This is a genomic window from Hamadaea tsunoensis DSM 44101 (assembly GCF_000428945.1).
GTDB classification, from domain to species: Bacteria; Actinomycetota; Actinomycetes; order Mycobacteriales; family Micromonosporaceae; genus Hamadaea; species Hamadaea tsunoensis.
Map to the genome: position 1 here is coordinate 57,672 of NZ_AUAX01000017.1, position 57,671 is coordinate 115,342.

The 57,671-nt window shown below is 71.0% G+C and carries 47 protein-coding genes and 11 tRNA genes (2 of these 58 cut by a window edge); 40 read left to right on the top strand and 18 right to left on the bottom strand.

The features are described 5' to 3' along the window. Positions 1-558 carry the 5' portion of a serine hydrolase domain-containing protein gene (locus G401_RS47820; protein ID WP_051367037.1) on the bottom strand. The gene continues 510 nt to the left of window position 1, outside the view, so the window shows 558 of its 1,068 coding nt (coding positions 1-558); its start codon is at positions 556-558; the stop codon falls past the left edge of the window. A gap of 89 nt (positions 559-647) precedes the next feature. On the opposite strand from G401_RS47820, the gene G401_RS47825 reads away from it, so the two are divergent. Then, the gene (locus G401_RS47825; RefSeq protein WP_051367038.1) at positions 648-1,886 is read left to right on the top strand and encodes an anhydro-N-acetylmuramic acid kinase; all 1,239 of its coding nucleotides are present in this window, start codon (positions 648-650) and stop codon (positions 1,884-1,886) included. 24 nt (positions 1,887-1,910) lie between these two features. Here the strand turns inward: G401_RS47825 and G401_RS0123450 are convergent, their stop codons facing one another. The 6 genes from G401_RS0123450 to G401_RS0123475 form a co-directional block, all read right to left on the bottom strand. Continuing rightward, on the bottom strand, positions 1,911-3,131 hold the full coding sequence (locus G401_RS0123450; RefSeq protein WP_027344420.1) for a serine hydrolase domain-containing protein: 1,221 nt from the start codon (positions 3,129-3,131) through the stop codon (positions 1,911-1,913). Positions 3,132-3,274: 143 nt separating this feature from the next. Then, complete coding sequence (locus G401_RS53215; protein ID WP_157546212.1) at positions 3,275-3,955, bottom strand: 2-phosphosulfolactate phosphatase; 681 nt, start codon at positions 3,953-3,955, stop codon at positions 3,275-3,277. 136 nt (positions 3,956-4,091) lie between these two features. Continuing rightward, complete coding sequence (locus G401_RS0123460; protein ID WP_157546215.1) at positions 4,092-4,307, bottom strand: hypothetical protein; 216 nt, start codon at positions 4,305-4,307, stop codon at positions 4,092-4,094. Positions 4,308-4,642: 335 nt separating this feature from the next. Beyond that, positions 4,643-6,220, bottom strand: a complete 1,578-nt coding sequence (locus tag G401_RS0123465) for an MFS transporter (protein WP_211240822.1) — start codon at positions 6,218-6,220, stop codon at positions 4,643-4,645. Between the two features lie 134 nt (positions 6,221-6,354). Then, positions 6,355-7,374, bottom strand: a complete 1,020-nt coding sequence (locus G401_RS0123470) for a bile acid:sodium symporter (protein ID WP_157546219.1) — start codon at positions 7,372-7,374, stop codon at positions 6,355-6,357. 309 nt (positions 7,375-7,683) lie between these two features. Continuing rightward, a complete protein-coding gene (locus tag G401_RS0123475) occupies positions 7,684-8,343 on the bottom strand; it encodes a pyridoxamine 5'-phosphate oxidase family protein (protein WP_034592869.1) in 660 nt (219 codons plus the stop codon). A gap of 135 nt (positions 8,344-8,478) precedes the next feature. Here G401_RS0123475 and G401_RS0123480 point away from each other — a divergent pair, with 135 nt between their 5' ends. The 26 genes from G401_RS0123480 to G401_RS47855 all read left to right on the top strand — a co-directional run bounded on the left by G401_RS0123480 (position 8,479) and on the right by G401_RS47855 (position 29,061). Next, complete coding sequence (locus tag G401_RS0123480) at positions 8,479-9,849, top strand: lysine N(6)-hydroxylase/L-ornithine N(5)-oxygenase family protein (RefSeq protein ID WP_027344425.1); 1,371 nt, start codon at positions 8,479-8,481, stop codon at positions 9,847-9,849. After that, positions 9,812-10,162 (top strand): cupin domain-containing protein, encoded by a 351-nt coding sequence (locus tag G401_RS47840; protein ID WP_084557558.1) that lies wholly within the window; start codon positions 9,812-9,814, stop codon positions 10,160-10,162. The genes G401_RS0123480 and G401_RS47840 overlap by 38 nt, the downstream gene beginning before the upstream one ends. A 10-nt stretch (positions 10,163-10,172) precedes the next feature. Beyond that, positions 10,173-11,828, top strand: a complete 1,656-nt coding sequence (locus tag G401_RS47845; RefSeq protein WP_051367041.1) for a methionine--tRNA ligase — start codon at positions 10,173-10,175, stop codon at positions 11,826-11,828. Positions 11,829-11,848: 20 nt separating this feature from the next. Continuing rightward, entirely contained in the window at positions 11,849-12,841 is a 993-nt protein-coding gene (locus G401_RS57850; protein ID WP_281174209.1) for an NAD(P)/FAD-dependent oxidoreductase, read from the top strand. A 296-nt stretch (positions 12,842-13,137) separates the two neighbouring features. After that, positions 13,138-13,210 (top strand) — tRNA-Trp (locus G401_RS0123505). Between the two features lie 115 nt (positions 13,211-13,325). Continuing rightward, a tRNA-Pro gene (locus G401_RS56100) sits at positions 13,326-13,398 on the top strand. A gap of 18 nt (positions 13,399-13,416) precedes the next feature. Beyond that, a tRNA-Gln gene (locus tag G401_RS56105) sits at positions 13,417-13,490 on the top strand. A 4-nt stretch (positions 13,491-13,494) separates the two neighbouring features. Further along, positions 13,495-13,568: transfer RNA gene (locus tag G401_RS0123510), tRNA-Leu, on the top strand. A 94-nt stretch (positions 13,569-13,662) separates the two neighbouring features. Then, positions 13,663-13,736, top strand: a tRNA-Leu gene (locus G401_RS0123515). 11 nt (positions 13,737-13,747) lie between these two features. Next, a tRNA-Asp gene (locus G401_RS0123520) sits at positions 13,748-13,822 on the top strand. Between the two features lie 21 nt (positions 13,823-13,843). Next, positions 13,844-13,917 (top strand) — tRNA-Arg (locus G401_RS0123525). 84 nt (positions 13,918-14,001) lie between these two features. Beyond that, positions 14,002-14,078, top strand: a tRNA-Met gene (locus tag G401_RS0123535). A 40-nt stretch (positions 14,079-14,118) separates the two neighbouring features. Then, a tRNA-Tyr gene (locus G401_RS0123540) sits at positions 14,119-14,205 on the top strand. A 1-nt stretch (position 14,206) separates the two neighbouring features. Beyond that, positions 14,207-14,280, top strand: a tRNA-Arg gene (locus G401_RS0123545). A gap of 6 nt (positions 14,281-14,286) precedes the next feature. Then, positions 14,287-14,360, top strand: a tRNA-Cys gene (locus tag G401_RS0123550). Positions 14,361-14,668: 308 nt separating this feature from the next. Further along, complete coding sequence (gene vapB, locus G401_RS0123555) at positions 14,669-14,887, top strand: type II toxin-antitoxin system VapB family antitoxin (RefSeq protein WP_027344427.1); 219 nt, start codon at positions 14,669-14,671, stop codon at positions 14,885-14,887. Then, entirely contained in the window at positions 14,884-15,288 is a 405-nt protein-coding gene (locus tag G401_RS0123560; RefSeq protein ID WP_027344428.1) for a PIN domain nuclease, read from the top strand. Before vapB ends, G401_RS0123560 begins: the two co-directional genes overlap by 4 nt. A gap of 187 nt (positions 15,289-15,475) precedes the next feature. Continuing rightward, a complete protein-coding gene (locus G401_RS0123565; protein WP_027344429.1) occupies positions 15,476-15,907 on the top strand; it encodes a DUF4178 domain-containing protein in 432 nt (143 codons plus the stop codon). Positions 15,908-15,975: 68 nt separating this feature from the next. Next, positions 15,976-16,977, top strand: coding sequence for a LacI family DNA-binding transcriptional regulator (locus G401_RS0123570; protein WP_084557523.1), 1,002 nt, complete (start codon positions 15,976-15,978; stop codon positions 16,975-16,977). 380 nt (positions 16,978-17,357) lie between these two features. Then, the gene (locus G401_RS0123575) at positions 17,358-18,710 is read left to right on the top strand and encodes an ABC transporter substrate-binding protein (protein WP_034592812.1); all 1,353 of its coding nucleotides are present in this window, start codon (positions 17,358-17,360) and stop codon (positions 18,708-18,710) included. Positions 18,711-18,769: 59 nt separating this feature from the next. Beyond that, positions 18,770-19,708 carry a carbohydrate ABC transporter permease gene (locus G401_RS0123580; protein ID WP_084557525.1) on the top strand — a complete coding sequence of 313 codons (939 nt, stop codon included), beginning with the start codon at positions 18,770-18,772 and terminating at the stop codon, positions 19,706-19,708. Continuing rightward, positions 19,705-20,589 carry a carbohydrate ABC transporter permease gene (locus tag G401_RS0123585; protein ID WP_027344433.1) on the top strand — a complete coding sequence of 295 codons (885 nt, stop codon included), beginning with the start codon at positions 19,705-19,707 and terminating at the stop codon, positions 20,587-20,589. Before G401_RS0123580 ends, G401_RS0123585 begins: the two co-directional genes overlap by 4 nt. A 110-nt stretch (positions 20,590-20,699) precedes the next feature. Next, positions 20,700-23,621, top strand: coding sequence for a carbohydrate-binding protein (locus G401_RS47850; RefSeq protein WP_051367042.1), 2,922 nt, complete (start codon positions 20,700-20,702; stop codon positions 23,619-23,621). A gap of 118 nt (positions 23,622-23,739) precedes the next feature. After that, positions 23,740-25,377 (top strand): glycoside hydrolase family 13 protein, encoded by a 1,638-nt coding sequence (locus G401_RS0123595; RefSeq protein WP_027344434.1) that lies wholly within the window; start codon positions 23,740-23,742, stop codon positions 25,375-25,377. 190 nt (positions 25,378-25,567) lie between these two features. Next, a complete protein-coding gene (locus G401_RS0123600) occupies positions 25,568-27,976 on the top strand; it encodes a choice-of-anchor D domain-containing protein (RefSeq protein WP_051367043.1) in 2,409 nt (802 codons plus the stop codon). A gap of 53 nt (positions 27,977-28,029) precedes the next feature. Beyond that, positions 28,030-29,061: a LacI family DNA-binding transcriptional regulator gene (locus G401_RS47855; protein WP_034592813.1), complete on the top strand. Its 1,032-nt coding sequence runs from the start codon at positions 28,030-28,032 to the stop codon at positions 29,059-29,061. Between the two features lie 153 nt (positions 29,062-29,214). Here G401_RS47855 and G401_RS47860 read toward each other — a convergent pair whose 3' ends face one another. Next, the gene (locus G401_RS47860) at positions 29,215-30,108 is read right to left on the bottom strand and encodes a hypothetical protein (RefSeq protein ID WP_051367044.1); all 894 of its coding nucleotides are present in this window, start codon (positions 30,106-30,108) and stop codon (positions 29,215-29,217) included. A gap of 199 nt (positions 30,109-30,307) precedes the next feature. Between G401_RS47860 and G401_RS47865 the strand changes: the two genes are divergently transcribed. Then, positions 30,308-31,174: an alpha/beta fold hydrolase gene (locus tag G401_RS47865; protein ID WP_211240824.1), complete on the top strand. Its 867-nt coding sequence runs from the start codon at positions 30,308-30,310 to the stop codon at positions 31,172-31,174. Positions 31,175-31,540: 366 nt separating this feature from the next. Beyond that, positions 31,541-34,936, top strand: a complete 3,396-nt coding sequence (locus tag G401_RS53220; protein ID WP_157546222.1) for a DUF3710 domain-containing protein — start codon at positions 31,541-31,543, stop codon at positions 34,934-34,936. A gap of 51 nt (positions 34,937-34,987) precedes the next feature. Here the strand turns inward: G401_RS53220 and G401_RS0123625 are convergent, their stop codons facing one another. Together G401_RS0123625 and G401_RS0123630 are read right to left on the bottom strand one after the other, a co-directional pair. Beyond that, positions 34,988-35,425, bottom strand: a complete 438-nt coding sequence (locus tag G401_RS0123625; RefSeq protein ID WP_027344436.1) for a hypothetical protein — start codon at positions 35,423-35,425, stop codon at positions 34,988-34,990. A gap of 60 nt (positions 35,426-35,485) precedes the next feature. Continuing rightward, a complete protein-coding gene (locus tag G401_RS0123630; protein ID WP_245601817.1) occupies positions 35,486-36,499 on the bottom strand; it encodes a LacI family DNA-binding transcriptional regulator in 1,014 nt (337 codons plus the stop codon). A 336-nt stretch (positions 36,500-36,835) separates the two neighbouring features. Between G401_RS0123630 and G401_RS0123635 the strand changes: the two genes are divergently transcribed. From G401_RS0123635 to G401_RS0123650, 4 genes are all read left to right on the top strand, one after another. After that, positions 36,836-37,663 carry a carbohydrate ABC transporter permease gene (locus G401_RS0123635; RefSeq protein WP_322787747.1) on the top strand — a complete coding sequence of 276 codons (828 nt, stop codon included), beginning with the start codon at positions 36,836-36,838 and terminating at the stop codon, positions 37,661-37,663. Between the two features lie 53 nt (positions 37,664-37,716). Further along, complete coding sequence (locus G401_RS47875; RefSeq protein ID WP_051367087.1) at positions 37,717-38,517, top strand: carbohydrate ABC transporter permease; 801 nt, start codon at positions 37,717-37,719, stop codon at positions 38,515-38,517. A gap of 46 nt (positions 38,518-38,563) precedes the next feature. Further along, positions 38,564-39,904, top strand: a complete 1,341-nt coding sequence (locus G401_RS0123645; protein WP_027344439.1) for an ABC transporter substrate-binding protein — start codon at positions 38,564-38,566, stop codon at positions 39,902-39,904. Positions 39,905-40,210: 306 nt separating this feature from the next. After that, complete coding sequence (locus tag G401_RS0123650; protein ID WP_051367046.1) at positions 40,211-42,247, top strand: beta-galactosidase; 2,037 nt, start codon at positions 40,211-40,213, stop codon at positions 42,245-42,247. Positions 42,248-42,353: 106 nt separating this feature from the next. Here G401_RS0123650 and G401_RS0123655 read toward each other — a convergent pair whose 3' ends face one another. Together G401_RS0123655 and G401_RS47880 are read right to left on the bottom strand one after the other, a co-directional pair. Beyond that, positions 42,354-43,886, bottom strand: a complete 1,533-nt coding sequence (locus G401_RS0123655) for a nickel/cobalt transporter (RefSeq protein ID WP_027344441.1) — start codon at positions 43,884-43,886, stop codon at positions 42,354-42,356. Beyond that, complete coding sequence (locus tag G401_RS47880) at positions 43,883-45,178, bottom strand: tetratricopeptide repeat protein (protein ID WP_051367047.1); 1,296 nt, start codon at positions 45,176-45,178, stop codon at positions 43,883-43,885. Before G401_RS47880 ends, G401_RS0123655 begins: the two co-directional genes overlap by 4 nt. A 143-nt stretch (positions 45,179-45,321) precedes the next feature. Between G401_RS47880 and G401_RS0123665 the strand changes: the two genes are divergently transcribed. Both G401_RS0123665 and G401_RS0123670 read left to right on the top strand, forming a co-directional pair. Continuing rightward, positions 45,322-46,713: a DUF4331 domain-containing protein gene (locus tag G401_RS0123665; RefSeq protein ID WP_027344442.1), complete on the top strand. Its 1,392-nt coding sequence runs from the start codon at positions 45,322-45,324 to the stop codon at positions 46,711-46,713. A gap of 122 nt (positions 46,714-46,835) precedes the next feature. Continuing rightward, entirely contained in the window at positions 46,836-47,801 is a 966-nt protein-coding gene (locus tag G401_RS0123670) for an L-threonylcarbamoyladenylate synthase (protein ID WP_027344443.1), read from the top strand. 12 nt (positions 47,802-47,813) lie between these two features. Here G401_RS0123670 and G401_RS47885 read toward each other — a convergent pair whose 3' ends face one another. Beyond that, positions 47,814-48,653, bottom strand: coding sequence for a class I SAM-dependent methyltransferase (locus G401_RS47885; protein WP_051367048.1), 840 nt, complete (start codon positions 48,651-48,653; stop codon positions 47,814-47,816). A gap of 108 nt (positions 48,654-48,761) precedes the next feature. Between G401_RS47885 and G401_RS0123680 the strand changes: the two genes are divergently transcribed. From G401_RS0123680 to G401_RS0123690, 3 genes are read left to right on the top strand one after another with little or no spacing between them, the layout of a single operon-like run. Beyond that, positions 48,762-49,082, top strand: a complete 321-nt coding sequence (locus G401_RS0123680; protein ID WP_027344444.1) for a PadR family transcriptional regulator — start codon at positions 48,762-48,764, stop codon at positions 49,080-49,082. Continuing rightward, positions 49,079-50,038 carry a hypothetical protein gene (locus tag G401_RS0123685; protein ID WP_027344445.1) on the top strand — a complete coding sequence of 320 codons (960 nt, stop codon included), beginning with the start codon at positions 49,079-49,081 and terminating at the stop codon, positions 50,036-50,038. The genes G401_RS0123680 and G401_RS0123685 overlap by 4 nt, the downstream gene beginning before the upstream one ends. A gap of 51 nt (positions 50,039-50,089) precedes the next feature. Next, positions 50,090-50,812, top strand: coding sequence for a sulfite exporter TauE/SafE family protein (locus G401_RS0123690; protein ID WP_034592823.1), 723 nt, complete (start codon positions 50,090-50,092; stop codon positions 50,810-50,812). 18 nt (positions 50,813-50,830) lie between these two features. Here G401_RS0123690 and G401_RS0123695 read toward each other — a convergent pair whose 3' ends face one another. The 3 genes from G401_RS0123695 to G401_RS0123705 form a co-directional block, all read right to left on the bottom strand. Then, positions 50,831-52,945: a bifunctional polysaccharide deacetylase/glycosyltransferase family 2 protein gene (locus tag G401_RS0123695; protein WP_027344447.1), complete on the bottom strand. Its 2,115-nt coding sequence runs from the start codon at positions 52,943-52,945 to the stop codon at positions 50,831-50,833. Between the two features lie 9 nt (positions 52,946-52,954). Further along, on the bottom strand, positions 52,955-53,257 hold the full coding sequence (locus tag G401_RS0123700) for a hypothetical protein (protein WP_027344448.1): 303 nt from the start codon (positions 53,255-53,257) through the stop codon (positions 52,955-52,957). A gap of 309 nt (positions 53,258-53,566) precedes the next feature. Further along, a complete protein-coding gene (locus G401_RS0123705; protein WP_027344449.1) occupies positions 53,567-54,724 on the bottom strand; it encodes a S53 family peptidase in 1,158 nt (385 codons plus the stop codon). Positions 54,725-54,941: 217 nt separating this feature from the next. Here G401_RS0123705 and G401_RS47890 point away from each other — a divergent pair, with 217 nt between their 5' ends. Then, the gene (locus G401_RS47890) at positions 54,942-55,655 is read left to right on the top strand and encodes a hypothetical protein (protein ID WP_051367049.1); all 714 of its coding nucleotides are present in this window, start codon (positions 54,942-54,944) and stop codon (positions 55,653-55,655) included. 7 nt (positions 55,656-55,662) lie between these two features. Here G401_RS47890 and G401_RS0123720 read toward each other — a convergent pair whose 3' ends face one another. Continuing rightward, positions 55,663-56,685: a zinc-binding dehydrogenase gene (locus tag G401_RS0123720; protein ID WP_051367050.1), complete on the bottom strand. Its 1,023-nt coding sequence runs from the start codon at positions 56,683-56,685 to the stop codon at positions 55,663-55,665. 60 nt (positions 56,686-56,745) lie between these two features. Beyond that, on the bottom strand, positions 56,746-57,114 hold the full coding sequence (locus G401_RS0123725) for a MerR family transcriptional regulator (RefSeq protein WP_027344451.1): 369 nt from the start codon (positions 57,112-57,114) through the stop codon (positions 56,746-56,748). Between the two features lie 336 nt (positions 57,115-57,450). Here G401_RS0123725 and G401_RS0123730 point away from each other — a divergent pair, with 336 nt between their 5' ends. Continuing rightward, on the top strand, positions 57,451-57,671 hold the 5' end (the start) of the coding sequence (locus G401_RS0123730) for a putative bifunctional diguanylate cyclase/phosphodiesterase (RefSeq protein WP_169734241.1). The gene runs 1,795 nt beyond the window's last position; 221 of the gene's 2,016 nt are visible here — the first part of the coding sequence; it begins with the start codon at positions 57,451-57,453; the stop codon falls past the right edge of the window.

Genomic DNA, 57,671 nt, shown 5'->3' on the forward strand with positions numbered 1-57,671 from the left:
GCAGATCCGCTCGGCGACCAGCTCCGGCAGCGTCTGCCCGGTGACCTGCTCGGCCAGGAACCCCGCGAGCATGAACCCGACGCAGGAGTACTCGAACGCTGTGCCGGGCGCGTGCCGCAACGGCGCGTTCAGGACCGCTGCGACGCGGGCGTCGCGGTCCGGCCAATCAGTGGCCAGCGGGAGCACGGCCGGCAGCCCGGAGGTGTGGCTGAGCAGGTGGCGCAGGGTCACCTGACGACGCTGTCCATCCTGAAAGGACGCCAGCCATCCCGCGACCGGCTCGTCCAGCCCGAGGACGCCCTGCTCGACCAGCGTCAGCATCACCACGGCGGTGAACATCTTCGTGATGGAGGCGAAGTCGAAGACGGTGGACTCGTCGGCGTCGACGGCCAGGTGCGCCGGGGCGGGCGTACCGGCGGTGTCGGCGAAGCGGCCGAGCTGCCCGACCGCCGCCGCGTGCGTACGCGTCCCGTAGCGCTGGATCACGGCCACGGCGGCGCTGTAGCGCGGCGGCTGCGCGTACGCCCCGTCGGCCAGCAGCTGAGCGAGTGCGGGCATGGCGGCGACGTTAGCAGCCGTGGCAATATCTGTCACGATCTTGCGAATGGGCGTCAAGATCTGACCTCACCCTTCGGAGGGCGATCGGCATGCGCGTGCTGGGCATGATCTCGGGGACCTCGCACGACGGCATCGACGTGGCGGTCGTGGACTTCCGCCTCGAAGACGGCGTCCTGCGCGGCGTCATCGAGCACACCGGCAGCACCCCGTACGCACCGGCGCTGCGCGAGCGGCTCGTGCGCATGCTGCCGCCGGCGCGGTTCGACATGGCCGACGTGTGCGCGCTGGACACTCTCATCGGGCAGGCCTTCGCCGAAGCGGCGGCGGCCGCGGTCGGCGATGCCGGCGGGGCGGATCTCGTCTGCTCCCACGGGCAGACCGTCTTCCACTGGGTCGACGGCGGGCAGGTGCTGGGCACCCTCCAACTGGGACAGCCGGCCTGGATCGCCGAGCGTACGGGACTGCCGGTCGTCGCCGATGTGCGTACGCGTGACGTGGCGGCCGGCGGCCAGGGCGCCCCGCTCGTGGCCATGATGGACGCGCTGCTGCTCGCCGGTCGGCCCGGCCGGCCCGCCGCGCTGAACCTGGGCGGCATAGCCAACCTGACCGTGCCGCTGCCGGCCGGCGCGCTCGCGTTCGACACCGGCCCCGCGAACGCGCTCATCGACGCGGCGGCGGTCCGGGCGACCGGCGGCCGGCTGGCCTACGACGAGGGCGGGCGGCTGGCCGCCGCCGGCCGCGTGGACGAGACGCTGCTGGCCCGCCTGCTGGCCGAGCCGTACTTCGACCTGGCGCCGCCCAAGACCACCGGCAAGGAACTGTTCAACGCGGCGTACCTCGACCAGGCCCTCGCGGCCGGGCCGGAACCCGCCCATGAGGACGTCGTCGCCACCGTCACCGCGCTGACCGCCCGGACCGTGGCGGCCCAGGTCCACCGGCACGGCGTCGACGAGGTGATCGCCGCGGGCGGCGGCTGCGCCAACCCCGCGCTCATGGCCCTCCTGCGGCAGGAACTCCGCGGTGTACGCCTGAGCACCAGCGACGCGCTCGGCGTACCGGCCGACGCCAAGGAGGCGATCGCGTTCGCGATGCTCGGCTGGCAGACCGCGCACGGGCTGCCGACGAACGTGCCGAGCGCCACCGGGGCGGCCGGCGGCCGGATCCTCGGCGCGATCGTGCCCGGCACGGGACCGTTACGGCTGCCCGAACCGCTGCCCGAACCGCTGCGTACGCCACCGACGGCGCTGCGACTCGAACAGCCGGTGAGGCGCCCTGCCGAAACCGGGGAATCGGAAGGCGGCTCACCGGCTGCGTACCCGAGGGTGTGAGCCCGTGCCGGGCAGGTCGGCGGATCAGTCTTCGAGAGCCTGGTAGACCGTGGTCCAGAAGTCGTGCATGGCCCTGATCCCGTCCGGCACGGACGCCCCGACCTGGGTGAGCAGGATCCCGGTGATGCCCGTGGCCGGGTCGGCGTAGGTCGAGGTGCCGCTGCCGCCGTCCCAGCCGAACTGGCCGACGGACGCGTAGTCGCCGCGGTAGGTGCGCACGGCCATGCCGAAGCCCCAGCCGCCGTGCTGGCCCTGGCCGAACGAGATGTGGACGTTGTCGCGCGCCAGCTTCTCCCGCGCGGCCAGCTGCTCGGGCGTGAGCTGGTTGGAGGTCATCAGCTCGACGGCCGGCCGGGACAGGATGCGCTCCGAGCCGTGCTTGCCGTGGTTGAGCAGCATCCGGAAGTACGCGTGGTAGTCGTCCGCCGTGGACACCAGGCCACCGCCGCCGCCCTGGAACGCCGGGGGCTGGCTGTGACGGCCGCCCTCGGCCGGGTCCCACACGTGGAACTCGCCGGTCTGCGGGTCGGGCGCGTACAGCGGGGGCAGCCGGTCGATCTTGTCAGCGGGCACGTCGAATCCGGTGTCCTTCATCCCCAGCGGGTCGAAGATCCGCTCACGGAGGAAGGCCTCGAACGTCTGGCCGCTCACCCGCGCGACGAGTACGCCGAGCAGGTCGTTGCTGAGCTGGTACTGCCACTCCTCACCGGGCTGGCGCATCAGCGGCAGCGTGCCCAGCCGGCGCATCCACTCGTCCGGCTCGGGCATCGGCGTCGGCAGGTTCGGGGTGAGCCCCTGCTCGAAGATCGCGTTCATGATCGGGGCACCCAGCGCGGTCATGTCCATGCCGAGACCGAACGTGGAGGTCAGCACGTCGCGTACGGTGATCGGCCGCCGGGCCGGCACGGTGTCGTCGAGCGGGCCGTCGATACGGCGCAGCACCTGGCGGTCGGCCAGTTCCGGCAGCCACTCCTGGACCAGGTCGTCCAGGCGCAGCCGGCACTCGTCCAGCAGCACCATGGCCGCGGCGACCGAGACCGGCTTGGACGTCGACGCCATCCGGAAGATCGTGTCCCGGCTCATCGCCGGTCCGCCGTCGTGGCGCATCGTGCCGATCGTCTCGACGTGCGTCGTCTCACCCCGGCTGACCAGCGCGACGAGGCCGGGAATCCGTCCCGATTCCACGTGCCGGTTCAGTACGTCGTGCAGCCGCCGAAGCCCCGCCGCTGTGAAATCCTGTCCCATGGTGCACCTCTCCGTACCGCTGATGTTCTCGGTCCTCCACCTTTCGGCAGCGGACTCCGATGATCAACGACGGAATCGGGAAGGGTGCGATTAGTGATGCTAATGAAAACTGCGGCTTATGCGCAGTCGGGACGGCCCGCCGTTCAGCACTCCACCCGGGTGAGGACGACATGGTTGTCGCGTACCTCGCCGACCATGGCGAACGCGGACCGGTCGACATCGCGGCAGAAGCCGAGATCCCGGGACAGGTCCACACGTTCGGACACGGGCATTCGATCATAGGCACGGGCGTGCTCCGCGGCGCCGTCCATGATGCCCTCGATCAGATCCGCCCGTCCCGGCGACGCCCCGTCCAGCAGCGCGTCGAGATACCGCGCACAGGCCCAGTCCTCGGCGGTCCGTCCCGTGCAGATGAGCGTACGCGGAACGTCCGCATGGTTGCGCCCGATCCATCGGGCGGTGGCGCCGACGTTGCGCGCCGACACCGCGAGCAGCGCCCGCGGGTCCGGACACCGGGCGAGTCCCCGCGTGCCGTTCGAGGTCGCCTGGATCAACCGCCGACCGTCCAGGCGTACGGTCGACAGCTCGGCCGGCGAGTTCCCGAAGTCGAAGTCCGCGGGTTGGAGCCCGTTGGTCTCGCCCACCAGAAGGCGATCCGGGTGCAGCCGCCGCAGATCCCGGCCGGCCTCGACCGACGGCGCGCAGGCGATCTCCGCCACCCCGCGCTCGAAGGCGACCGCCGCCGTCGTGAAGGCACGTATGACATCGATGACGACGACGACTTCGCCGGCGGGGACGTCGGCTTCCATTCCTACGATCGACACGACACCAGATCGTCGGCCGCAGAGGTTCGCTCCGCAAGGAGATTCCCGCGCTGTCAAGGTGGGTTGGGCTGCGCTGAAACACCATGAGTGGACGGTGCCGGCCTCGGCCGACTGACCGGGCCGGCGACTCACACCGTCAGCAGTTGCGGATCGACCAGACCGGATCCCAGCCGGGGGCGTACTGGCGTCGGACGAGGTTCGGGTAGTCGGGGGAGAACGTCAGCAGCGTGTTGCCGAACTGGCCGTAGAAGTACGACGTCGCGTTGCCGGTCTGGTCGTCCTCGTAGTACGCCTGGTGTACCAGTTCGAGAGGTAGTACCGGGCGCAGGCGACCAGGTCGAAGTCTTCCCACGACGAGGTGGTGGGGTCCCACACCAGGACGCAGAGGGTTCCGGCCGAGCACCAGCAGGGATCGCCCGGCTGCGCGTGGTAACTCCACCACGGCGTCGGTGAGATACCCGGAGCGACGGCTGCCAACCGGAGCGTGTCCGCCCCGATCGGTGCCGGCGGGAAGACGGAGGGAGTTCGGCCGGGCGGCTTCGGCCTCACCGCGGCTGACCCGGCGGCGGTGGCTGCGGCCCGGTCCGCTTGCGTGGGAGCGGCGCCGGCCGCGGCCGGTTCCGCCAGCGCGAGCGCACCGGGGGACCAGGCTGGTCAGAACCGCGGCCGGAGTCAAGAATCCGTGCGTCAGCCGCCTTGTTCGGGTGCCGGTTCCAGCCGGGTGGCCCCCGGCGACGGCTCCTCCTCGGCGGCTGCCACGGCCTGTCCACCGGGATGCCGTAGCGCCACCAGGAGTGTCAGGAACAGCGCCAAAGCCATACCCCACAACACATACTTGGTCGCCGTCGCGTAATCCTGCATGACCGCCGTGTTGAGCTGGTCACGGATCGCGGCCGGCGCGTCGCTCACACTTCCACCGCTCCCGTTGACGGCGGTGTTCGCCGCCGACTGGGCCTGGCCGGCCGGGACTCCCAACCCCTCAAGCGAGGATGTCAGCCGGTCGATGAAGACGTCGGACAGCAGCGTACCGAGGATGGCGACGCCCAGCGCCGAGCCGTAGTTGCGGATCGTCTGCGTGATGCCGGTGACCTCGCCGTACGAGGCCCCGATGGCGCGGTTGACGGCGTCGGTGGAGGCCGGGCCGACGATCAGTCCCAGCCCGGCACCGGACAGGACGATGTAGGGCCACTGCGCGCCGAGGCTCAGGTCGGTGACGCTGTTGGCCCACAGGCCGAAGGCGATCGTCGCGACGGCGGAGCCGAGGATGACGGGCCGCCGGGCGCCGCCGCGGTCGAGCATGCGGCCGCCGATCTGGGCGGCCGGTGCGAATCCGGCGAAGATGAGCAGCAGGTACAGGCCGGCGTTGTTGGCGTTGAAGCCGAGCGACACCTGGGCGTAGACGCTGGCGAAGAAGAACACGGGGACGAACGCCATCATCGAGAAGAAGAGCACCAGGTTGTCGACGTTGAAGGCGCGGCTGGCGAAGACCTTCATCTGGATGAGCGGGTTGCGCTGGCGTACCTCGAAGAGCACGAACAGCACGATGAACGCGACGCCGGCGACGATGCACAGGATGGTCTTCCACGAGCCCCAGCCCCATACCTGGGCCTGCTCGAAGCCGAGGACCGACAGTGCCATGCCCACGGTGATGATCGCGGCGCCGGTCCAGTCGATGCGCGCGTTCCTTCTCTTGTCGGGAATGTGGGCGAACCAGGCGAGGACGAGGGCGGCGACGGCGACCGGGATGTTGATCCAGAAGATCGCGCGCCAGGTCCACTGCGTCAGGTAGCCGCCCGCGATCGGGCCGATGGCGGTCAGGCCGCCGCTGATGGCGAAGAAGATGGCCAGGGCGCGGCCGCGCTCGTTCACGGGGAAGGCGGAGACGACGATCGCCAGCGCCGCCGGGACCATGAGGGCGGCCGAGACGCCTTGCACCACGCGGAAGGCGATGATCCACGGCTCGGCGGCCGAACCGGTCGGGGTGAGGCCGCACAGTGCCGACGCGGCGGCGAATCCGATCACTCCGACGATCATCATGCGCCGCGGCCCGACGACGTCGGCGATCCGGCCACCGAGGGCGAAAGTCGCCGCAAGCGCGAGAAGGTACGCGTTCACGATCCAGCGCGTACCTTCGCGGGACAGACCGAGCTCGTCCTGGATCGTGGGCGCCGCGATCGACACGATGGTCTGGTCGATGAACGTCATCGCCACCGCGAAGAGCGTTGCCGCGAGCGTCAGGTACTTGGAGTCGCGCTCAGGAGGCACTCGCTCCACGCTACGCGGACCGGCGGCCCCGGGAGCACGAATGCGCAGCTCGAACGCCATGTGGAGGCACGGGATCGGTCAACGGCATCCACGTACGCCCAAAGGCGTGCCGGGTCTCGGCCGGCCGCGACGACTCACCGTCGGACCGCTGCCGGGGCGTTGTCGGGAGGCCGGCGAGGGCGGGTGTCCGGTGGTGCGGCGGCACGCCTCCACATCAGGACGAACAGGAGAACCGTCGCGATGCCGATGGTGTTGAGGATCGTGATCGACACCGTGACCAGCGGGTCGGCGGCGAAGGGGAAAATCATCATCAAGAGCATGGGAGCGATGTTGCGTACCGCCGTGGTCGCTTCGGCCGCGTGCCTGATTCGCACGTCCTTGACCCGAAGGCCGGTGACGAGAAGGTAGCCGCATCCGAGGCCGATGAACGGGCCGGCGACGGCCGCGAGGTAGCTCTCGGTGCCCCAGGTCTGGACCAGGAGACTCCAGTACGCCACCAGCGTGAAGTTGAGATTGAACAGCAGGCACAGGATGCCGACCCGGACGACCCACCGGGCCAACGGCGGCGCCAGATCGGGCCACCAGAGTCGGAAACAGCAGCCGAGAATCAGCGGCAGGAGCAGGAAGAGCAGCAGCGGCCAGGCGTAATCCCAGGTGGAAGCCTTGAGCTGCGCGTCGACCGCGTCGACGGCGAGGGGCAACCCCAGCGGGAGGACGATGATGGTCCCGACCGTCAAGACCACCAGCAGCGTGGTGGAGATGCCGACATCCGCCCTGGCCAACCGGGCGAGAAGCGGGGCGAAAGGCATGCCGGCGGACAGGGCGGCGATGCAGAACCCGACCTTGATCTCGCCGGGGATGGACGAGGCTATCGTCCGCAGATAGCCGACGAACAGGAGCGGTATGACGACGAAATTGACGACCAGCGCGCACACGGCGATCTTCCAATGGGCGAACGCCACCGCCAGCAGCTTGCCGACCGAGAGCCGCAGGCCCAGGCCGAACGCGTTCAATATGACGAAGAGCACCCCGAACCCGTTGATCAGGACGCTCTGACTGGGCTGAGTCATATCGTTCCCTTTTCCGGAGCGGGCGATCGCGCCGCGAGCGACTCGATCGCCCGTCAAGCGTGACGGCAACGGGCCGAACGCCACCGTGGATCCCCAACGGTCCGTCGTGCCTTCGGCCAGATCGATCCGCGCCTTGGCGCACAGTCAAACCCTGCACCTTCGGCTGCTCGCGTCGCATGCGAATCGGCAGATGTGCCCGCGGGCGCCTCGCGTCCGCGGCCCGGCAGGTCGCGGTGCGAATGTCGATGAGCGCTTCGAGGAGCGCGTCGATGAGCGCGTCGATGAGCGCGATGTCCGAAGCTATCCGTTTGCTCCGTCGTTCGTCCGCTCACGTGATGTTCAGCGGTGATCCGGGCAGTTCATGGCGACCCGTACGCCGGTATCCGCACGTCGTCAGCGCAGGTGCGGTTCGCCCCGAAGATGCTCGGGGACCGTGATGCCCGCGGCCAACTCGGGATCGGCGACCAGTGCCCCCCAGACGGGTGCGACGGGCCGGACCCCCGCCCACACCGGCAGCTCCCCGTCGGGACCGTCGGCGTCGGTCGGCGGCCCGGTCCGGATCTTCACCGACGACTCCACCGTCGACAGCGCCAGCAGCGCGGTCGCGACGAGTTCCTTGCGGCTGGGCTGGCGTACGTAGTCCCACTGGCCCGGGGTGATGTGCTCGGTGAGGACGCGAAGCCCGGCCAGTTTCTCGGCCTCGTCGGTCACCGGCCGGGGTACGCCGTAGATCATCGCGCTGCGGTAGTTGACGCCGTGCTCGAAGACGGAACGGGCCAGCACGAGGCCGTCGACGTGCGTCACGGTCAGGCAGATGGTGGTCTCCGGCGCCTGGACGAGGCTCCGGCTGGCCACCGAGCCGTGGAAGTAGACGGTGTCCCCGCCGGGATCCAGCCCGTACACCGTAGGAACGACCATCGGTACGCCGTCGACGACGACCCCGAGGTGGGCGACGAAACCCTGGCGCAGAATGGCGAGGAGGTCCGCCCGGTCGTGGCTGCCCTGCTCGCGCAGCCGCCGGTGCCGGGTGCGCTCCGTCTCGACGATGTCCATGAGCGCGTACGGTATCGGGTCCGGGCGATGGACCGCCAGGAACACACGGGCACCCGCTGATAGAGAAGCACTTGCCTAGATCGATATAGATGGGAGAGACTGTCAGCGTCCTTGATCACGGGAGGAAGGACAGGCATGTCCGCGCGTGAGCCGTACGACCTCGCCGGAGTCGGGCTGGGCCCCTTCAACCTCTCGCTGGCCGCGCTCGGCGACCGCGTACCGGGGCTGCGGACGGTGTTCTTCGAACGGCTGCCGGAGTTCCGCTGGCATCCAGGACTGCTGCTCGGCGGCACCACCCTGCAGGTGCCGTTCCTCGCCGACCTGGTGAGCCTCGTCGACCCGACGAACCCGTGGTCGTTCCTCAACTACCTGCGCGCGGTCGGGCGGCTGTTCCCGTTCTACTTCGCCGAACAGTGGCACCCCTACCGGGCGGAGTTCGACGCGTACTGCCGGTGGGTCGCCTCGCAGCTGGCGGCCTGCCGCTTCGACAGCACGGTGACCGGCGTCGAGCACGACGGCGACCACTTCGTCCTCACCGTCGAGCGCGGCGGCGCGGTCGAGACGGTCGCCGCCCGCAACGTGGTCCTCGGCATCGGCACCGCCCCCGTCGTGCCCCCGGAGCTCGCCCACCTGCTCGCCGACGACCGGGTCCTCGCCGTGCACTCGGCCGGCTACCTGCCCCGCCGGGACGAGCTCGCCGCCGCCGGGCGGGTCAGCGTCATCGGCTCCGGCCAGTCCGGCGCGGAGGTCTTCCTCGACCTGCTGCGCGCCCGGCCCGCCGGCCGGGAAGGGCTGCACTGGCTGGCCCGCACCGAGGCGTTCACGCCGATGGAGTACTCGCGGCTGGGCCTGGAGCAGTTCGCCCCGGAATACTCCCGCTACTTCCAGCAGCTGCCCGAGGCGGTCCGCGACCAGCTGCTGCCCCGGCAGTGGCGGCTCTACAAGGGCATCAGCGTCGAAACGATCGCCGCGGTCTACGACGAGCTCTACGAGCGCGGCATCGACCGCGGCTGGCCGGACGTGCTCCTGCGGCCCGGCACCGCGGTGACCGGCGCCGACATCGGGACCGACGGCGTACTGCTCCAGTTGCGCGACGTCCTCACCGGCGAAGCCGACTCCCTCGCCACCGACGCGGTCGTCCTCGCCACCGGCTACACCGAACGGCCCGCCGACGCGCTGCTGCGCGGGTTCGCCGACCGGATCGCCCGCGACGGCAGCGGCCGGGCCCGGATCGACGAACAGTTCCGCCTCGTCCTCGACGACGACCTCGGCGGGAACCTCGGCGGGGACCTCGGCGGGGGAGTCTACGTGCAGAACGCCGAGCGGCACACCCACGGCGCGAGCGCCCCCGACCTCGGGCTCGGCGCCTGGCGGTCGGCCACGATCCTCAACAGCGTCACCGGCAAGAGCGTCTTCGACCTGCCGGAACGATCCGCGTTCACCACCTTCGGCAGGGGAGGCAGGCCTCATGTTGATCCGGCGCATGGACGACGCGCAGCTGTCTGACGCGTACGGCATCCTGTTCCAGCAGCTCTACCCGCACGGCGGCGAGGAGCTGGCCCCGTGGGGCTTCGGCCGGGCGGTCGTCGAACCGGGCGGCAGCACCGACCCGCACGAGCACCCCGAACACGAATGCTTCATCTTCCTGTCCGGCACCGGCACCATGACGATCGGCGACGAGTCCAGCCCCGTCGACGCCCAGACGTCGGTGCTGATCCCCGGCGGGCTGCGCCACCACGTCGCCAACACCTCCGCCGGCGAGCGGCTGGTCTTCCTGTCCGTCTACTGGCCGGCCGAGCACGGCCCGACCGACCTCTGAACGGACGCGCATGCAGACGCTGACCGCCGTCACCGCCGCCCCGCCGACCCCCAACGGAGACCTGCACCTGGGCCACGTCAGCGGCCCCTACCTGGGCGCCGACGTCTACGCCCGGGCCGTGCGGCTGCGCGGCGGAGACGCGTACTACGTGACCGGCTCCGACCTGCACCAGAGCTACGTGCCCACGAAGGCCCGCCGCGACGGCGTCGACCCGCTGGTGATGGCCGACCGGTACGCCGACGAGATCGCCAGGATCTTCACCAGCGCCGCGTTCGCCACCGCCGCCGTCGTACGCCCGCAGCACACCCCCGAACACACCCGGATCGTGTCGGGCTTCTTCGCCCGCCTGCACGAACGCGGCGCCCTGCGTACCGTCACCGAACCCCTGCCGCACTGCGCGACCTGCGACCGGTACCTGTTCGAAGCCCACCTCACCGGCCGGTGCCCGCACTGCGGCGCCGTCTGCGACGGCAACTCCTGCGAGAACTGCGCCCTGCCCAACGCCGTCACCGACCTCGTCGACGCCGTGTGCAACGCCTGCGGCTCCGCCCCGACCCTCCAGGTCGGCACCCGTCTCGTCTTCCCCCTCAGCGAGTACGCCGACCGGCTGCGCGCGTACCACGCGGGCACCGTCATGAGCCCGCAGCTGGAAGCGTTGTGCGCGGACATGCTGGCCGCCGGGCTGCCCGACATCCCGGTGACCCACCCGACCGACTGGGGCCTGCCGATGCCCGGCCACCCCGGCCAGCGGATCTACGTCTGGGCCGAGATGGTCCCCGGGTACGCCGCCGAACTCGCCCGGGCACTGTCCACCACGGACTGGCGGGAGGCCTGGGACCGGGCCACCGTGGTCCAGTTCTTCGGCTTCGACAACGGCTACTTCCACGCCGTGCTGTTCCCGGCCCTGATGATGGCCTACGACCCGGGCCTGAGGCTGCCGTCGGCACTGCTCACCAACGAGTTCTACCTTCTCGGCGACTCGAAGTTCTCGACCAGCCGCCGGCACGCCATCTGGGCCACGGACCTGCTCACCCAGGTACCCGGCAGCATCGTGCGCTTCGTGCTCGGCCACGACCGGCCCGAGGCCGCGCGTACCTCCTTCGGCTGGGACAGGTTCCACGCCCTCGTCGACGGCGAACTCGTCGAACGCTGGCAGGGCTGGCTGACCGCCCTGTTCGAACGCGTCGACGCCGCCGGCGGCAAGGTCCCCTCCTTCGCCGCGGCCACCCGCTCCCAGCACGCCTTCCTCCAGCAACTCGACGCCGCCGCCCAGGACGTCTTCTCCGCGTACGCCGCCGAAGGGTTCTCCACCCGGCGCGCCGCCCGGGGACTGGTACGCCTCGTCGCCGACACCGTCGACTTCGCCGCCGCCCAGAGCCGGCGCACCACCCAGCTCGGACTCATCCCGGAGGCGACCGGGTCCGCCGGCCTCGACGTCGCCGCCGCGGCCGTCGCAGCCGAACTCGCCGCCGCGCGTACGCTGGCTCAACTCGCGTACCCGCTGATGCCGGACTTCGGACAGCTGCTGTGGACGTCGCTCGGCGAGCCCGGCGAGCCGGTCTGGATCGGCACGGCGCCGCCGCCGGCCGGACAGCGGGTCGACACGAAGGCGGTCTTCTTCACCCGGCTGCCCGCGGACCTGGAGCAGACGGTGATGAGCTCCTGACCGGTGACCGGGCCCTCGTCATCGGCGCAGGAGTCTTCGGGCTGAGCCTCGCCACCGAGCTCGCGGGCCGCGGCTGGGCGGTCCGCGTCCTGGAACGCGACCGCCCCGGCACTCCGTCACCGTCCCATGCCGACAGCCGCATCCTGCGCTGTGCCCACGGCACCGACACGTGGTACGCCGCCTCCGCCGACCAGGCCCGCGCCCACTGGCGACAGCTGGACGAAGGCATCTTCCAGCCGATCGGCGTCGTGTCGTTCGGCACCGGGACCTGGCTCGCCGACACCGCCGCGACCCTACGAGAACTCGGCATCGCCGTAGAGTTGTTGGACGGCAACGCTTTGCGGGCGCGATACCCGGCGCTCGCCGGGCTGGACGGCCCCGCGCTCGTCGAACCCGACGGGGGAGTGCTGCTCGCGGCCCGGGCGATGACCGCCCTGCGCGCCCGTGCCGCCACCCTCGGCGTGCGATTCCTGCACGGCAACGCCGTCCCCGCCGGAGAAGCCGTCTCGTGGCAGAGCCGCACCCTGTCGGCCGACCTCGTCGTCTGGGCGGTCGGAGCCGCGCTGCCGCAACTGTTCCCCGGCCTCACCGACGTCACCCCGGCCACCCACGACGCGTTCCGGATCGTCGCCACCGCAACGGGACGGCCGGCCTGGCTCGACCATGTACGCGGCTTCTACAGCCTGCCCGGTGCCGACGGCCGCTCGGTCAAGGTGGTACCCGACCTCCCCGCCGCCGACCAGACCACCGGGCAGGTCGAGGAATACGTACGCAGGCATCTCCCGGCGCTCGCCGGCCGCCCCATCAGTCGAGAACCGTGCGGGTACGCCGACCGCCCCAGCGGCGACTTCCTCCTCGACCGGCACCCCGGCCACCCGCACGTGTGGTTCCTCGGCGGCGACAGCGGACACGGCTTCAAACACGGCCCCAGCCTCGCCCGGTACGCCGCCGACGCCATCACCGGCGCCACGACGTCGCCGCCGCGATTCGCCCGACGGATCGGCATCGAATAGTTCCTGGTCGAAAATATGATTGCCGCCGGGAAGCAATGGCCCTATTGTCATTGCCAGACGTTCCACTGAAACCACCGAAGGGCGAACCGACATGTTGTGGCAGACCATTCTCGATCCGCGCGGCGCGTGCCGTGGCGGACGACAGGTCCTGCCCCAGTCGGCGGATCTGCCCGCCCAATACCCGGGCGTCACGGCGTACCGGCCCAGGTGGCAAAGCTGAGCGAAAGCGCAGCTGAGGCCGCCTCCCGGGACCCGGGCCAGGCGGCCTTTCCGTATTCAGGCACCAGTAACTCCCTATGGGCGTAGCTCAGAGGCCAGAGCGCCGGTCTCCAAAACCGGACGTCGCAGGTTCGACTCCTGCCGCCCATGCGTACAACGCTGCCCCCAGGTCGGCGAGTGCATTGATAATTCCACAGTGGATGGCATCATTGAATGGCATCATCGCATGGCTCCGACGGTCGTCGAGTACACCGCCTCGGGCCATCGGGAACGACCGGCACGGCGACCGGACCTGGTTTGGGACCAGGACGCGCGGGGTTCGACTCCCCGGTTCCCGACAGACAAGCCTTCAACGGTCCGGGGTACGGCGCTGGCGTCCGTGACCGCGCTTTGAACGCGGAACCCGTGGGTTCGATTCCCGCACCCGGAGCCGCGTCGCGGTAGCCCAACCGGCAGAGGCGCGGAGCTCAAACCTCCGTCGTTGCGGGTTCGAGTCCCGCCCGCGACACGCATCCGACCAAATGAACATGGGCGACGCACAGGTGTGCAGCGCTGCCTTGCAAGCAGCGCGGGCGCGGTTCGATACCGCGGTTGTCCACCAAGCCCGGGTAGCCCAACTGGTAGAGGCGCCTCGCTTAGAACGAGGAGGGTGGGGGTTCGAATCCCTCGCCGGGTACGCAGCAAGATGCTTCGTCGGTCCAGTCTGGAGTGGACACCGCCTTGTCACGGCGGAGAGCACGGGTTCGAATCCCGTACGAGGCGCGCAGAAAGTTTCCACATCATGCCCTCGTAGCTCAGCGGATCAGAGTGTCTGGCTACGAACCAGAAGGCCGCAGGTTCGAATCCTGCCGAGGGCACGCATCGGGCGCCGGTTCCCCCAGTCGGTGGGGCAGCTGACCCAAGGTCAGGTGGTGGTGGGTTCGACTCCCGCCCGGCGCGCTCGCGGGATGGCGCAGTCAGGAAGCGCGTCTGGCTCATAACCAGAAGGACCGGAGTTCGAATCTCCGTCCCGCTCCCAACGTGCCCCCGTCCCAGCGACGGGAGCACCGATCACCCATGCGGTAGCGCCGGCGCCGGAGAGCCGGGCCTGCCTGTAAAGCAGGTGCCCCCGTGCTGAGCGGGTTCGAATCCCTCATACCGCACCATGCCCGCGTCGCCCAGCGGATCAGGGCGTCTCCCTCCGAAGGAGAAGGTCGCCGGTTCGAATCCGGCCGCGGGCACGACACGATCCCATGTCCGAGTGGTCAGGAACTGGTCTGCAAAACCAGGCACGCCGGTTCGAGTCCGGCTGGGGTCTCCACGATGCCATCCACTGTGTACGCGGAGAGCGGCCGTCCTCGACGACGCTCCTCGAATAGCCAGAGACCTTCGCCAGCGGAACCGTCTCTCCTCGGCGGACATCTGTAGAACGGACAGTCGCCCCGTTCTCGACAACTGGGTGGCCGTAGGCCGATACCGCTCGCCGGTTCGGGGTGGCCGCCAAGGCGGCGAGCATGTGCCACAAGCGCTGCCTACGCAGGGGACTCCCAGGTCGGTCAAAATCATGTCGGCTCGCCGAGCACAGCGGTGATATCATGAGATATCACCGCTGTGAACTTGGGGGCGACCATGACCGACCTGCTCATTCGTGACGTCCCTGACGAGGTCGTCGCTGCCATCGACAGCAACGCCGGACGACTCGGCTTGTCACGCAGTGAATACCTACGGCGGACGCTCACTCAGGCCGCCCACAAGCCTGGCACCGTCTCGATCGAGGATCTGACCCGATTTGAGACCAGCTTCGCCGATCTGGCTGACGAGGAAGTCATGCGGCAGGCGTGGCAATGACTTGGTTGATCGACAAGTCGGCGCTCGTTCGCCTATCGACCAGCCCCGACGCTGCCGAATGGGTAGACCGCATCGGCCGAGGCCTGATTCACATCACGACTCTTACGCTCCTGGAGGTCGGGTTCTCTGCCCGCTCCGCTCTTGAGCTGCGGACCGCCTCCAGCAGGCCTCCGCTGTCGCTGATGCCCATCGAATATCTGACCCCGGCCATGGAACAGCGGGCAGTAGACGTACAGCTACAACTCGCCGATCACGGTCAGCACCGCGCCCCAGGCATTCCGGATCTGCTCATCGCTGCTGCAGCGGAACGCGCCGGCCATGTCTTGCTTCATCTGGACAAAGACTTCGAACTCATCGCGGATCTGACGGGCCAGGCAACCGAGCGGCTACGAGTCGCCTGACTTCGACCGGCTTGCCGAGCCACGTCAGGCAGGCCTTGGCGAAGGGGCGTGACCGACGGATGGGGTCGCCGGTTCGAGTCCGGCTGGGGTCTCCACGATGCCATCCACTGTGTACGCGGAGAGCCGGGCTATCCTCGACGATGCTTTGCGTCGATGCCCCGTTCTTCCGACACCTCAGGAGCGTTTCGTGACAGCCGCTCACCCGCTCGGCAGTTCGTTGCTCATCGACAGCCGGTGGTGGACCGTGCGGGCCCGCCTCGACGCGGTCTCGACGACTCAGCGGTGGTCGGAGTACCTGATGGCCGCCGACGGGCAGCACACGTGGCTGGCGGTCGAGCTGCTGCCGGGCGGTGCCGAGACGGCCCAATGGCAGCGCTGCGACGCCCGGGTCCTGGGCTTCGATCCCGCCGACCCGAGGATCGGCGACGTCAAGCTGCGGGAGGTCGAGCGGGACACCGCCCGGTACGCCGTGATCGGCGATCTCGCCGGGCAGCTCGACGCCGACCGGGAGGGCGTGCTGCATTTCGTGGACTACGTCGGCGACGGCATCCGGGCGGCCACCGAGTGGTTCCGCGACGGCGGCCCGGTGTGGCTGGGCTACCGGCAGGCCGGCCTCTGAGTCGGGCCGTGTGCAAATGCTTGCAACTGCCCTGGCGTTTTTTGCACACCGGACGGTAAGGTGTCGGCGTGACGACCCGACTTTCCGCGGTGGCGAAGTTCGCCGGCGTCTCCGAGGCCACCGTGAGCCGCGTGCTCAACGGCAAGTCCGGAGTTTCCCAGGCCACCCGTGACACCGTGCTCACGGCCCTGGACGTGTTCGGCTACACCCGCCCGGAGCCGGTGCGCACCGATCGGGCGCGGCTGATCGGCCTGGTGCTGCCGGACCTGCAGAACCCGATCTTCCCGGCGTTCGCCGAGGCGCTGGGCGTCTCGCTGATCCAGCGTGGCCTGGTCCCGGTGCTGTGTACGCGTACCGCCGACGGCGTCTCCGAGGCGCACTACATCCAGATGCTGCTGGCCCAGCAGGTGGGCGGGATCGTGTTCGTCGGCAGCAGTTACGTCGACGCCGGTCCGGAGCAGTGCCGGCAGCTGGCCGAACGCAAGCTGCCGATCGTGCTGATCAATGCCGCCGACGAGAACCCCGCGGTGGCCCGGATCTGCGTCGATGACGAGGTCGCGGCCGAGCAGGCGCTGATCCACCTGACCGGGCTCGGGCACGACCAGGTCGGGCTGATCCTCGGCCCGAGCGGCCACGTGCCGTCGGCCCGCAAGCTGGCGGCGTTCGGCCGGTTCTGGGAGGCGCGCGGGGAGCGGCGCTGGCGGCGGTGGGTGGACCACACCGTCTTCACGCCCGAGGGCGGCCGGTCGGCGGCGCAACGCCTGCTCGCGGCCGGTGTCACGGCGCTGGTGTGCGGCAGTGACGCGCTGGCGCTCGGGGCGATCCGGGCCGCGCGCAAGCAGGGTCTCTCGGTGCCCGGCGACGTGTCGGTGATCGGTTTCGACGACTCGACGTACATGGCCGTGACCGATCCGCCGCTGACCACCGTCCGCCAGCCGGTACGCGCGATGGCCGCGGCCGCGATGTCGGCCTTGCAGGCGCAGCTCGACGGCCGGGCGGCGCCGTCGCAGGAGGTCCTGTTCGAGCCGGAGCTGATCGTCCGGGGGACGACGGGCCCGGCCCCCGCCTGAGTAGTACGCGCCCCTCCTCAGCCCGCAAGATCCCGCTTGGATCAGGGAAATCACCCGAATCTTGGTCCAAGATTACGTGCGCAACCCTGATCCAAGCGGGATCTTGGGGTCGATCCAAGCGGGATCCTGGGCGGCCAGCCATCGAGATCTATCGAAAATGCAAGCCTGTGCAAACAGATGACAGAGTTTCTTCAACTTTTTTGCGAAGACCTCTGGACTTCCGGGCGGCCGCCTCCCTATTCTTCTGCCTACGCCGCGCGGCCGTAACCGCCGGGCGACTGACGAGAAATGCGCAGTTAACACGCCACGGCTCCCTCGCCGTCGGCGGCCGCCGGGCCGGCATGGTGCCCGGGCAGGGGCATAGGGAAGGACTGCAAAAAATGAAGCGACGCTTGCTGGGCAGAACGCTCATCCTGGCCATGACTGCCGGGGTGGCGCTGTCGGCCGCCGCGTGCGGCGGCAAGGAGCCGGAGGCCGCGTCCGGCCCCGTCACGATCACCGTCAACGGCCTGCCGCCGGCCACCGAGACGGTCAACCGGGCGAACTTCGAGGCCGACGTCCAGGCGTTCGAGGCCAAGAACCCGAACATCAAGATCAAGGCGAACGAGGGGTTCATGGACCCGAAGACGTTCGCCGCGAAGATCGCCGGCGGCCAGCTGGAGGACGTCTTCTACGTCTACTTCACCGACCCGCAGTCGCTGATCGCCAAGCGCCAGGTCACCGACATCTCGGCGTACCTCAAGGACTTTCCGAACACCAAGGACGTCAACCCCGACCTGATGAAGGTGTTCACCGGTTCGGACGGCAAGGTCTACGGCCTGCCGTCGGCGAACTACTCCCTCGGCCTGGTCTACAACCGCACCCTGTTCACCAAGGCCGGCCTGGATCCCAACAGCCCGCCCAAGACGTGGGCCGAGGTCCGCGACGCGGCCAAGAAGATCGCCGCGCTCGGCGACGGGATCGCCGGCTACGGCGACTACAGCAAGTCCAACACCGGCGGCTGGCACTTCACCGCCGAGACGTACTCGCTGGGCGGCGACATCGCCACCAAGGACGGCGACACCTGGAAGGCCGCGTTCAACAGCGACCAGGGCCGCCAGGTCCTGCAGCAGCTGCACGACATGCGGTTCGTCGACGACACCATGGGCCAGCGCCAGCTGCTGGAGTACGCCGACCTGCTGCAGATGATGGCCGCCGGCAAGCTCGGCATGTACGTCGGTTCGCCGGACAACATCCCCACCATCGTGCGCCAGTACAAGGGCAAGTACGAGGACTACGGCCTGGGCGCGATCCCGGACGGCAAGGCGACCCTCGGCGGCGGCGACGGCTTCATGTTCAAGGCGGGCCTGAGCCCGGAGAAGATCAAGGCCGGCCTGACCTGGCTGAGCTGGAAGACGGTCAACCCGGACCGGATCGCCACCGACAACGAGAAGGCGTCCCAGCGCGGCGAGCCCGTCGGCCTGCCGCAGCCGAACATCTGGACCGGCGCGGCCGCGCAGACCTGGGCCGACGCCACCAAGAAGTACGCCAACGTGCCGTCGGAGAACTTCGCCCCGTTCGCGACCGGCAGCGCCGCCATCCCGCTGAAGCTGGAGCCGCCGGAGGCGCAGAAGGTCTACGCGGTCCTCGACACCGCGATGCAGAAGGTCCTCACCGACCCCAACGCCAACGTCGACCAGCTGCTCGGTGACGCCGAGAAGCAGGTCAACCAGATCCTGTCCGCGGTCAAGTGACCCCCTGCCGGTCCCGGGCGCACGACGGCCCGGGACCGGCCTCCCCGAGGAGGTTTGCCATGACCACGCTCGCGCCGAGCGTCTCCGAGCTCGCGCCGCCGCCGGCGCGTACCCGCGCGGCCGGTCGACTGCGCCGGCGGATCGCCGACAACCTGCAGGCGTACGCGTTCCTGTCGGTCGGACTGGTCTGCTTCGCCCTGTTCTCGTGGTATCCGCTGGTCAAGGGCATCATCCTGTCGTTCCAGCAGGACAACTTCGTCACCGACCCGGAGTGGGTCGGGCTGGACAACTACCGGGCGGTCCTCGACGACCCGCTGTTTCTCACCGCGTGGAAGAACACGTTCGAGTTCACCGGGCTCGCGCTGCTGTTCGGGTTCGCGGTGCCGTTCGTCATCGCGCTGGTGGTCAACGAGTTCCGGCACGCCAAGGGCTTCTTCCGGTTCGCGGTCTACCTGCCGGTCATGCTGCCGCCGATCGTGAGCGTGCTGCTGTGGCGGTTCTTCTACGACCCCGGTTCCGGCCTGTTCAACGCGGTGCTGTCGGGGGTGGGCCTGCCGACCTCGGACTGGACCCAGTCGCCGAAGATGGCGATGATCTCGCTCGTCCTGGTGGCGACCTGGGCGAACATGGGCGGCGCCACGATCATGTACCTGGCCGGGCTGGCCACCATCCCCGGTGAGCTGTACGAGGCCGCCGAGCTCGACGGCGCCTCGGTGTGGCAGCGCATCCGCCACGTGACCCTGCCGCAGATGCGCTTCGTCCTGCTGATCCTGCTGCTGTTGCAGGTGATCGCGACGATGCAGGTCTTCATCGAGCCCTACCAGCTCACCGGCACCACCAATCCCGACACGATCACCGTCATGATCCTCATCTACCGGTACGCGTTCACGGTCAACAACGACTTCGGCATGGCGGCCGCGATGAGCGTGCTGCTGTTCGTGGTGCTGGCCGCGTTCTCCGCGCTGTACGTGCGGCTGACCCGGAAGGCCGACGCATGAACACCAGCCGCACCCTGATCTCCGACGCCGACCTGCGCCGCGGCCGCGGCAAGCTGATCTACCGGATCGTGCTCGGCGCGATGGCGGTCGCCTTCGTCCTGATCTTCCTGTTCCCGCTGTACTGGATGGTCTCCGGGGCGGTGAAGTCGCCGGTCGAACTGGCCCAGCCGGTGCCGACGCTCATCCCGCACAGCTGGCATCCCGAGACGTTCGTCGACGCCTGGAAGAAGCTGAACATCGGGCCGTACCTGCTCAACACGGCGTACTACGCGCTCGGGGGGTGGCTGCTGCAGCTGACCGTCGACGTCGCCGCGGCGTACGCGCTGTCGAAACTGCGGCCGAAGTTCGGCAACGTGGTGCTCGGGCTGATGCTCGCCAGCCTCATGCTGCCCGCGTCGGCGCTGCTGGTCCCGGCGTACCTGACCGTGGCCGACGTGCCGGTCTTCGGGGTGAACCTGCTCAACACCCCGTGGGCGCTGTGGCTGCCGGGTGTGGCCAACGCGTTCAACATCTACGTCCTCAAGCGGTTCTTCGACCAGATCCCCGACGACCTGCTCGACGCGGCCGCGATCGACGGCGCCGGCCGGTTCCGGATGCTGTGGAACGTCGTCCTGCCGCTGTCGCGGCCGGTGCTGGCCGTCGTGTCGATCTTCGCGATCATCGGGTCCTGGAAGGACTTCCTCTGGCCGCTGCTCGTCCTGCAGGACCCGCAGACCCAGACCTTCAACGTGGCGCTGAGCCGGCTCGCCTTCACCGGCTACGTCACGACCAACGAGATGTTCGCCGGGCTGGCGATCGTCAGCATCCCCATGGTGATCGTCTTCATGGTCTTCCAGCGCAGCATCCTCAACGGGCTGTCCGCGGGAGCGCTCAAGGGCTGAACCGCCCGCCTGCCCACCACCACCACCGAGACCACCGCCGCCCGGCGCCCGCCGGGCCGGTCGGTGCTGCCCGCCGCACGGGGGAACCCTCACCGGAAGGAGTAACGCACATGCACCGCTCCGCTCCATCCCTGCGCGCACTGCTCGCCGCGACCGCCGCGGCCGTCCTCGCCGCCGCCGGCCTCTGGACCGCCACGGCCACCGCCGGCACCACCACCTACCAGGCCGAATCGGCCGCGCTGTCCGGCGGGGCCGTCACCGCCACCGACCACAGTGGATATACCGGCGCCGGCTTCGTCGGCGGTTACACCGATGCCGACAAGGGCAACGCCGCCACGACCTTCACCGTCAGCGCCGGCACCGCGGGCGGCTACCAACTGTCCCTGCGGTACGCCAACGGCACGACCACCACGATGACGCTGTCGCTGTACGTCAACAACGTCAAGACGGGCCAGATCTCCCTGCCCGCCACCGCGAACTGGGACACCTGGGGTACGCGTACCGACACGGTGACCCTGCCGGCCGGTGGCAGCTCGGTGAAGTACAAGTTCGACACCGCCGACTCCGGCAACGTGAACCTGGACAGCCTCACCGTCACCGACGTCGGGGCCCCGCCCGCGGGGCAGTACGAAGCCGAGTCGGCGGCCCTGTCCGGCGGCACCGCGGTCGCCACCGACCACAGTGGATTCACCGGCACCGGGTTCGTCGGCGGCTACACCGACGGCAACAAGGGCAACGCCACGACGTCGTTCACCGTCACCGCCGCGTACGCGGGGACCGCCACCGTGACCGCCCGGTACGCCAACGGGACCGGCGCGGCCATGACCCTGTCGATCTACGTCAACGGTACGAAGATCCGCCAGACGACCTTCCCGGCCCTCGCCAACTGGGACACCTGGGGCACGGTCGCCGAAGCGCTGACCCTCAACGCCGGCAGCGACACGATCGCGTACAGGTTCGACGGCACCGACTCCGGCAACGTCAACCTCGACAACATCACCGTCGCCGTGTCCAGCCCCAGCCCGACCCCGACGGGCAGCCCGACGACACCGCCGACCGGGCAGGGCTACGAGCTGGAGACCGCGTTCTTCTCCGGCGGCGTGAGCACCGCGACGAGCGTCGCCGGCTACACCGGCACCGGCTACCTCACCGGCTTCACCACCGTCGGCGCCCGCGCCATCCGCACCGTGAACCTCCCGGCCGCCGCCACCACCACGGTGACCCTCCGGTACGCGAACAGCACCGGCTCGGCCAGGACGCTCAGCGCGTACGCCAATGGTGTGAAGGCGGGGCAGATCAGCCTCGCGGCGGGAGCGGGCTGGCTGACGGCGACCCAGAGCCTGGCCCTGCGGGCGGGCGTGAACATCGTGGGTTACCAGTACGACAGCGGTGACTCCGGCAACGTGCAGCTCGACAGCGTCACGGTGAGCGGTGGCGCGGCGCTGGCCGCCCGCGGCGCGACGGTGCCGTACACCGAGTACGAGGCGGAGAACGCGAGCACCAACGGTGTCGTGCTCGGCCCCGACCGCACCTTCCGCACGATCGCGTCGGAGTCGTCCGGCCGCCGCGCGGTACGCCTCGACAACGCCAGGTACGCCCAGATCACGCTCACCCAGCCGGCGAACGCGCTGGTCGTGCGGGCGTCGATCCCCGACAACGCCGCCGGGACCGGCACCACCGCGCCGCTGGCGGTCTACGCCAACGGCACGAAGATCGCCGACCTGACCCTGTCGTCGGTCTACAGCTGGGTGTACGGCAGCTATCCGTTCCCCAACGACCCGTCGCTGGGCGGTGGGCACCGGTTCTTCGACGACACCCGGCTCAAGCTCGCCGCCACCTATCCGGTCGGCACCGTCCTGAAACTCCAGAACGACGGCGGTACGCAGATCACCGTCGACCTGATCGACACCGAGAACGTCGCGGCGGCGTACGCGGCCCCGGCGAACTCGCTCGACGTCACCGCGTACGGGGCGACGTCGGGGTCCGGGGACGACACGACGGCGTTCACCAACGCGGTCAACGCGGCGAAGGCGCAGGGCAAGAGTGTCTGGGTCCCGGCCGGCACCTTCGACCTCCCGACCCGGTTCAGCGTCGACAACGTGACGATCCGCGGCGCCGGCATGTGGTACACCACGATCCGCGGCGCCGCCGGACACGGCGGGTTCTACGCCACCGGCAACAACGTCCAGCTCGCCGACTTCACCATCGCCGGGGACGTCACCTACCGGGAGGCCGACGGCGCCGACAGCACCGACGCGGCGATGCGCGGCAGCTTCGGCACCGGATCGCTGATCGCCAACGTGTGGGCCGAGCACACCAAGGCCGGCCTGTGGGTCAACGCCGCCGACGGCCTGTACGCGGTCGGCGTACGCATCCGCGACACGTTCGCCGACGGCGTCAACCTCAACGACGCGGTCAGCAACACCCGGGTCGAGCAGAGCGTGCTGCGCAACACCGGCGACGACGCGCTGGCGATGTGGTCGCACACGGCATCGGTGACCAACAGCGCCTTCACGTTCAACACGGCCGCGCTGCCGATGCTGTCCAACACGGCCGCGATCTACGGCGGCAACGGCAACCGCATCGAGGACAACCTGTTCTCCGACACGGTGTACACCGCGACCGGCATCGCGATCAGCACCTGGCACGCGGCGCAGCCGTTCAGCGGCACGACCGTCGTGGCCCGCAACACGGTCACCCGGGCCGGCGGCTTCAACACCGACTGGAACTCCAGCCAGCCCGGCCTGTGGGTGTACGCCGAATCGCGCGACATCACCGCACCGGTCCTGATCCAGGACGTGTCCATCGTGGACAGCACTTATCAGGGCATCCTGCTCAGCTGGCAGAAGAACATCACCAACCTGACCTTCGATCACGTGTCCGTCACCGGCGCCGGCACCTACGGGATCGAGGCCAACGCCTACGGCAGCGCGTACGCGGCCTATCTGACGGTCAGCGGCGCCGCCTCCGGGGGGCTGTCCAACACCACCGGCTACACCTTCACCCGCGGCCCCGGCGACACCGGCTGGTAGCACCCGTCCGGGGCGCCGCCTTGTCGCTGAGTAGCGGCGCCCCGGGCACCACACCGAACCGCAGCACACCGAACCGCAGCACACCGAACCGCAGCGCCACGAACCAAGGAGCGACCGCATGCCCGCAACTCCCGACACCGGCACCACCGCCTGGTGGCGTACCGCAGCGATCTACCAGATCTACCTGCGCAGCTTCGCCGACGGCGACGGCGACGGCGTCGGCGATCTCGCCGGCCTGCGCTCGCGCCTGCCGTACCTGCGCCGCCTCGGCGTCGACGCCCTGTGGCTGACCCCGTGGTACGTCTCGCCGATGGCCGACGCCGGGTACGACGTGGCCGACTACCGCGACATCGACCCGGTCTTCGGCGACCTCGACCAGGCCACCGCGTTCCTCGCCGAGGCGCACGCGCACGGCCTGCGGGTGATCATCGACCTGGTGCCCAACCACTGCTCGGACCGCCACCCCTGGTTCCAGGCCGCGCTGGCCGACCCGGCGGCACCCGAACGTGACCGGTTCTGGTTCCAGCCCGGCCGGGGGGAGCACGGCGAGCTGCCGCCCAACGACTGGCAGGGCTACTTCGGCGGCCCGGCCTGGACCCGGACTTCTCATGGTGACTGGTACCTGCACATGTTCACCCCCGAGCAGCCGGACCTGAACTGGGAGAGCCCGGCGGTACGCGCGGAGTTCGAGGACATCCTGCGGTTCTGGTTCGACCTCGGCGTCGACGGCATGCGCATCGACGTGGCCCACGGCCTGACCAAGAAGCCCGGCCTGCCCGACGTCGGCCCCGAACCCGACCCGACCGACCTGCCCTACCAGGACACCGACGGCGTCCACGAGATCTACCGGGCGTGGCGGCGGATCAGCGACTCCTACGACGGCGAGCGGGTCTTCGTCGGCGAGGTGTGGCTGCCCACCCCCGAGCAGTACATCCGCTACCTGCGCCCCGACGAGCTGCACTCGGCGTTCAACTTCGACTTCCTGTGCGGGGCGTTCACCGCGCCCGCGTTGCGGAAGGTGATCGACGAGACGCTGGCCGTGCACCGGACGGTCGACGCGCCGCCGACCTGGGTTCTGTCCAATCACGACACCATCCGGCACGTCACCCGGTACGGCCGCGAGGACACCACGTTCAGCGTCAGCGACCGCCGCCACGGCGCGCCCAGCGATCCTGACCTGGGGCTGCGGCGAGCCCGGGCGGCGGCATTGCTCACCTTCGCCCTGCCCGGCGGCGTGTACGTCTACCAGGGCGACGAGCTCGGCCTGCCCGAGGTCGAGGACATCCCCGTCGACCAGCTGCAGGACCCGACCTGGCCGCGCTCGGGCTTCACCGACCGAGGCCGCGACGGCTGCCGCGTACCGCTGCCGTGGTCGGCCGACAGCCCGCCGTTCGGCTTCTCCGCGGACGGTGCCGCGCAGCCCTGGCTGCCCCAGCCGGCCGGGTGGAAGGCGCTCACCGTCGAGGCGCAGTCGGCCGACCCGGACTCCACGCTGTCGCTCTACCGGGCCGCGCTCGCGCTGCGCCGGCGGTTCGCGGCGCTGCCCGGCGAGCTCGTCTGGCTCGACGCGGACGGCCTGTCCGCCGCGGAGGGGGTCGTGGCCTTCCGCCGGGGCGACCTCACCTGCGTGGTCAACCTGTCCGCGCGGCCTGTCGCCCTGCCGCCGGGCGACCTCCTGCTCGCGAGCGGGCCGATCGAGGACGGCCGCCTGCCCGCCGACACCTGCGCCTGGCTGGTCGGCGTCACCGACAACTGAAGCACGACGCGCTGCCCGGCTCGCACTGCCCGGCTCGCGCCGCTCGGCTCGCCGGGTTGGGGAGATCTTGAACAGTGTCGCCAGGGCGGCACCAACCGTCCAAGATCTCGCCAGCCGCCCGCCATCCCACCCACCCATCACCAAGGAGCACGCCGTGCCCGGATCGCGTACGCGTACAGCAATATTGGTTGTGACGGCCCTGGCCGCGGCGAGCCTGGCGGCGCCCGCGCAGGCCGAGCCGGCGGTGCCGACCCTGCCGAGCCAGCCGGGCACCGCGCTGCCCCTGCCGGGGAACGCAGCGGGGGCGGCCGTGCCGTTCACCGAGTACCAGGCGGAGAACGCCCGCACCGACGGCAGCCGCCTCGGTCCCGACCGCGGCTACACCCGGCTTGTCGCCGAGGCGTCCGGACGGCGGGCCGTCGCCCTGGACGCGGGGGAGTACGTCGAGTTCGTCCTCGCGAAGGCCGCCAACGCCGTGGACGTCCGCTACTCCATCGCCGACGGCCCCGACGTCGCCCTGGCGGTCACCGTCGACGGGCGCCCCGGACCGCGGCTGAACCTGACCGCGAAGTACTCCCACGCGTACGGGCTGTACCCGTTCGGCAACGACCCGGCGACCGGCGGCCACCACCACTACTTCGACGACGTCCGCACCATGTTCGGCCGTACCCTGCCGGCCGGCACCCGCGTACGCCTGACCCCGGCGGCCGATGCCGTCATCGATCTGGCCGACTTCGAAATGGTCGCCGCGCCCGGATCCGCCCCGGCCGGCGCGCTGGACGCGGCGGCTTTCGGCGCCGATCCCACCGGCGCGGCCGATTCCGGAGCCGCGCTGCAGAGCGCCGCCGACGCCGCCCGCGAGCAGCACCGGCCACTGTGGATCGGGCCGGGCACCTACCGGGTCGACCGCAGGCTCCAGGTCGACGACGTCACCGTCCAGGGTGCCGGGCTGTGGTACACGGTTCTCACCGGCGACGGCGTCGGGGTGTTCGGCAACGCGGCCCCGACCCCCAGCAACGGCGTACACCTGGCTGGTTTCGCGGTCTTCGGGACCACGACCGGGCGCGACGACGCGACCGTGGACAGCGGGTTCGGCGGCGCGCTCGGCGGTGGTTCGACGATCAGCGACGTGTGGGTGGAGCACACGAAGGTCGGCATGTGGTTCGACGGCCCGTCCAGCGGCCTGACCGTCACCGGCGCGCGCATCCAGAACACCTGGGCCGACGGGATCAACCTGCACGACGGCGTCTCCGACACCACCGTGACGCAGACGTTCGTGCGCAACACCGGGGACGACGGCATGGCCATGTGGTCGGCGTCGCATGCCGACAGCGGGAACGTGTTCAGCCACGACACGGTCGCCGTGCCGCTGCTCGCCAACGCGTACGCGATCTATGGCGGCCGCGACAACGCCGTACGCGATTCCGTCGCCGCCGACACCGTGACCCAGGGCGGCGGTGTGCACGCCGGCAACCGGTTCGGCGCCGTCCCGCTCGCCGGGACGACGACGCTGTCGGGCAACCTGCTGGTACGCACCGGCAGCCTGGTTCCCAACGATCCGGTGCAGATCGGCGCCCTCTGGTTCTGGGCAGCCGACGAGCCGATCGACGCCACGATCTCGGTACGCGACACCGCGATCGTCGACAGCACCATGTCGGCCGTCCAGTTCTACGGCAAGAGCATCACGGGCGTCACGGTCGACCGGGTCGCCGTCACCGGCGCGGGCACGTTCGCGGTGCAGATCCAGGCCCCCGGCGCGGCCACGTTCCAGCGGGTCGTCGCGGTCGGGCTCGGCGCGGCCGGCGTACAGGCCTGCGGCGACGGGTTCACGCTGACCCGGGGCGCCGGCGATCTCGGCTGGTCGACGACCTCGTGCGGGCTGCCGTTGCGCGGCCAGCTGAACGTCGCGCCGGCCGACGGGATCGACTTCGGCTTCCGCAGCCTCGGCAGCACCGCCACGCGGCCGATCACGGTCACCAACCCGGGACCCGGCCCGGTGCGGATCACCGCCGTGCACCCGCCGGCCGGCTTCACCGCGGCGGACACCTGCGGCGTCCTGGCGGCCGGGCAGAGCTGCACGATCACGGTCGGCTTCGCACCCCGGACCGCCGCCAACTTCGCCGGGCGGCTGAGCATCGACAGCACGTCGCCCGCCGGTCCCTACGTCGTCGCCGTCGCGGGCATCGGGTTCGACCCCGACGGCAACCTCGCGCTGGGGCGTACCGCCACGGCCAGTTCCAGCTGCTGCTTCTGGCTGCCCGCCGCCAATCTCGTCGACGGCGACCCGGCCACCTACTTCGAGACCGCCAACAACGCGTTCCCGCAGACCCTGTCGGTCGACCTCGGCCAGGCGTTCACCGTCTCGCGGATCGTCGTGAAGCTGCCCGGCAACTGGGGTGGGCGTACCGAGACCATCGCCGTCAGCGCCGACGGTGCGCCGCTGCTGGCCGCCGCCGACTACACCCTCGACCCCGACACCGGCAACGTCGCCACGCTGAGCTTCCCGGCGACCAGCGCCCGCACGCTGACCCTCACGGTCACCGGCAACACCGGCTGGCCGGCCGCTCAGCTCTCCGAGATCGAGGTGTACGCGCGATAGCCCCACCCGCCACGGGGCGCATCGGTGCCGGTGCGCCCCACTACACTGTCCCGGTGGCACGCAGACTGGCCGAAGTGGCGAAACATGTCGGGGTCAGCCAGGCCACCGTCTCCCGGGTCCTCAACGACAAGCCGGGCATCTCGGACGCGACCCGGGCGGCCGTGCTCTCGGCGCTGGACGTCCTCGGTTACGAGCGGCCCGCGAAGCTCCGCGGCGACCGTGCCCGCCTGGTCGGGCTGATCCTGCCGGAGATGCACGACCCGATCTACCCCGCGCTGGCCGAGATCATCGCCGGTGCGCTGGCCAAACGCGGCTTCAGCCCCGTCCTGTGCCCCCGCGCGGGCGAGGACGTCACCGAGGCCGACTACCTGGAGATCCTCGCCGACCAGCACGTGTCCGGGATCATCTTCGCCAGCGGCGCCTACCAGTACACGACGGCGAACCACGACCAGTACGCGGCCCTGCGCGACCGCAGCCTGCCGGTTGTCCTGATGAACGCCACCATCCCCGGCCTGGAACTGCCGACCGTCTCCACCGACGACGAGCACGCGTTGGAACAGGCCTACGGACACCTCGCCGCCCTCGGCCACCAGCGCATCGCCCTCCTGCTCGGCCCGCACGACCACATCGCGTCGCTGCGCAAGCTCGCCGCGTACCGGGCGCTCCTGCCCGCCGGCGCCGACCACGGCCTGGTCCTGCACGCCGGGTTCACCATGCAGGAAGGCCAGGCGGCCGCGACCACACTCCTGCAGTCGGACGCCACCGCCATCATCTGCGCCACCGACGCCCTCGCCCTCGGCGCCGTACGCGCCGCCAAGCGAGCCGGGCGGCAGGTCCCCGCCGACGTCTCGATCGTCGGCTTCGACGACTCGACCCTGATGACGCACACCGACCCGCCGCTGACCACGATCCGCCAGCCGGCCGCGGCGATGGGACAGGCGGCCGTCGCGCTGCTGCTCGCCCAGATCGACGGCGACACGGTCAGCGCCGACGAGATGCTCTTCGAGCCCGAACTCGTGGTCCGGTCGTCCACCGGCCCGGCCCCCGCCCCCGCCCGCAAAGCCCCCGCCAAACCCCGCCGCTGACCCTCTTCCACGCCGCCCCGCCCGCGCCCCGCCCCCGCGCGTGCCTCCGCGCCGCGGACCCCCTTCTGCGACGATCTTGCGCGAATGTACCGGCATTCCGGGCATACGCCGCGAAATTCGGGACACTCGCGCAAGATCGTCGGAAAGAGTCGGCTACTCGTGGACCAGCCAGTCGTCGTTGGCGTGCACGATGTTGAGACTCAGCGTCGGGCAGTCGTACGCGCTGGGGTTCGGGCTGGCCGACGGCATCCACGTCGAGTTGGCGGCGGCCACCGGGATCCAGCTGCCGCCCGACAGGACGGTGATCGAGCTGCCCTCGAAGGCCACGCCCGCGGCTGAGATGTCGTCGCAGACGTAGGTGTGCCCGTTCGTCTTGACGTTGGAGTAGAACTCGTACATGTCCCAGCCCTGGGCCCAGCCGCTCTGGTCGCTGCCGGAGCTGGTGAACATGGTGTCCCAGGCTTTCGTGCTGTAGTTGTACAGCGTCGCCGTCCACGTGTTGGCCGCCGCGTTGGTCTGCTGTACGCGTACGGTGTAGGACGGGCGGCCGTTGACGGTGGTGCCGTACTTGGCCAAGAACGTGCTGTTGATGGTCATGGTGACCGCGGGGGCCACGGAGCCGCACCAGTCCCAGGCCCAGACCTGTGCGTAGGTTCTCGTGTGGACGGTGACGACCTCGATGCACGAGCCGTGCGGCGGTTTCATCGTGGGCGTGTAGAGGTAGTCTGCGGAGTTGCTGAGCCGGAAGGTCTGGTTGAGGGTGTGCGTGGCGGTCATGCCGGTCCACGCCGATGAGGGGAAGACGCCCCACCAGTTGTGCAGCTGGGCGTTGATCGTCGCGCCGCCCTGGGCGGCCTGGCGGCGCTGTTGGTTGACCTCGCGGAACGCGTCGGCGGCGTCGCCGGCCGCGGCGACGGCGGCGGGTCCGCGCAGCGCTCCGACGACCTGGCGGGTGCCGTCGCCGGTGACCGCGTTCGCGGGGGAGGCGGCGGTGGCAAGTCCGATAAGGACACTGAGGGTGGACACGGCGATGCGATGGGTACGCATGTGTTCGTCCTTTCGAGGGGTCAGGTGAACACGTCCTGCCGGTGTGACGGGTATGGCTGTTGATTCTGCATCTTCAAGCGATGATCATCAATAGAGCTCGGCGGTTCGACGGGCGGCGGATTCCTGTCCGCCGGCGAAACCGACAGGGTGAAAGCCGGCAGGGCCGATGAGTTTCCGGATGCTGCTTCGTCTCCAGTCCGTGAATCAGAAGGAGCAGGAGATGTGGATCAAGGTCAACGGTGTCGAGTTGTGCGCCCAGACCTTCGGGGACCCGGCGGATCCGCCGGTGCTGCTGGTCGGCGGCGTCACGATGCTCAGCTGGCCGGACGAGCTGTGCGCGGCGCTCGCCGGTCGGTATGTGGTGCGCTACGACCTGCGCGACGCCGGCCGGTCGACCTTCGTCGACCCGGACGATCCCGGCTACGACCTGCGGGACCTGGTGTCCGACGCGGCCGGGCTGCCGGCCGCGCTGCATCTGGGCCGCACGCACGTGGCCGGGATCGGGGTCGGCGGTTTCATCGCGCAACTGCTGGCGCTCGACCATCCCGACCAGGTCGCGTCGCTGACCCTGGTCTCCACCCGCCCGGTCGCGCCCGGCCCGGTCGATCCGGACCTGCCCGACCACTCGCCGGAGCTGATGGGGCAGCTGTTCGGACGGCCCAGGCCGGACTGGACGGATCGCGACAGCGTCGTCGACTACATGACCGAATCCGCGCGGCTGATGTCTGGATCGCGAGGCTTCGAAGAGCAGGACGCGCGGGCGGCCGCCGGGGCGATCTTCGACCGGGCGGGCGCCACCGCGGCTGCGCAGCGCGCCAGCCATCTCGGCACCATGTTCGCGGCCATCGACTGCCGGCCGCGGTGGCGCGAACGGCTCGGCGAGATCACCGCGCCGACCCTGGTGATCCACGGAGACGAGGACCCGTTCTTCCCTCATCGGAGTGGAGCCGTCCTGGCCGCGGAAATCCCCGGCGCCACGCTGCTCACCCTGCCCGGCATAGGGCACAGCCTGCCCCGGGTGACGTGGCCGACCATCGTGGACGCGCTGTCGCGCCACACCGCCTGACCGCCGCACAGTCACATCGCCGCATGGCCACGCTGCCTGACCGTCGCACCGGCCCGACGGTGCTGCTGGGACTGACGGGCGGCCGGGCTTGCCGGGGGTCGCTAGGCTCCCCTGGCCGTGGTGGATTCGGGCGTCGCCGGGCGGACGGCCGGCTGCGGCAGGCGTGGCGCCCTCGGACGGGACAGCTGCCGATGAACCCGGCCGTACCCGCGAAACCGTCGAGGGGGTCATAGCAGTACTCGTGTCGCGGATTTCCTCCATGTGGCTTTGTGTGCCCGGACGTTGGCGCTGTGTAACCATGCGGTTACCGGAAACCCGCCAAATGGTCGGCCGGGCGGCGCGCCGGGGCGTACAACAATCAATGCCGTGAACACCAGGCGGATCACTCTCGTGGCGGACGCCGCCGCGGTCCTGTCCGGCCTCGGGGCCTGCGCGCTGAGTGTCTACTTCGGATGGAACGCGCTGCACGCCGGGACGCTCGCCGATCAGGCGACCCTCACCGCCACCGCGTTGGCCAGCATCGGCGGCGGCGCGACGCTGCTCGTGCGGGGCTTCCGCCGGCTGTTCACCGACCAGGATCCGCAGGCGCAGACCCAGCACGGTGCGACCGCGGGCGGCGCGGTACCCCTGGCCGCGCTGTCCGTCGACCCGCCCTACGGACTGGCGCCCGAGCGGCTGCGGGGCCGCGACGCGATCCTCGCCCAGCTCTACGCGGCCGTTCCCGCCGGCCGTCCGGTCAACGCCCTCGGCGCGAAGGCCGAGGACGGCAGCGGCGGGGCGGGCGTACGCACGCACGCTCCGTCGATCCTGTTCGGGATGGGCGGCGTGGGCAAGACCGCGATCGCGTTGACGGTGGCGCAACGGGCGAAGTCGTCGGGGCTCCAGGTCTTCTGGCTCAACTGCCGCAACCAGACGGTGTTCCACTCCGGCGTACTGGAGGTCGTCAACCGGCTCCTGCTGCACCGGCCGCCGAGCGCCCGGCCGGCCCAACCGGGCGCACAGGTCGATCTCATGTGGCAGCTGCTGGAGGAGTGCGACTTCCCGTGGCTGCTCATCCTGGACAACGCCGACGACGAACGCACGCTGGGCGGCCCGCAGGCCGGCAACGGCTGGGTACGCACCTCGGCACGGGGCATGGTGCTGGTCACCACCCGCATCGGCACGCCCGAGATGTGGGGTGCCGGCGCGCGGATGCTGCGGGTCGGCACGCTGGATCCGGCCGCCGCCGGGGCGATGCTGCGGGATCTCACCCAGCCGGTCGGCCCGTCCGTCGGCACCGTCGCCGAGGCGGAGTCGCTGGGACGTCGACTGGGCTGCCTGCCCCTCGCGCTGCGGGCGGCCGGCCGGTTCCTGGCGGCCCCCGTCGTCGGAAGCCCGCAGGCCCACCCCCGCACCTTCGCCGCGTACCACGAAGCCGTCGACCGGGAGTTCTCCGTCATCGACGCGGTGGAGGAGCTGCCGGGTCCGTCGCAGGAAGCTCGCGACGCGCGTACGCGGGTCCGCGCGACCTGGGAGCTGTCGCTGCAACTTCTGGCGGACCGGGGCATGCCGGACGCGCGTACGCTGCTGAACCTCATGTCCTGCTACGCGGCGGAACCGATCCCCTGGGTGCTGCTCGACGGGACCGGGCTGCGCGAGGGCCGGGGCCTCGCGCGGTGGGCGAACGAGCTGCTGCATCCGCGGCGGCGCGACAGCGTGCTGGGATCCTTGCGCGACCTCGGCTTGGTGGACACCGACGAGTCGGCCAGCCACCCGCTGCTGCGCTGGGCGGACGAGAACTGGACCGGCTCCACGATGGTGGTGGTCCACCCGCTGGTACGCGAGGCGATCCACGACGGGCTCAGCCGCGACCGGGCCCGCCACCGGAGACTGTGGACGGTGGCCGCCCTGCTGGTACTCCATGCGAGGCAGGTGGTGGGTGCCCCGGCGAGCCTGCGCGGCTGGCTGCGCTGGCACATGCTGGCACCCCACATCGAAGGCGTGATCCGTAGCGTGCCCGCCTCGCTGACGCGCCGGTTCAGGAGCACCCTGCGCCGGCTGATCCGGCTGGCCGTCGAGCTGACCTGGCTTCTGATCAAACAGGACGAGTACGCGACGGCCCTCGACCTCATCTCGGCCGTGCGCGTCCAGAGCGAACGGAACTTCTCGCGCCGGGCCCGGGTCGCGGTCGCCGTCCGGCACACCCGGGGTCACGCCCTCTGGGTCGCCGGCCGTCGCGACGAGGCCGATGCCGAGCTGAGCACCACCTACGTCCCGGGCGAGCGGCTGATGCGCCGGACGCTCAGCGAGCACGACTTCCTGATGGTCTACCGGTCCATGCACGGGCTGTCGCAGGGACCGATGACCGACGACACCATGGACATGATCCGCCGTGCGCTCCGCCTGCGGCAGCGGTTGTTCGGCCAGGCGACGGCGTTCACGCTCGCGTTGCACATGAGCGTGGCGGCAGGCCACTTCGGCCGGGCCGAGTACGCCGAGGCGAGCCGGAACCTGCGCGAGATCCTGCGGCTGCGCGCCAAGCGGCTCGGCCAGGACGACTCGGCGACGCTGAACACCCGCGAATGGCTGGGCGCCTCGCTCGCCGCCGCCGGCGACCTGGCCGGAGCCACGGAGCAGGCGCGCGCGATCCTCGAGTCCTACCTGCGCCAGGAGAGTCTGATCGTGGCGATCGCGATGCCACCGGTGCAGCGGCCGTCCGTCGGCGACCGCCCCGAGAACCCGGCGATCCAGTCGGCGCGCCGCTGGCTCGGCGAGCTCCTGGAACGGCAGGGCGATCTGACCGGAGCCGAGGGCGAGTACCGGCGGGTGGTCGCCAACGCGCAGAAGACCTTCGGACCGGACGACCCGACCGTGATCGACACCCGGGACAAGCTGGGCCGGCTGCTGACCTCTGTCTCCAGCACGACGGCCTCCAGTACGACGTCGCGGCGGGCCGACCACGAGGACATCGTCCGCCGGCTCGAACAGATCTACAGTGGACGCGTCGAGCATCTCGGCCCGGACGATCCCGACACGCTGCGCGCCGCGTACATGCTGTCGGTGATGCTGGACGGCGCGCAACGGTACGGGGAGGCCCGCACCCTGAAGCTGGACACGCTCGAACGGCTGCGGCGGGTCCTGGGCCCCGAGCATCCCGACACGGTGCGTTCCGAGCAGGACGACTCGCTGCGCGTGACGCTGGTCGGGCCGCCCGCCCCGGGGACCCACCCGCCCACCACCGGGCCTTTCGACATCGGCGACCATGCCGACGTCGAGGACCTGCTCGACTTCGGCTCGCTCGCGCTGCCGGCCGTCGCCGGTGTGGAACTGCGGGTGCAGGCCGAAGACAGCGGGCTCATCCAGCAGCTGGTCCTCGTCCACGAGGAGAGCGCGCTGCAGATCGGCCTCTTCGCGGCCCCGCCGGACCGGTCGATCTGGCCGGAGATCCTGCGGGAGATCGCCGACCAGCTGCGATCGGACGGCAGCGCGCCGGCGGAACAGGACGGACCCTACGGCCCGGAGCTGGTCTGCCGGGTGATGAACGCGGACGGCGGCACGGAGCTGCGCTTCGCAGGCGTCGACGGGCCCGGATGGATGCTGCGCTTCGTCTACCAGGGCGAGGCCGCGACCGACCCGCAACAGGCCGCGGTCTTCGACGACGTGACCCGCGCGCTGGTCGTCGACCGGGGTGGGGACCTCCTGCCGGTACGCACGCCGCTGCAGATGTACCTGCCGCAGGAGATTCGCGACCAGCAGAACCTGGCCGCGGCAGCGGCCGGGTGATCGGAGAGATCGCCGCGACGGGCCGCCCGGGCCGGCGACCCGTCCGGCTGCTCAGCTGCAGATCGCCGTCTTGACCTGCTGGAATGCCTCGTACTCGGCCTTCTGGTCGACGGGGAGCTGGTAGAAGGCGGCGGCGATCTTCGGGATCGACGGGACCACCGAGAGCCGGAACTTCTGGCCGTCCGTGGTGGAGACGATGAAGCGGCCCTGCAGGTCGCGCTTCCTGACCGCGCCACGGTTGCCGTCGCCGATCGTGACCGGCGCGCCGGCGGTGACCCGGCCGCCGTCCTCGTCGATCGGGACGATGACCAGTTCGGTGCTGCCGGGCTTGAAGCCGACGGCGTAGTTGTAGACGGTGGTGCTGCGGTAGACGATGAAGTTCTTCTGCTTCAGGTCCGACGCGTAGACCTTGGTGTAACCGGCACCGTCCGGAACCACCTGGTCGAATGCCGCGTGGATCGCGGCCTTCAGCTCTTCCTTGCTCGCCACGGGATCTCCTTCGTCGACGACGGCGGGACCCGCGAATCCTAATAGGAGCGTCCGACATTCCTATGAGGGCGGTGCCGCCGCGGTGCTCGCGCGTACCACCAGGCGGGTCGGGACGAGGGTCGTCCCCGTCTCGTGGGTGCCGCGCTCGATCTGGCGCAGCACACCCTGGACGCAGCGCCGCCCGACCTCGGCGAAGTCCTGGTGCACGGTGGTCAGCGGCGGGATGAAGGAGGCCGCCTCCGGGACGTCGTCGAAGCCGACCACGCTGACGTCGTGCGGGACCCGCTTTCCGCGTTCGTGCAGCGCCCGCAGGATGCCCAGCGCCATCTGGTCGTTGGCGGCGAAGACCGCCGTGCAGCCGGGCTCGTCGGCCAGGAGCTGCCCGGCGCGGTAGCCGGACTCGGCCGACCAGTCGCCGTGCAGCAGCGGGGGAGCGGGGCGGCCGGCCGCCGCCAGGGTCTGCCGCCAGGCGTCGGCCCGCCGGTTGCTGGCGAATGAATCCTCCGGGCCTGTGACGTGCCACACGGTGCGGTGTCCCAGGTCGAGCAGGTGCGTGACGGCCTGCCGGGCGCCGTCGACCTGGTCGCTGTCGACGACGCTGTAGAGGTCGCCGCCGTTCGAGTCGGCCACGACGACCTGCACGTTGGGCGGCAGGGGCACGGTGGCCGCGTCCAGCAGGTGCACTTCCATGATCACGATGATGCCGTCCACTGCCAGCTCGCCGAGCCGGGTGAACGCGCCGAGCACACTGTCCTGTGTGGGCACCGCGAGCGGGATGAGCGTGATCGCGTACCCCTCATGGGCCGCCTGGGCGGCGATGGCCTCGAGTGTGCGGCTGTTGCCGGTGCTGGCGAGGGAGAAGAGGATGACGCCGATGGTGCGGAAGGCGCCGAGCTTGAGGGCGCGGGCCGCGCTGTTGGGGCGGTAGCCCAGCTCGCGCATGGCGGCGAGGACCTGCTCCCGGGTGCTGTCCACGACGTCCGGGCTGCCGGTGGAGACGCGGGAGACCGTCTGTGACGACACGCCGGCGAGCCGGGCCACGTCGGCCATCGAGACGCGCCGGGGAGTTGCCATCGTCGTGCGCCCTCCGTAACGAATCCGAAACCCACGCTTGACGGGCTCGGTGGCTCGGTGACACTATCACCGCGCCGATGTTTACGTAAACATTCGTGCCGACTCCCAGCCAAGTCACAGTGAAAAACGGCTGGTGGCGCGCTATGTTTGCGCAAACATCCGGTGCACCCGTCACCCTGGCCGATCTGCCGCCTACCCCTGGGCAGAAAAAGGACGAAGGAGGAGGACATGGCGGTCCTCGCCCCTCCCGCGATGCGCCGATCCGGCCCACCCGGCCGGTCGCGCGCTCCGCGGCGGCGCCGCAGCTGGACGGGGTGGGCTTTCATAGGCCCGTTCATGGCCGTCTTCGCCTTCGTCTTCCTCGCCCCGATCGCGTACGCGGTCTATCTGAGCTTCTTCCGCACGAAGCTGATCGGCGGCACCAGCTTCGTCGGGGCGCAGAACTACCGGGACGTCCTCACCGACCCGCAGTTCTGGTCCTCCTTCGGCCGGGTCGCGCTGTTCCTGTGCGTCCAGGTGCCGATCATGCTGTTCCTGGCGCTGCTGGTGGCGCTGGCGATCGACAGCGGCCGGCTGTACGGCAAGTCGTTCTTCCGGGTCGCCGTCTTCATGCCGTACGCCGTCCCGGCCGTGGTCGCGACGCTGATGTGGGGCTTCATGTACGGCCCGCAGTTCGGCCTCGTCGGCAGCCTCAACGAGAAGTTCGGCTGGTCGCTGCCCAACCCGCTCGGCCCCGACTGGCTGCTGGCGTCCATCGGCAACATCGTGACCTGGGAGTTCGTCGGCTACAACATGCTGATCTTCTACAGCGCCCTGCAGGTCATCCCGCGGACCCTGTACGAGGCGGCCGACCTGGACGGGGCGGGCCAGCTGCGGATCATCCGCTCGATCAAGCTGCCCGGCATCCGCGGCGCGCTGCTGATCGCCACGATCTTCTCGATCATCGGCTCCTTCCAGCTCTTCAGTGAGCCCGCGATCCTCAAGAGCCTCGCGCCGAACGTGATCACCACCTATTACACGCCGAACTTCTACGCGTACTCGCTGTCGTTCGCCGGGCAGCAGTTCAACTACTCCGCCGCCGTCGCGATCGTGATGGCGCTGCTGACGGCGGTCGTCGCGTACGCCGTCCAGCTGCGCGGCATGCGGAAGGAGCGCCAGTCGTGACGACGGCCCGTACGCGCAAGCGCAGCACCCTGCTCACCGCGCTGACCGCGATCATGCTGGTCTACAGCCTGGTCCCGCTGGCCTGGCTGTTCATCAACGCGACCAAGTCGCAGGCCAGCCTGTTCGACTCGTTCGGCCTGTGGTTCTCCGGTGACTTCGCGCTGTTCACCAACATCCGCGACACGCTCACCTACGACGACGGGGTCTTCGTCCGCTGGCTGCTCAACACCCTGCTGTACGTGGTGCTGGGTGCGGGCGGGGCGACCGCCCTGGCCACCCTCGGCGGGTACGCCCTGGCGAAGTTCGACTTCCTCGGCAAGCGCGCGGTGTTCGCGATGGTGATCGGGGCGGTCGCCGTGCCGACGACCGCGCTGGCCGTGCCGACCTTCCTGATGTTCTCCAAGCTCGGCCTGACCAACACCCCGTGGGCGGTGATCATCCCGTCGCTGATCTCGCCGTTCGGCCTCTATCTCATGTGGACGTTCGCGGCCGAGGCCATCCCGTTCGAGCTCATCGAGGCGGCCCGGGTCGACGGCGCCGGCGAGCTGCGTACGTTCCTGCGGATCTGCGTACCGCTGCTGACGCCGGGCATCGTCACGGTGTCGCTGTTCACCATGGTCGCGACCTGGAACAACTACTTCCTGCCGCTGATCATGCTCAAGGACCCGGACTGGTACCCGCTGACGCTGGGCCTGAACTCCTGGAACGACCAGGCCGCGACCTCCGGCGGGCAGGCCGTCTTCAACCTCGTCATCACCGGATCGCTGCTGACGATCCTGCCGCTCCTCGCCGCCTTCCTGCTCCTGCAGCGCTACTGGCAGTCCGGCCTGGCGGCCGGCGGCGTCAAGGACTGAACACCCCGTTCCCGATTCAAACGCACCACCCCTTGAAAGGATCAACATGACGATCAACCGACGTGGGTTCCTGCGGGGCACCGCGGCGTTCGGCACCGCGGCCGCGGCCAGTGCCTTCCTCGCGGCCTGCGGTTCCGACGACAAGAGCGACAGCCCCAGCGTCTCGGCCAACGACGTCGACGCCGCGCTCGCCGCGGGCGGCACGCTCACGGTCTGGGCCTGGGAAGGCACCCTGAAGCAGGTCGTCACCGCGTTTCAGGCGAAGTACCCGAAGGTCACCGTCAACCTGGTGAACGCCGGCACCGGCGACAAGCAGTACACCGCCCTGCAGAACGCGATCTCCGCCGGCTCGGGCGTACCCGACCTGGCCCAGATCGAGTACTACGCGCTGCCGCAGTTCGCCCTCGGCAAGTCGCTGGTCGACCTCTCCGGCTTCGGCGCGGGCTCGCTCGACGGCACCTTCACCCCCGGCCCGTGGGCGTCGGTGAAGTCCGGCGGTGTCACCTACGGCCTGCCGATGGACTCCGGCCCCATGGCCCTGTTCTACAACAAGGACGTCTTCGACAAGCACGGCATCACGGTCCCGACGACCTGGGACGAGTACGTCGCCGCCGCCAAGAAGCTGCACGCGGCCGACCCGAAGGCGTACATCACCAACGACACCGGCGACGCCGGCTTCACCACCAGCATGATCTGGCAGGCCGGCGGCAAGCCGTTCCAGGTCGACGGCACCAACGTGAAGATCAACCTGGCCGACGACGGCTCCACCAAGTTCGCCGGCCTCTGGCAGCAGCTCATCACCGACAAGCTGATCGCGCCGATCTCCAGCTGGAGCGACGCCTGGTACAAGGGCCTCGGCGACGGCTCCATCGCCACCCTGGTCATCGGCGCCTGGATGCCGGCCAACCTCGAGTCGGGCGTCGCGGCGGCCAACGGCAAGTGGCGGGTCGCGCCGATGCCGCAGTGGACCGCCGGCGGCACCGCGACCGCCGAGAACGGCGGCAGCTCGCTGGCCATCCCGAAGCTCGGCAAGAACAACGCCCTCGCGTACGCCTTCATGAAGTACGCGACGACCGGCGAAGGCGCGCAGCTGCGTACCGACAACGGCGCGTTCCCGGCGACCACCGAACAGGTCAACGCCGACGCCTTCAAGAACAAGGAGTTCCCGTACTTCGGCGGCCAGAAGGTCAACGAGGTCCTGGCCCAGGCCGCCGCGGGCGTAGTCCCCGGCTGGTCCTACCTGCCCTTCCAGGTCTACGCCAACAGCGTCTTCAACGACACCGTAGGCAAGGCCTACGTCTCCAGCACCACCCTCACCGACGGCCTCAAGTCCTGGCAAGACGCCGCAACAAAGTACGGAAAAGACCAAGGCTTCACTGTGAACTAGTCGGCGGTTGCGCTTCAACCATCGATGGTTGCTTCCCCCGGGGGTCTATTCCCCCGGTGGTTGCGGCCATCGATGGGCGCGCTTCCGTCAGGTGGTTGCGGCCGCGGGTGGTCCATTCCCCCGATGGTTGCTGCGAAGGTTATTGCCCGTTCGCCCTTCGGGCGAGACGAGGGCACTCGGCCCTTATGCAACGTCCGGCAGCACAAGATCCTCAAACGCTTCGCGCTTGCGGATCTTGCACTGCCGGACGTCGCGGCCGACTGTGGGGGCCAAGACGTGTAGGAAATCTGTGAGTGGAGAAGGACTGTGACTGCTCCGCAGTGGTTGCGCCGGCCGGCGGGCGCCGCGCCGCGTATTTCGTTCGGTGCCGACTACAACCCGGAGCAGTGGCCGCGCGAGGTGTGGCTGGAGGACGTACGCCTCATGCGTGAGGCCGATGTGGACGTCGTCTCGGTCGGCATCTTCTCCTGGGCGAAGATCCAGCCGACGGCCGACGAGTGGCGCTTCGAATGGCTGGACGAGGTGCTGGACCTGTTGCACGCCAACGGGATCGGCGTCGATCTGGCGACCGCGACCGCTTCGCCGCCGCCGTGGCTGACCGCCCGGCACCCGGAGATCCTGCCGGTGAACGCGCAGGGCGAGACCGTGTGGCCGGGCGGCCGGCAGCACTGGCGGCCCACCTCGCCGGTGTTCCGGCGGTACTCCCTGGCCCTCGTCGACAGGATCGCCACCCGGTACGCCGACCATCCGGCCCTTGTCGCCTGGCATGTGTCGAACGAACTGGGCTGTCACAACGTCTACGACTACTCCGACGACGCCGCCCGCGCCTTCCGGGACTGGCTGCGCGAGCGTTACACGACGATCGACGCGCTCAACCACGCCTGGGGAACGGCGTTCTGGTCCCAGCAGTACGCCGATTTCGCCGAGATCCTGCCCCCTCGGCTGGCCGCGACGCACCCGAATCCGACGCAGCAGCTGGATTTCAAGCGGTTCTCCGACGATGCGCTGCGCGCGTACCTGCGGGCGGAGCGTGATGTCCTGCGGCGGCACACCCCGGACGTCCCCGTCACCACGAACTTCATGATCATGGGGGAGACGAAGGGGATGAACTACGCGGGCTGGCCCGCCGACGTCGACTTCGTGTCCAACGACCACTACGTCCTGCCGGGGCCGCAGGCGCAGGACGAGCTCTCCTTCTCGGCCAACCTGACCGGCAACATCGCGGGCGGCCGGCCCTGGTTCCTCATGGAGCATTCGACCAGCGCCGTGAACTGGCAGCCGGTGAACGTGTCGAAGAAGCCCGGCGAGCTGGTCCGCGACTCGCTGACGCACGTCGCGCACGGGGCCGACGCGGTCTGCTTCTTCCAGTGGCGTCAGTCGGCGGCGGGCGCCGAGAAGTACCACTCGGCCATGGTCCCGCACGCCGGTCCGGACAGCGCCGTCTTCCGCTCGGTCACCCGGCTCGGCGCGACCCTGCGCGACCTCGCGCCGGTCGCCGGGGCGGTCCGCGAGAAGGCGCCGGCCGCCATCGTCTTCGACTGGGAATCCTGGTGGGCCGCCGAGGCCGACTCGCACCCCACCAACCGGATCAATTACCGGCAGGAGGCGCTGGACTGGTACAGCGCCTTCCTCAACCTCGGCATCCGCGCGGACGTCGTGCCCCACGGCGCGCCGCTGGGCGAGTACGCCCTCGTCGTCGCGCCCATGCTGCACATGCTCAGCGCGGCGGCGGCCAAGGAACTGCGTACCTATGCCGAAGCCGGGGGCCACCTGGTCACGACCTACTTCTCCGGCGTCGTCGACGAGCACGACCACATCTGGCTCGGCGGCTACCCGGGCGCGCTGCGCGACCTGCTCGGCATCCGGGTCGAGGAGTTCGCGCCGCTGCTCGACGCCGAGATCGTCCGGCTCGACAACGGCCTGACCGGCACGACGTGGTCCGAGCGGGTCGACACCGCCGACGACGTCTCGGCGCTCGCCCGCTACACCAGCGGCGACCTCGCCGGATATCCCGCGGTCACCCGCCGCGTCGCCGATGCGGGCTCCGCGGCGTACGTCTCCACCCGGCTCGGCACCGCGGGACTCACCCGCGTGCTGGGTGACCTGGCCGCCGCGGCGGGTCTCGCGAGTGACCTGCCCGCGTCCGTCCGCGGCCAGGTCGAGCTGGTGGTACGCCGAAACGGCGACGCCCGGTACGCCTTCCTGATCAACCGGACGGCGCGGCCGGTGACCGTCGCCGGTGTCGCCGGACGGCCGCTGCTCGGCCGGGTCGCCGGGGGAGTGGTGGAACTCGAACCGCGTGGCGTCGCCGTGCTGCACTGCGCCCCGACACCGGCTCCCTGACCGGCGTCGAGCCCGGCCTGTACCAGGGCGCGCGTCCCAGCCTCCGGCGGGCGGAGCGCGCCCGGTCGCGGCTGCGGCAGACGATGTAGGGCCGGGTCGGCCGGCGTCAGGGCAGGGCGGCGATGGCCGCCGCGACGCCCGCGAGGGTGATCGCCGCCGCGGCGACGATCGGCGTCGTTCTGCCCGTGAGCCGGCCGAAACGCCCTTGCAGCAACGACAGCAGCCGGTCGCCGGCCCGGGCGAGCAGCAGGCCGATGCCGGTGAGAGCGGCGGCCATCCCGGCGCCGTACGCGACCACGAGCAGGACGCCGTACCAGGCCCGGTGGAGGGCGGCGGCGCCGAGCAGGACGACCACGGCCGACGGGCTGGGCGTCAGGCCGCCGGCGATGCCCATCGCGACGATGGTCCGCCGGCTCGGGGCGGTCGTCGTGGAGACGTGGGGCGCGGCTTCGGGCGGATCGAGCACGGCGACGGTCCCCGCTTCGTGATGGCCTTCTCCGCGGTCGTGCTCCCCGTGCTCATGACCGTGCGGGTGGTCATGACCGTGCCCGTGGTCGCTCCCGTGCGAGTGGCCCTGCTCGTGCGAGTGTCCGTGCCCGTGCGAGTGTCCGTGCCCGTGCGAGTGGCCGTGCGTGTGACCACTGTGGTCGGACCGCAGCGCGCGCCGTAGGAGCGCGAGGCCGACCGTGGCGAGGATGGCCCCGTTCGCCACACCGAGCCACCGGTACAGCGACTGCGGCGCGACGGCGTACGAGGCGGTGATCAGCAGGCCGAGCAGGAGGACGCCCGCCGTGTGGGTCACGGTCACCGTCCCGGCCACCGCGAGGGCCTGGCGGCGCCGCCCGCGCCGCCCGATCAGGTAGGCCGCCATCACCGTCTTGCCGTGGCCGGGCGCCAGCGCGTGCCCGGCCCCGAGGACCATCGCCACCAGCATCAGGAGTACGCCGAGGCCGAAGCCGAGCCGCCGGTGTCCGACCAGGTCGGTGAACCAGCCGGTGAGCCGGTCGAGGCCGGGGATCGCGGCGGCGACGGGCGGCAGGGCGGCGGTCGTCCCGGTCCCGGTGGTGTCGACGGTCAGGTGCGCGTCACGCTGGTCGAGTCCCGCGTCCAGGCCGCCCGGCGGGTACGCGGTGAGCCGCCGGGAGATCCCGGTGGCCGGAGTGTCGGCGGAGGAGATCGGGATTCCGTCGCCGGTCGCGGTCATCTCGTGCCAGCCGATCCGGCCCGGTTCGGCGCCGTTGTGGACGGTGATCGCGCTGCGGGTGCGCACCTCGGCCGGTGCGGTCATGGCACAGGTGAGCCGCAGGGTCGGCAGACCCGCCACGCCCGCCGGGAAGGTCAACGCGACCGGCCGGGCGGACAGGCCGACGCGCCGGCCGTCGATCGTCAGCACGACGTCGGCCGCCAGGGCCGAGCAGGTGCGGGCGGCGTACGCCGGATCGCGGGTGAGCGGCTGCTCGGTGACGGTCGGCAGTTCGGCCAGGTCGAGCACGAAGTCGATGTCCACCCGGGAGGCCGAGACGCGGATGCCGGCGTACGTGTTGACGGTGAAGTTCCCCAGCGGATGGGCGGTCGCGGGACCGGCCCAGCCGAGCAGGATCCCGATCGCCGTCAGGGAGAGGAAGAGCAGCCGCTTCATGCCGCACCGCCGAGGGACCGCAGGGTCGACTGGGCGGCGGCCGCGTACCGCGGGGAGAAGTGGGGGTTGGTACGCAACGCCGCCGCCAGGTCGGCTCGGGCACCGGACCTGTCGCCCAGGGCCAGCCGGATCTCGCCCCGGTGGAAGTGCGCCAGCGCGTCGGTCGTGCCGAGGCTGAGTGCCCGGTCGGCCAGCGGCAGCGCCTCCCGGTCGCGGCCGGCGGCGTGCAGCGCCCACGCGTACGCGTCGGCGACCTGGTTCGAGCTGCGGCCGGCGTACAGGGCGCGGGCCTCGGTCGTGACGTCGGTGCCCCGGTCGGCGTAGTACAGGACGAAGTCGATGTCGCTGGGCTGGTGCTGCGCGACCGCCAGCCGGTGGGCCGCCTCGACGAGCGCGTACGCCTGGTCGGCCGCACTCTGGTCGCCTGCGGCTGTCAGGGCGTCGCCGAGTTGGACGGCGTACGCGGGAAGGGGTTGCAGGGCGATCGCAGCCCGCAGGTCGGCCGCGGCGCCGGACAGGTCGCCCTGGGCCGCCCGGATGCGACCGCGCACGGCGAGCAGGCCGGCGTTCGACGGCGCGCGGCTGAGCCCCGCGTCGGCCTCGGTACGCGCGGCGGCCGGGTCCCCGCGGTTGAAGGCGAGTTCGGCGAGGTGGGTGTACGCGAAGGCCTCGTCGGCGGGGTTCTCGGCGACCTGCAGCGCCTGCCGCATCAGGCCGGCAGCCCGGTCGATCTGGCCGCGCAGCTCGAACGTGTAGGAGGCGCGGGCGAAGGAGGTGGTGTCGGGCCGCAGGTCGACCATCTTCTGGACGTCGGCGAACGCCTCGTCGTAGTGGCCGGTCTCGATCAGCCCGTCGGCGAGGATCCCGTACGCGTCGGCGGAGTACGCGTCCGCGGCGACGGCGGCCCGCGCGTGCGTGACGGCGTCGCCGAAGCGGTGCTGGGCGGCCGACAGCGCGGCCTGGCCGGTGAGCGCGGCGGCGTTGCCGGCGGGCTCGACTTCGAGGGACCGGTCGAGCGCGGCGGCCGCCTGCGTGTAGTGGGCCGGGTCGCCGGTGATCCGACCCAGCTGCACGTACGCCATGCCCAGCGCCGCCCAGCCGGTCCAGTCGCGCGGAGCGTCGTCCAGGTGCCGCCGCGTACGCTCGGCGAACCGTTCCAGGTCGGCGGCGGGGTCGACGACCGCCGCCGCCGTCGTCGCCGGACGGTCGCCGTGGTGCCGCAGGGCGATGCCGGCGGTGACGGTGAGGCCGGCGGCCAGGGCCACGACGATGATCGGTGTGCGGAGGGCCATGCCCGGCACAACGCCGCATGGATCATCCAGACACGGGTCTAAAAAAGTCGCTTAAACGGGCAATCCGGGCGTTGATTGGGTACGAATGATCCGGACAAGGTGCGGTATTCCATCGCATCCCGGACACCATGGGGGAGCAACCCTTGCGGAAGATCGGACTCAAGAAGGCCGCGCTCGGCGTGGTCGCGCTCGCTGTCGCCGGCAGCGGGCTCGCGACGCTCGCACCGAGCGCGGGCGTCGCGTCCTCGCACCGTGAAGCGCCGCTCATCGCCGGCACACCGAAGCTCGACAACACCGACCTGTACGCCTTCGTCAGCCCGGACAAGCCGGACTCCGTCACGATGCTGGCGAACTGGACTCCCTTCGAGGAGCCCAACGGCGGCCCGAACTTCTACCCGTTCGCGGTCGACGCCGCGCACGACATCAATATCGACAACAACGGTGACGCCCGGCCGGACATCACCTACAGGTGGCAGTTCACCAGCCGCTACAAGAACCCGAACACGTTCCTCTACAACACCGGGCCGGTCACCTCGCTGACCGACCCGGACCTGAACTTCACCCAGACCTACACCCTCACGAGGATCACCCGGACGGGGGTGAAGGTCCTCGCCCAGGGCAAGGTCGCACCGTCGTTCACCGGCAAGGCGTCGATGCCGAACTACGGCGCGCTGGCGCAGCAGGCGGTCACCCCGCTGCCCGGCGGCGGCAAGAGCTTCGCCGGCCAGGCCGACGACCCGTTCTTCCTCGACCTGCGCGTGTTCGACCTGCTCTACGGCGGCAACCTGACCGAGCTCGGCCACGACACCCTGGCCGGCTACAACGTGAACACCATCGCCCTGCAGGTACCCAAGTCGGACCTGGCGCTGCGGGGCAACGTGTCGCGCAACCCGGTCGTCGGCATCTGGACCACGACCTCCCGCGAGTCGGTCGACGTCCACCACGCCGAGCACTTCGGCCACGGCCTGCAGCAGGTCTCCCGCCTCGGCATGCCGCTGGTGAACGAGGTCGTCATCCCGGTCGGCCGCAAGAACGAGTTCAACGCCACCCGGCCGGCCGACGACGCGAAGTTCCTCCCGTACGTCAGCAGCCCGGAGGTCCCCAAGCTGGTCAAGGCGATCTACGGCATCCCGGCCCCGGCCGCGCCCCGCAAGGACCTGATCGAGGTCTTCCTCACCGGCGTCTGCAAGGCCTGCGGGCCGGTCCAGGCCGACCTCAACTCCCAGCTGCTCAACAAGGACGTCGTCAAGAGCTGGTTCAAGCCGAGCGAGCAGCTGCGGCTCAACATGGGCGTCGCGCCCGCGGCCCAGCCGAACCGGATGGGCGTCCTCGGCGGCGACCTCGCCGGCTTCCCCAACGGGCGCCGGCTCGGTGACGACGTCATCGACATCACCCTGCAGGCCGCCGAGGGCATCCTGCTCCCCGGCGCGCCGGCCGTCGTCGGCACTCTCGGCGACAAGGTCAACGCCAACGACCACGCGTTCCAGGGCGGCTTCCCGTACGTGAGCCTGCCGAACATGGACAGCGTCAACTAGTACGCGATCACGGAGGGCTCAGGGCCGGACGGCTCTGGGCCCTTCTTCATTTCCTGTGACGCCCTTCTCCGCCGGACGTGACGGCGACCGGGCCCGCGGCCGCGGGGTGAGAAGATGGCGAGGTGACGGCAGGGGACAACGACATCGAGCAGGCGGCCGTGGTGCTGCGCGACGGGGGCCTGGTGGCCTTCCCGACCGAGACGGTCTACGGGTTGGGCGCGGACGCCGAGAACCCGGCCGCGGTCGGGCGCATCTTCCAGGCCAAGGGCCGCCCGCCCACCCATCCCCTGATCGTGCACCTGGCCGGGCTCGAACAGCTGGAAGACTGGGTGAAAGAGGTCCCGGCGACCGCATGGCAACTGGCCGAACGGTTCTGGCCGGGCCCGCTGACCCTCGTCCTGCAGCGCGGTCCCCGGGTGCCCCTGGAGGCGACCGGTGGTCTGGAGACGGTCGCCATCCGGGTGCCGGATCATCCGGTCGCCCTGGAGCTGCTGTCCGCCTTCGGCGGCGGCGTGGCGGCACCGTCGGCGAACCGCTTCGGTTCGGTCAGCCCCACCACGGCCGAGCACGTACGCGCCGAACTCGGGGACGCCGTCGACTTCATCCTCGACGGCGGAGCGTGCCAGGTCGGTGTCGAGTCGACCATCGTCGACGTCGTCGGCGACCGGCCCAGCGTCCTGCGGCCCGGCGGGGTGACGCGCGAGGACCTCGAAGAAGCGCTGGGCCACCACCTCGACGTGCCGGCGACCAGCCGCGTACGGGTGCCGGGCCAGCATCCGTCGCACTACGCGCCCCGGGCCCAGGTCGTTCTCGTCGAACCCGATCAGGTGGCCGCCGAAGCCGACCTCGCCCGGCAGTCCGGCCGGCGGGTGGGCGTACTCCTGCCCGCATCCCTTGCCGGGCCGGTCGACGCGTACGCGGTGATCGCGGTTCCGGACTCGATGCCCGCCTACGCCCGCGGCCTGTACGGGTTCCTGCGCGAGCTGGACGGGCGGGGCTGCGACCTCATCATCGCCAGCCTGCCGGTCGAGCAGGGGCTCGGGCTGGCGATCGCCAACCGGCTGCGCCGGGCCGCGGGACCCCGGTGAGCGCCGGCGATCTCACGCCCCGGCGTTGCCGGCGTACGTGTAGCGGACGGACTGGCTGAGCACGTACCCGCCGTCGGGGTGGGGTGACGAGCGCAGGATCTCGAAGATCGTCTCCCGCACCGCGGCGCGCCGCGATTCCGGAACGGCGAGCCACATCGCCCGCTGGCCGGTCGTCCAGGAGAACGCCTCCCACTGCTCGACGCTGGCGAACCGGGTTTCCAGCGGCAGGGTCACCGTCCGCACGTCCTCGAAGCCGGCGGCGGCGAAGAGCGCGTCGACGGCGGCGTCCGGGCTCGACGGGCTCAGCGGGCCCTTGGTCCGGGCATCGAGCATGCCGGGCGGCAGGAACGGGGCGAAGGTCTCGTCGATCGCCTGCCAGGCCGGACCCGGCGCCCCGAACGTCGAGATCACACAACGGCCGCCGGGCGTCAGCAGGTTGCGCCAGTTCCGCAGCGCGGCCGGCGGATCGGGCAGGAAGAACAGGACGAGCGAGGCGGTCACCGCATCGAACACGCCCCAGGCTGGATCGGTCGACTGCGCGTCGCCGACCTCGACCCGGACGTTGTCGTGCCCGACCAGGGCGGTACGGCAGTACCCCACCATCTCCGCGGAGATGTCCACGCCCAGCGCCGGGCCGACGAACGGCGCGATGCGGGACAGCACCGCGCCGCGACCGCACCCGAGATCCAGCAGCCGCTCGCCGGGACGAGGCTGAAGGACGTCGACCAGGCCATCGGCGATCGGGCCGAAGAACTCCACCCCGGTCATGTCGTACACCGCCGCGAGCTGGTCGAACATCATCGCGACGCGGGCGGTCTCCGGCGGCGGTGGCGAGGACGGGGTATCCGGCATGACGCCATTGGACTCAGCGCGGTCACCGATGTCAATCACCTCGCCGTGCGATGGGGGCCGGATGCCGATACTTGACTCAAGCTATCCCTACCTAGATAGAGTTATGGCATGACGCGTACCCGGCGGCCGTCGCCGCAGACGCTCGCCGTGCTGGCCGCGCTGGCCGCCCAGCCGGCGACCTGGCGCCACGGCTACGAACTGGGGCAGGAGGTCGGGCTCAAGGCCGGCTCCCTGTACCCGATCCTGATCCGGCTGTCCGAGCGCGGACTGCTGGACGCCGCCTGGGAGACCGAACTCGCCGCGGGCCGGCCGCCACGGCACCTCTACCGGCTGACCGACGCCGGTGCGCAACTCGCCGCGCAGTACGCGGCCGAGCCGCAACCCGCCCCGCTCACCCGGACCGGCAACCAGCTGCGGAGTGCGTGGTGACCCCCGGCGAGCGGCTGATCGCCGCGGCTTCCCGGCTGCTGCCGCGGGCGTACCGCGACTGGGGTTCGGCGATGGCGGCCGAGTTGCGCACGATCGACGGCCGGGCCGAACGGTGGCGGTTCACGGTCGGCTGCCTGCGCGTGCTGTTCACTCGACCGGCGGTCGTCCGCGCCGTCGGCTATCCGGTACTCACCGCCGTCACGCTCGGGCTTGCGCTCTGGTGGAGCGGCCGCTTCGCGTACGCGCCGCTGCGGATCGGTGCGGTGGCGGTCGTGGCGTCCCTCGTCGCCCTCGGCTGGCTCGGCCGCGTACGCGGACCGCTGGGGCCCGTACGCTCCGGCGCGACCGCCCGCGGCGTCCGGACCGGTGGCTACGCCCTCGTAGCATTGTGGACGGTCGGGCTGCTGACCGCGATGGGTGGCAAGGACCCCGTCGGTGCAGGCGCCGCCGCTCCGGTCGTCGGCGCGGTCTCGGTCGCCTACCTGGCCGCCTTCCTGATCCTGACCGCCCGCCGTACCCCGGAACGCGTACTGCTCGCCGCGCTCGCCGGCGGGGGTGGGCCGGTTCTGCTGTGGACGCTGATGGTCGCGGTGTTCCCGCCGATCCCCGCCGGCGCGTCGGCGGCCCTCCTGCTGATCGGGATCGGCATGGCAGGGGCGGCCGCGATCGCCGGTCCGGAGCTGCGCCTGGTCGCCATCGGCGGGGCGGGCATGCTGGCCTGCCTGCTGCTGTGGTCGCTGGTCGTGGCGCTCTCGGCGTACGCCCCCGCCACGTTGATCCCCGATCTGGCCGCGCCCGCGTTGAGCGCGGCCGACGACCTGGCCCAGAGCCGGTCGGAGATCCAGGATCCCTACGTCGGGCTGATCGTGCTCGGCGGCGCGCTGGCCCTGCTGCCGATCGCCGCCGCCCTGTGGACAGCCGGCCGACGAGCCGCCGGCACGCGGGCCCTCGGCTGAGCGCGACATCGTCGCCCCCCATGGTGACAAGGGGTCTGGCAGGCTGAGCCGGTGAACGTGTGGCAGGTCCTCGGTGCGTCGGCGGCCGCGTTCCTTCTGGCCCTGCTGTCGGCCGTGGCCGGTTTCGGTGGCGGAGTGCTGCTCCTGCCGGTGTTCACGGCCCTGTTCGGGCTGCGTACCGCGGTGCCGATGCTGACCCTGACCCAGCTGTCCAGCAACGGCTCCCGCGTCTGGCTCAATCGCAAGGACATCCGCTGGCCCCTCGTCGGCTGGTTCGCCCTCGGCGCGGTACCGCTCGCCGTCGCGGGCGGCCTGCTCCTGGCGCACGCACCGCTGGGTGCGCTCAAACGGATGCTCGGCGTGTTCCTCATCGGCGTCGTCGTGTGGCGGCACCTGCGCCGGGACCCCGGCAAGCCGGGCGACAAGGCGTTCATCGGCGTCGGCGCCGCCTCCGGTCTCGGTTCGGCCCTGCTGGGCTCGGTCGGCCCGCTCACGGCCCCGTTCTTCCTCGCGTACGGGCTGGCGCGGGCGGCGTACATCGGCACCGAGGCGGCCAGCGCGCTGACGATGCATCTGGCGAAGCTCGGCGCGTACGGGGCCGGGGACCTGCTCACCCGCACCGTGATCGTCTACGGGGTGGTGCTGACTCCGGCCACGCTCGCCGGGGCCTGGGTCGGCAAGCGGATCGTCGGCAGGATCAGCGACCGGGTGTTCGTCCTGCTCGTCGAGGCCGGACTGCTCCTGTCGGGCGTCCTGTTCCTCGTCGGGTTCTGACGCCGGGCCGGACGCCGGTCACCGCCGTGGGCCGGTGAGCACGGCCGCCGCGTCACCGGTACGCGCCATCCGGTGCCACCGCAGGCGGCTGCCGACCAGCGCCGTCACCGTGGACTGGACGACGACGAGGTACATCAGCTGCCGGTAGACGATCTGCTGGAACGGCAGGCTCCAGAGTGGACCGAAGCGTTCCCGGTCCAGGCGCAGCGCGTACGCGGCCGTCAGCACCTGGAGTGCCGTGAACGCGCCCCAGACGGCGGCCATCCGGCCGAGGGGCAGGAAGAAGAGTCCGTAGACGGCGTAGACGTCGACGGCCGGCGCGGTCAGCGGCAGCAGCACCTGGAACAGCAGCAGGTACGCCAGCCCCCGGCGGCCGAACCGTCCGGCCGGGCCGCTTTCCCGCAGCGACCGGCGGTGCTTCCACATGGCCTGCAGGGTGCCGTAGCACCAGCGGTAGCGCTGGCGCCACAGCTGGCGTACCGAGGACGGGGCCTCGGTCCAGGCGATCGCGTGCTCCTCGTAGACGACCTTCCACCCGGCGCGCAGGATCGCCATGGTGAGGTCGGTGTCCTCGGCGAGGGTGTCGGTCGGTACGCCGCGGACGTCGGCGAGGGTTTCGCGGCGGAAGGCGCCGATCGCGCCGGGGATGGTGGGCATGCACTCGCCGACGTCGAACATGCGCCGGTCGAGGTTGAAGCCGATCACGTATTCGAGGTGCTGCCAGCGGCCGAGCAGGCCCTTGCGGTTGGCGACCTTGGTATTGCCGCTGACGGCGCCGACGGCCGGGTCGGCGAAGTGCTGGACGAGGGCGCCGACGGCGTCCGGTTCGAAGACCGTGTCGCCGTCGACCAGCACGATCAGGTCGGCGCGGGCGGCGGCGATGCCGGCGTTGAGGGCGGCCGGCTTCCCGGCGTTGGCCTGCCGGAGGACGACGACGCCGGGCAGGCGCAGCCGTTCGACGATCCCGGCGGTGTCGTCGCTCGACCCGTCGTCGACGACGATGACCTCGAGCTTCGGGTAGTCGCTGGCCAGCAGCGAACGTACGGTCGCGGCGATGTTGGCGGCCTCGTTGTAGGCCGGGACGATGACCGACACCGGCCCGAGGTACCGGCGCTGCCGCCGGGCCTGGCGTCGCGACCTGCGTACGTGGATGCCCGCGGTGACGAACTGGACGGCCAGCCGCAGCAGCGACAGGGCGAGCGCGGCCACGAGCAGGACCGTCATCAGCGTGGCGAGCCACTCGCCGGTGCTCTGCACGGCGCGCAGCGCGGTCCCGCGAAGCCGCTGCGACAGGCCCGCCGCGGGGGCGGCCGGCAGGTCGAGTCCGCCCGACACGGTCGTGAACCGGTAGCCCTTGCCCTCCAGGGAGGTCAGGAGCAGGTCGAGTCCGGCGACGGTCTGGGAACGGTCGCCGCCGCCGTCGTGCAGCATGACGACCGCGCCGCGGCCGGCCCCGGGCGTACCGGCGCGGACGATCGCGTCGGCGCCGGGCCGGCGCCAGTCCTCGGTGTCCAGGTCGGTGAGGACGGTGAGGTATCCGGCGGCCCCGGCGTCGCGCAGAACGGCGAAGTCGTCGCCGTCGACCGCATCCGGCCCGGACGAGTAGGGCGGGCGCAGCAGCCGGGCCCGCCGGCCGGTGGCGCCGGCGATCGCGTTCTCTGTGAGCGTCATCTCCAGCCTGCGCCGCCAGGACGGGAGGGCGGCGAGTTCGGCGTGGGTGAAGGAGTGCGAGCCGATCTCGTTGCCCTCGGCGATGATCCGGCGGGTCAGGTCCGGAGCGTCGTCGACCTTCGAGCCGATGACGAAGAACGTGGCATGGGCGTGGTGGCGGGCCAGCACGTCGAGCACCTGCGGCGTCCAGCGCGGATCCGGACCGTCGTCGAAGGTCAGCGCGATCGTCCTGGCCGGCATGCCGCGGCTGGAGACGGTGCCGTCGGCGGCGACCGCGAGAACCGGATCGTGCGTCTTCAGGACGCTGCTCTGATCGGCGGGGAGGGGCTGCGGGCCGGAACCCTCGGCGCCGATGTGGCGTACGAAGCCGTTGAACGACAGCTCGCCGAGCAGCACGAGCATGCCGAGCAAGAGGAGGAACCAGTGGGCTCGCGGTTCGCGGCTCTTCTTGTGGTACGCCATGTCGTCCTGCTACTTGCTCCGGGTCGGGTGCGGTGGGTGGCTCGGCGCGGTCGGCGGCCGCTTGCCCGGCGTGGTGGCCCCGGCGGACGCGGTCGGGGCCGGTGTGCCGGTCGGGGCGGTGGTCGGCGAGGCCGACGGCCTGCCGTCGGCCGGGCGGCTCGTGGCGTCCGGTGTGGACGTCGGCGCGGGCCGCCGGGTGGCGGAGCCGGACGGGCCGGCCTGCCCACCGGCCGCCGGGAAGCCGGGAAGGTCCATCGGCGCCGCCCCGGACAGCCCGGCGATCAGGACGGCCAGGCCCAGCAGCAGGAACACGGACAGCGCGGCTCCCGCTGCGACGGCTACTCGCCGCCGCCGGCCGGACCGGTCGACGAAGACGGGCTTCGGTGTTCGGATGGCGGCGCTCCTAGTCCTCTGCGGCGGTCGGCAGGAAACGGCCGAGAACGGCGCCGACCAGGGTGGCCATGCGAGCAGACATGTGACGGGCTCCGGGGGTGAGGAGTGCTTCACCACTTCAGCGCCGTCCCGGCGGGGACTGTCACTCCCGGTGACCCAGGTCACGAGGACGCCCGCGGCCGGCAGGCCGCGGGCGTCCGGTAGGGAGGAGAACCGGCGACAAATCGATCAGAAGGCGCCGGTGCCGTTCGGGGTGCCGAGGCCGGTCGGGCCGTCCCAGCCGGCCCGGGCCGTGCACCACTGGCTGGTGGGGCAGGAGCCGTTGCTGCCCGACGTGATGTCGTACAGCGAGCCGCTGTGGGTGTACGGGTAGTTGTTGTCGATGCTCGCGGCGTTGCCGGCCAGGCCGTAGACGCCGGCGATGATCGGCGCGGCGACGCTGGTGCCGCCGAACACGAGCCAGCTGCCGTTGTAGCGGACCGCGACCCCCGTGTTCGGGTCGGCCACCGCGGCGACGTCGGCCTCGGCGCGGCCGGCGCAGCCGGTGCCGAAGCCCGCCTGGCCGGACAGGGCCGTGTTCAGGGTGGAGCAGCCGCTGCCCGCGCCCGACCAGACCGTCTCGGTCCAGCCGCGGCTGCCGCCGCCGGCGACCAGGTGCGTGCCGCCGACCGCGGTGACGTAGTGCGACGAGGCGGGGTACTCGACGCCGTACCCGTTGTCACCGGAGCTGACGGTGATCGCGACGCCCGGGTGGTTGAAGTACGCGCCGTACGTCGAGTCGGCCGCGTCCGAGCCGCCCCAGCTGTTGCTGACGATCCGGGCGCCCTGCGCGACGGCCTGGTTCTCGGCGGTGCCGAGGTTGGCGAAGGAGTTGGTCTTCGCCTCGACCAGGAGGATCTTGCAGTTCGGGCAGATCGCCGAGACCATGTCCAGGTCGAGGGAGATCTCCTGCGCCCAGCCGGTGTTCTTGCGCGGGTAGCTGGTGCCGCCGTTCTGGTCGATCTTGCGGAAGCAGCCGTTGGCGGTGGTGCAGGCGGGCAGGCCGAACTGCGTACGGTAGGCGGCCAGGTCGGCTTCGGCGGTCGGCGCGTCGTACGCGTCCACCACCGCGACCGTCGTCGCCGACGAACCGCTGGTGGTGAGGTTGTACGCCGAGCGCAGGTCCGCCGGGCCGAACCCGGACGGCACCGCGGCCGGGGCCACGTCGGTGCGTACCCAGGCATGGCAGGCGGCCGTGTCGGCGGTGGCCGTGGCGCAGACCTTGACCGAGCGGTGGGCCAGGCCGTTGTCGGAGGGTGCCGCGGCGGCGGGTGCGGAGACGGCCGTGACGGCGGCTGCGATCAGCAGCGCGCCGGTGACCGCGAGGGTGCGCAATGAGGTGCGCAAGGGGTGCCTCCTGAGGAGAACGGGGGTCGTTGCCATGATCAGCGCCGGGGTGTCGGCGTATGTCACTGCCTCTGTGTGACGTTTCTGTGAACCGTTCCGACCTGGGGCGGTGGGGCCCGCGTTCGGGCTGAGCGGCCGCTACCGCCGGGCCGGCGGGGACGTGGCGGTGGTCACATTGAGTGACGACTTTCAGTGCGATGACGCTGACTGAGATGACATGGACGCCGCCCACCCGCCCGCGCAGCGCCCCGGCCGACACCGGGACGACGACCCCACCGTCCCCGCGGTGGCCGGTGCGGAGTTCGACGAACTCATGATCGAGCGCCTTCTGCGGGGGCAGCCGACGGACGAGCCCGGCACCCTTCCGCTCAGCCGTTTGCTGGCCGCCGCCAGGGCACCCGGTTCGCCGGAAGAGCTGCGCCGCGCCGAGACCGTCCTCGCCGCCTTCGCCGACCGGCCGCGCCGCCGTCACGGCCTGGTGACCCGCCTGCTCGGGGTGAAGGCCGCCGCCGTCCTGATCGTCGCCACCGCGACCGGCGGGCTCGCCCTGGCCGCCGGGACCGGTGTCCTGCCGACACCCCTGCACCCGGGCCCGGCCGCGTCGCAGCCCCGGACGTCCGCGAGACCGTCGGCCGGTACGCCGGAGTCCCGGCGGCCGAGCCCGCTCCCGTCCGGGTCGGCGACGCCGTCCCTCGTCGCGCTGTGCGCCGCGTACTCGGCGGTCAGCCCTTCGCAACGGGAGCAGGTTCTCGACACGGCGGCGTACGCGCCGCTGGTGGCCGCCGCGGGGGACGCCGACCGGGTCAAGGCCTACTGCGCGGCCCTGCCCGAGGCTTCGCCGTCCGGTCCCAAGGCCACGTCGTCGCACCACCCGACCGGGAAACCGACCACGCACCCCTCGCACCCGACCCCCGACAGCAAGAAGCGCTGACCGTTCCTCACGGCCGCAGCGCCGTCTTGCCCACCGTGGTACGCGCTTCGAGGGCGGCGAGCGTACGCGGTCCCTCGGCGAGATCGCGGACCGTCGGCCGGCCCGGGGGGATGACACCCGCGGCGATCAGCGCGTGCAACTCGTCCACGAGCTGGTCGAACAGGCGCGGAGCATGCCGGACCAGGATGCCGAGATGCAGGCCGATGACGTGGATCGGGTGGTCGAAGTTGAGTTCCCGGTTGCTGACCGTGGCCTCGCCGCCGGCCACACCGTAGACGACCACGCGACCGGTGACCCGTCGCGCCGCGGCCAGGGCGGCCCGGAAGGCGGCTCCGCCCGTCGACTCCAGGATGAGGTCGGCACCCTCGCCGCCGGTGAGCCGCCCGATCTCGGCGGCGAGGTCGGGACGCCCGGAGTCGACGACCAGGTCGGCTCCGAGATCGCGGACGACCTGGTGCTTCCGCGGCGCGGCGCTGCCGATGACGCGGGCGCCGTAGTGCTTCGCGAGGCGTACCGCCGCTTGGCCGACGCCGCCCGCCGCGGCCTGGACCCACACGGTCTCGCCGGCGGTGAGGCGGCCCAGCGGCCGCAGCGCCGCGAGTGCGGTGGCCCAGTTGAGAACGAGGCCGAGGGCCTGCTCGTCGGCCCACCCGGCCGGTACGCGCAGCGTGCCCGCCGAGGGCAGGACCATGTACTCGGCGAACGCTCCCGGGCCGAGGCCGAGGACGCGATCCCCGATGCGCAGCCCGGCAGCCGGGCCCCCTGACGCGACCACCTCGCCGACCGCCTCGAAACCGGCGATGTACGGCGGTGTCGGCCCGCCGCCGTACGTGCCGTAGGTCTGCATCACGTCGGCGTAGTTGACGCCCGCGGCGGTCACCCGGATCAGCACCTCACCATCACCCGGCACCGGTACGCGCGTGTCGGTGACGAGGCGGAGGTCTCGCGGTCCGCGGGGCGTGTCCTGACGGAGAGCCCGCATGAACGCCGGCACCTGGGCTGCCGAGAACGGAGTGTCAACCGAAGTCATGATCCGAAGCTAGAACCCTGCCACTTGTGTGACGGTCCAGCGCCGGGCCGGTGCCGTCGGTCACACCTCGCCGGCGGCCGCCGCCGCGGCCAGGTACGCGTCCAGGGCGTCCCGGTTGCGGGTCAGCAGGCCGATGCGGCGGTCGAGCAGGTCGCGCTGCCGGGCGGCCTCGTCCAGCAGCCAGGTGCACGGCTTGTCGGGCAGCAGGTCGGCGGGCCCGTCGAGGAAGGGCAGGATGTCGCGGATCATCCGGACCGGCAGCCCGAAGTCGATGAGCCCGCGGATCTGCCGCACCACGTCGACGGCGCCGTCGGAGTAGTCGCGGTAGCCGTTGCCGGCCCGCGCGGGCCGCAGGAGTCCTTCCTGCTCGTAGTAGCGCAGCGCGCGCACACTGGCGCCCGCCCGCCTCGACAGCTCGCCGATCCGCACGACCCACCATCTCCTCGACGTCCTGGGGAAATATCATCGTGATCAACGGCGACGACTTCCGCCCCATTCCGCCCGACGTCCCGTTCCACCGGCGTCCCCCGCAGATCAGACGAGATGCCCGGTTTCGTCCCGCCGGCGTGCCACATCGATCACGTCGACCTACGGCTCGCGGATCGGCCCGATGAGCTCGCGAAACGCGAGTAGCGTCAGACGTACAGCATGCTCCTGGCGCGTCTTCAGGCCTCGCCGTCCGAGGTCCTGATCAGCGTGCCGACCCGGGTCTTGCCCGTCAGCCGCGCGGCGGTGACGGCGACCCCGACTCGAAGGTGGCGAGCGTTGCGTCTGCGACGGGTCGTTCTCACATGCGTCTTCGGGGCGCTGGCTGTCACAGCCGGTGCGCTCCTGGCCTGGGCTGTGGTGCAGACCTGGCATTTCCTGTCGGACGCGCCCGGCGACTTCTGGGCGATCGCCTTCCTGGCCCTGGTGGCGGATCTGACGGTCTTCGGAGGCGATCCGCGCACCAGCGCACTGACGCGTACGCCGCTGTCGGCCTGCTT

Excerpts from the sequence above, each read along its gene's own strand:
- G401_RS0123450 (WP_027344420.1), bottom strand. The coding sequence starts at position 3,131 with ATGGGACAGGATTTCACAGCGGCGGGGCTTCGGCGGCTGCACGACGTA.
- G401_RS47890 (WP_051367049.1), top strand. The coding sequence starts at position 54,942 with ATGGACGCCGCCCACCCGCCCGCGCAGCGCCCCGGCCGACACCGGGAC.
- G401_RS47850 (WP_051367042.1), top strand. The coding sequence starts at position 20,700 with ATGCACCGCTCCGCTCCATCCCTGCGCGCACTGCTCGCCGCGACCGCC.
- G401_RS0123560 (WP_027344428.1), top strand. The coding sequence starts at position 14,884 with ATGACTTGGTTGATCGACAAGTCGGCGCTCGTTCGCCTATCGACCAGC.
- G401_RS47840 (WP_084557558.1), top strand. The coding sequence starts at position 9,812 with ATGTTGATCCGGCGCATGGACGACGCGCAGCTGTCTGACGCGTACGGC.
- G401_RS0123635 (WP_322787747.1), top strand. The coding sequence starts at position 36,836 with ATGGCCGTCTTCGCCTTCGTCTTCCTCGCCCCGATCGCGTACGCGGTC.
- G401_RS0123580 (WP_084557525.1), top strand. The coding sequence starts at position 18,770 with ATGACCACGCTCGCGCCGAGCGTCTCCGAGCTCGCGCCGCCGCCGGCG.
- G401_RS0123575 (WP_034592812.1), top strand. The coding sequence starts at position 17,358 with ATGAAGCGACGCTTGCTGGGCAGAACGCTCATCCTGGCCATGACTGCC.
- G401_RS0123480 (WP_027344425.1), top strand. The coding sequence starts at position 8,479 with ATGTCCGCGCGTGAGCCGTACGACCTCGCCGGAGTCGGGCTGGGCCCC.
- G401_RS0123655 (WP_027344441.1), bottom strand. The coding sequence starts at position 43,886 with ATGAAGCGGCTGCTCTTCCTCTCCCTGACGGCGATCGGGATCCTGCTC.
- G401_RS47885 (WP_051367048.1), bottom strand. The coding sequence starts at position 48,653 with ATGCCGGATACCCCGTCCTCGCCACCGCCGCCGGAGACCGCCCGCGTC.
- G401_RS47875 (WP_051367087.1), top strand. The coding sequence starts at position 37,717 with ATGCTGGTCTACAGCCTGGTCCCGCTGGCCTGGCTGTTCATCAACGCG.
- G401_RS0123720 (WP_051367050.1), bottom strand. The coding sequence starts at position 56,685 with ATGACTTCGGTTGACACTCCGTTCTCGGCAGCCCAGGTGCCGGCGTTC.
- G401_RS0123695 (WP_027344447.1), bottom strand. The coding sequence starts at position 52,945 with ATGGCGTACCACAAGAAGAGCCGCGAACCGCGAGCCCACTGGTTCCTC.
- G401_RS0123645 (WP_027344439.1), top strand. The coding sequence starts at position 38,564 with ATGACGATCAACCGACGTGGGTTCCTGCGGGGCACCGCGGCGTTCGGC.
- G401_RS0123475 (WP_034592869.1), bottom strand. The coding sequence starts at position 8,343 with ATGGACATCGTCGAGACGGAGCGCACCCGGCACCGGCGGCTGCGCGAG.
- G401_RS47860 (WP_051367044.1), bottom strand. The coding sequence starts at position 30,108 with ATGCGTACCCATCGCATCGCCGTGTCCACCCTCAGTGTCCTTATCGGA.
- G401_RS0123680 (WP_027344444.1), top strand. The coding sequence starts at position 48,762 with ATGACGCGTACCCGGCGGCCGTCGCCGCAGACGCTCGCCGTGCTGGCC.
- G401_RS47880 (WP_051367047.1), bottom strand. The coding sequence starts at position 45,178 with ATGGCCCTCCGCACACCGATCATCGTCGTGGCCCTGGCCGCCGGCCTC.
- vapB (WP_027344427.1), top strand. The coding sequence starts at position 14,669 with ATGACCGACCTGCTCATTCGTGACGTCCCTGACGAGGTCGTCGCTGCC.
- G401_RS0123595 (WP_027344434.1), top strand. The coding sequence starts at position 23,740 with ATGCCCGCAACTCCCGACACCGGCACCACCGCCTGGTGGCGTACCGCA.
- G401_RS47845 (WP_051367041.1), top strand. The coding sequence starts at position 10,173 with ATGCAGACGCTGACCGCCGTCACCGCCGCCCCGCCGACCCCCAACGGA.
- G401_RS0123585 (WP_027344433.1), top strand. The coding sequence starts at position 19,705 with ATGAACACCAGCCGCACCCTGATCTCCGACGCCGACCTGCGCCGCGGC.
- G401_RS47825 (WP_051367038.1), top strand. The coding sequence starts at position 648 with ATGCGCGTGCTGGGCATGATCTCGGGGACCTCGCACGACGGCATCGAC.
- G401_RS0123630 (WP_245601817.1), bottom strand. The coding sequence starts at position 36,499 with ATGGCAACTCCCCGGCGCGTCTCGATGGCCGACGTGGCCCGGCTCGCC.